Source organism: Pseudoalteromonas sp. J2K-J979, assembly GCF_058169715.2.
Genome location: NZ_CM200281.1, coordinates 1,551,886 through 1,609,556 on the forward strand (window position 1 = coordinate 1,551,886; position 57,671 = coordinate 1,609,556).

At 41.6% G+C, this 57,671-nt stretch carries 57 protein-coding genes and 2 pseudogenes (2 of these 59 only partly in view); 35 read left to right on the top strand and 24 right to left on the bottom strand.

Annotated features, from left to right (window positions below; genetic code table 11):
* Window positions 1–922: the 3' portion of a type I glyceraldehyde-3-phosphate dehydrogenase gene (gene gap, locus AC3KVK_RS07150; RefSeq protein WP_490312092.1), read on the top strand. 86 nt of this gene lie to the left of the window's left edge; 922 of the gene's 1,008 nt are visible here — the last part of the coding sequence; its start codon lies off the left edge, out of view; its stop codon occupies window positions 920–922.
* A gap of 106 nt (window positions 923–1,028) precedes the next feature.
* Here the strand turns inward: gap and AC3KVK_RS07155 are convergent, their stop codons facing one another.
* The 7 genes from AC3KVK_RS07155 to AC3KVK_RS07185 form a co-directional block, all read right to left on the bottom strand.
* A complete protein-coding gene (locus AC3KVK_RS07155; RefSeq protein ID WP_490312091.1) occupies window positions 1,029–1,970 on the bottom strand; it encodes a LysR family transcriptional regulator in 942 nt (313 codons plus the stop codon).
* A 70-nt stretch (window positions 1,971–2,040) separates the two neighbouring features.
* Window positions 2,041–3,771 (bottom strand): bifunctional isocitrate dehydrogenase kinase/phosphatase, encoded by a 1,731-nt coding sequence (aceK, locus tag AC3KVK_RS07160; RefSeq protein WP_490312090.1) that lies wholly within the window; start codon window positions 3,769–3,771, stop codon window positions 2,041–2,043.
* Between the two features lie 24 nt (window positions 3,772–3,795).
* Entirely contained in the window at window positions 3,796–4,440 is a 645-nt protein-coding gene (locus AC3KVK_RS07165; protein ID WP_490312089.1) for an LOG family protein, read from the bottom strand.
* 6 nt (window positions 4,441–4,446) lie between these two features.
* Window positions 4,447–5,541, bottom strand: coding sequence for a hypothetical protein (locus tag AC3KVK_RS07170; RefSeq protein WP_490312088.1), 1,095 nt, complete (start codon window positions 5,539–5,541; stop codon window positions 4,447–4,449).
* Between the two features lie 89 nt (window positions 5,542–5,630).
* A complete protein-coding gene (locus AC3KVK_RS07175; protein ID WP_490312087.1) occupies window positions 5,631–6,143 on the bottom strand; it encodes a hypothetical protein in 513 nt (170 codons plus the stop codon).
* 72 nt (window positions 6,144–6,215) lie between these two features.
* Window positions 6,216–7,709: a DUF3413 domain-containing protein gene (locus AC3KVK_RS07180; RefSeq protein WP_490312086.1), complete on the bottom strand. Its 1,494-nt coding sequence runs from the start codon at window positions 7,707–7,709 to the stop codon at window positions 6,216–6,218.
* 3 nt (window positions 7,710–7,712) lie between these two features.
* The gene (locus AC3KVK_RS07185; protein ID WP_086742213.1) at window positions 7,713–7,925 is read right to left on the bottom strand and encodes a YejL family protein; all 213 of its coding nucleotides are present in this window, start codon (window positions 7,923–7,925) and stop codon (window positions 7,713–7,715) included.
* A gap of 63 nt (window positions 7,926–7,988) precedes the next feature.
* On the opposite strand from AC3KVK_RS07185, the gene yejK reads away from it, so the two are divergent.
* The gene (gene yejK / locus AC3KVK_RS07190; RefSeq protein ID WP_490312085.1) at window positions 7,989–9,008 is read left to right on the top strand and encodes a nucleoid-associated protein YejK; all 1,020 of its coding nucleotides are present in this window, start codon (window positions 7,989–7,991) and stop codon (window positions 9,006–9,008) included.
* 97 nt (window positions 9,009–9,105) lie between these two features.
* Here the strand turns inward: yejK and rne are convergent, their stop codons facing one another.
* Window positions 9,106–12,144 (bottom strand): ribonuclease E, encoded by a 3,039-nt coding sequence (rne, locus tag AC3KVK_RS07195; RefSeq protein WP_490312084.1) that lies wholly within the window; start codon window positions 12,142–12,144, stop codon window positions 9,106–9,108.
* 442 nt (window positions 12,145–12,586) lie between these two features.
* Between rne and rluC the strand changes: the two genes are divergently transcribed.
* Both rluC and AC3KVK_RS07205 read left to right on the top strand, forming a co-directional pair.
* Complete coding sequence (gene rluC, locus AC3KVK_RS07200) at window positions 12,587–13,549, top strand: 23S rRNA pseudouridine(955/2504/2580) synthase RluC (protein WP_490312083.1); 963 nt, start codon at window positions 12,587–12,589, stop codon at window positions 13,547–13,549.
* Window positions 13,539–14,174, top strand: a complete 636-nt coding sequence (locus AC3KVK_RS07205; protein WP_490312082.1) for an HAD family hydrolase — start codon at window positions 13,539–13,541, stop codon at window positions 14,172–14,174. The genes rluC and AC3KVK_RS07205 overlap by 11 nt, the downstream gene beginning before the upstream one ends.
* An 8-nt stretch (window positions 14,175–14,182) precedes the next feature.
* Here the strand turns inward: AC3KVK_RS07205 and AC3KVK_RS07210 are convergent, their stop codons facing one another.
* Entirely contained in the window at window positions 14,183–14,791 is a 609-nt protein-coding gene (locus tag AC3KVK_RS07210) for a Maf family protein (protein ID WP_490312081.1), read from the bottom strand.
* A gap of 118 nt (window positions 14,792–14,909) precedes the next feature.
* Between AC3KVK_RS07210 and yceD the strand changes: the two genes are divergently transcribed.
* From yceD to AC3KVK_RS07280, 14 genes are all read left to right on the top strand, one after another.
* Window positions 14,910–15,434, top strand: coding sequence for a 23S rRNA accumulation protein YceD (gene yceD, locus AC3KVK_RS07215; RefSeq protein WP_490312080.1), 525 nt, complete (start codon window positions 14,910–14,912; stop codon window positions 15,432–15,434).
* A gap of 10 nt (window positions 15,435–15,444) precedes the next feature.
* Window positions 15,445–15,609 (top strand): 50S ribosomal protein L32, encoded by a 165-nt coding sequence (gene rpmF / locus AC3KVK_RS07220; protein ID WP_086742207.1) that lies wholly within the window; start codon window positions 15,445–15,447, stop codon window positions 15,607–15,609.
* A 22-nt stretch (window positions 15,610–15,631) separates the two neighbouring features.
* Window positions 15,632–16,681, top strand: coding sequence for a phosphate acyltransferase PlsX (plsX, locus tag AC3KVK_RS07225; protein WP_490312079.1), 1,050 nt, complete (start codon window positions 15,632–15,634; stop codon window positions 16,679–16,681).
* Window positions 16,682–16,796: 115 nt separating this feature from the next.
* Window positions 16,797–17,732 carry an ACP S-malonyltransferase gene (gene fabD / locus AC3KVK_RS07230; protein ID WP_490312078.1) on the top strand — a complete coding sequence of 312 codons (936 nt, stop codon included), beginning with the start codon at window positions 16,797–16,799 and terminating at the stop codon, window positions 17,730–17,732.
* Window positions 17,733–17,749: 17 nt separating this feature from the next.
* Window positions 17,750–18,496: a 3-oxoacyl-ACP reductase FabG gene (fabG, locus tag AC3KVK_RS07235; protein ID WP_490312077.1), complete on the top strand. Its 747-nt coding sequence runs from the start codon at window positions 17,750–17,752 to the stop codon at window positions 18,494–18,496.
* A 230-nt stretch (window positions 18,497–18,726) separates the two neighbouring features.
* Entirely contained in the window at window positions 18,727–18,963 is a 237-nt protein-coding gene (acpP, locus tag AC3KVK_RS07240) for an acyl carrier protein (RefSeq protein ID WP_009840252.1), read from the top strand.
* Between the two features lie 91 nt (window positions 18,964–19,054).
* A complete protein-coding gene (gene fabF / locus AC3KVK_RS07245; RefSeq protein ID WP_490312076.1) occupies window positions 19,055–20,293 on the top strand; it encodes a beta-ketoacyl-ACP synthase II in 1,239 nt (412 codons plus the stop codon).
* Window positions 20,294–20,374: 81 nt separating this feature from the next.
* Complete coding sequence (gene pabC / locus AC3KVK_RS07250) at window positions 20,375–21,172, top strand: aminodeoxychorismate lyase (protein WP_490312075.1); 798 nt, start codon at window positions 20,375–20,377, stop codon at window positions 21,170–21,172.
* Window positions 21,165–22,157 carry an endolytic transglycosylase MltG gene (gene mltG / locus AC3KVK_RS07255; RefSeq protein ID WP_490312074.1) on the top strand — a complete coding sequence of 331 codons (993 nt, stop codon included), beginning with the start codon at window positions 21,165–21,167 and terminating at the stop codon, window positions 22,155–22,157. Before pabC ends, mltG begins: the two co-directional genes overlap by 8 nt.
* A gap of 1 nt (window position 22,158) precedes the next feature.
* Window positions 22,159–22,782 (top strand): dTMP kinase, encoded by a 624-nt coding sequence (gene tmk / locus AC3KVK_RS07260; RefSeq protein ID WP_490312073.1) that lies wholly within the window; start codon window positions 22,159–22,161, stop codon window positions 22,780–22,782.
* A gap of 2 nt (window positions 22,783–22,784) precedes the next feature.
* Entirely contained in the window at window positions 22,785–23,693 is a 909-nt protein-coding gene (gene holB, locus AC3KVK_RS07265) for a DNA polymerase III subunit delta' (protein WP_490312072.1), read from the top strand.
* An 8-nt stretch (window positions 23,694–23,701) separates the two neighbouring features.
* The gene (locus AC3KVK_RS07270) at window positions 23,702–24,028 is read left to right on the top strand and encodes a PilZ domain-containing protein (protein ID WP_490312071.1); all 327 of its coding nucleotides are present in this window, start codon (window positions 23,702–23,704) and stop codon (window positions 24,026–24,028) included.
* A gap of 9 nt (window positions 24,029–24,037) precedes the next feature.
* Entirely contained in the window at window positions 24,038–24,817 is a 780-nt protein-coding gene (locus tag AC3KVK_RS07275) for a TatD family hydrolase (RefSeq protein WP_490312070.1), read from the top strand.
* Window positions 24,818–24,823: 6 nt separating this feature from the next.
* The gene (locus AC3KVK_RS07280; RefSeq protein ID WP_490312069.1) at window positions 24,824–26,695 is read left to right on the top strand and encodes a metallophosphoesterase family protein; all 1,872 of its coding nucleotides are present in this window, start codon (window positions 24,824–24,826) and stop codon (window positions 26,693–26,695) included.
* A 324-nt stretch (window positions 26,696–27,019) separates the two neighbouring features.
* Here the strand turns inward: AC3KVK_RS07280 and rsmF are convergent, their stop codons facing one another.
* Window positions 27,020–28,459: a 16S rRNA (cytosine(1407)-C(5))-methyltransferase RsmF gene (gene rsmF, locus AC3KVK_RS07285; RefSeq protein WP_490312068.1), complete on the bottom strand. Its 1,440-nt coding sequence runs from the start codon at window positions 28,457–28,459 to the stop codon at window positions 27,020–27,022.
* Between the two features lie 151 nt (window positions 28,460–28,610).
* Between rsmF and AC3KVK_RS07290 the strand changes: the two genes are divergently transcribed.
* Both AC3KVK_RS07290 and AC3KVK_RS07295 read left to right on the top strand, forming a co-directional pair.
* Window positions 28,611–29,009, top strand: a complete 399-nt coding sequence (locus tag AC3KVK_RS07290; RefSeq protein ID WP_490312067.1) for a glycine zipper family protein — start codon at window positions 28,611–28,613, stop codon at window positions 29,007–29,009.
* A 108-nt stretch (window positions 29,010–29,117) separates the two neighbouring features.
* A complete protein-coding gene (locus AC3KVK_RS07295) occupies window positions 29,118–30,344 on the top strand; it encodes a spore maturation protein (RefSeq protein ID WP_490312066.1) in 1,227 nt (408 codons plus the stop codon).
* A gap of 16 nt (window positions 30,345–30,360) precedes the next feature.
* Here AC3KVK_RS07295 and AC3KVK_RS07300 read toward each other — a convergent pair whose 3' ends face one another.
* Both AC3KVK_RS07300 and AC3KVK_RS07305 read right to left on the bottom strand, forming a co-directional pair.
* On the bottom strand, window positions 30,361–31,200 hold the full coding sequence (locus AC3KVK_RS07300) for a DUF417 family protein (RefSeq protein ID WP_490312065.1): 840 nt from the start codon (window positions 31,198–31,200) through the stop codon (window positions 30,361–30,363).
* A 105-nt stretch (window positions 31,201–31,305) separates the two neighbouring features.
* Window positions 31,306–31,833 (bottom strand): NADPH-dependent FMN reductase, encoded by a 528-nt coding sequence (locus AC3KVK_RS07305; RefSeq protein ID WP_490312064.1) that lies wholly within the window; start codon window positions 31,831–31,833, stop codon window positions 31,306–31,308.
* 149 nt (window positions 31,834–31,982) lie between these two features.
* Here AC3KVK_RS07305 and AC3KVK_RS07310 point away from each other — a divergent pair, with 149 nt between their 5' ends.
* The 3 genes from AC3KVK_RS07310 to AC3KVK_RS07320 all read left to right on the top strand — a co-directional run bounded on the left by AC3KVK_RS07310 (window position 31,983) and on the right by AC3KVK_RS07320 (window position 33,514).
* Entirely contained in the window at window positions 31,983–32,879 is an 897-nt protein-coding gene (locus AC3KVK_RS07310; RefSeq protein WP_490312063.1) for a LysR family transcriptional regulator, read from the top strand.
* Window positions 32,880–32,960: 81 nt separating this feature from the next.
* Entirely contained in the window at window positions 32,961–33,206 is a 246-nt protein-coding gene (locus AC3KVK_RS07315) for a DUF6868 family protein (RefSeq protein ID WP_490312062.1), read from the top strand.
* A gap of 17 nt (window positions 33,207–33,223) precedes the next feature.
* Entirely contained in the window at window positions 33,224–33,514 is a 291-nt protein-coding gene (locus tag AC3KVK_RS07320; protein WP_490312061.1) for a YciI family protein, read from the top strand.
* On the opposite strand, the gene AC3KVK_RS07325 is transcribed toward AC3KVK_RS07320, so the two are convergent.
* Window positions 33,511–35,064, bottom strand: a complete 1,554-nt coding sequence (locus AC3KVK_RS07325) for a cryptochrome/photolyase family protein (RefSeq protein ID WP_490312060.1) — start codon at window positions 35,062–35,064, stop codon at window positions 33,511–33,513. The two genes, AC3KVK_RS07320 and AC3KVK_RS07325, sit on opposite strands and share 4 nt — an antisense overlap.
* Window positions 35,065–35,321: 257 nt before the next feature.
* Between AC3KVK_RS07325 and AC3KVK_RS07330 the strand changes: the two genes are divergently transcribed.
* From AC3KVK_RS07330 to AC3KVK_RS07355, 6 genes are all read left to right on the top strand, one after another.
* Window positions 35,322–36,488 carry an alpha/beta hydrolase gene (locus AC3KVK_RS07330; RefSeq protein ID WP_490312059.1) on the top strand — a complete coding sequence of 389 codons (1,167 nt, stop codon included), beginning with the start codon at window positions 35,322–35,324 and terminating at the stop codon, window positions 36,486–36,488.
* 57 nt (window positions 36,489–36,545) lie between these two features.
* Entirely contained in the window at window positions 36,546–36,989 is a 444-nt protein-coding gene (locus AC3KVK_RS07335; protein ID WP_490312058.1) for a GNAT family N-acetyltransferase, read from the top strand.
* Window positions 36,990–37,161: 172 nt separating this feature from the next.
* Window positions 37,162–39,342, top strand: a complete 2,181-nt coding sequence (gene katG, locus AC3KVK_RS07340; protein WP_490312057.1) for a catalase/peroxidase HPI — start codon at window positions 37,162–37,164, stop codon at window positions 39,340–39,342.
* A 192-nt stretch (window positions 39,343–39,534) separates the two neighbouring features.
* Window positions 39,535–39,975 carry a helix-turn-helix domain-containing protein gene (locus AC3KVK_RS07345; RefSeq protein WP_490312056.1) on the top strand — a complete coding sequence of 147 codons (441 nt, stop codon included), beginning with the start codon at window positions 39,535–39,537 and terminating at the stop codon, window positions 39,973–39,975.
* Window positions 39,969–40,523, top strand: a complete 555-nt coding sequence (locus AC3KVK_RS07350; RefSeq protein WP_490312055.1) for an isochorismatase family protein — start codon at window positions 39,969–39,971, stop codon at window positions 40,521–40,523. The genes AC3KVK_RS07345 and AC3KVK_RS07350 overlap by 7 nt, the downstream gene beginning before the upstream one ends.
* A 214-nt stretch (window positions 40,524–40,737) precedes the next feature.
* Window positions 40,738–42,351, top strand: coding sequence for an ABC-F family ATPase (locus AC3KVK_RS07355; protein ID WP_490312054.1), 1,614 nt, complete (start codon window positions 40,738–40,740; stop codon window positions 42,349–42,351).
* 208 nt (window positions 42,352–42,559) lie between these two features.
* Here AC3KVK_RS07355 and AC3KVK_RS07360 read toward each other — a convergent pair whose 3' ends face one another.
* Window positions 42,560–43,513 carry an integron integrase gene (locus tag AC3KVK_RS07360; protein WP_490312053.1) on the bottom strand — a complete coding sequence of 318 codons (954 nt, stop codon included), beginning with the start codon at window positions 43,511–43,513 and terminating at the stop codon, window positions 42,560–42,562.
* 241 nt (window positions 43,514–43,754) lie between these two features.
* On the opposite strand from AC3KVK_RS07360, the gene AC3KVK_RS07365 reads away from it, so the two are divergent.
* Entirely contained in the window at window positions 43,755–44,102 is a 348-nt protein-coding gene (locus AC3KVK_RS07365; RefSeq protein ID WP_490313779.1) for a hypothetical protein, read from the top strand.
* A gap of 36 nt (window positions 44,103–44,138) precedes the next feature.
* Here the strand turns inward: AC3KVK_RS07365 and AC3KVK_RS07370 are convergent.
* Window positions 44,139–45,088, bottom strand: a pseudogene (locus AC3KVK_RS07370) (IS110-like element ISPtu2 family transposase).
* Between the two features lie 331 nt (window positions 45,089–45,419).
* Between AC3KVK_RS07370 and AC3KVK_RS07375 the strand changes: the two are divergent.
* Window positions 45,420–45,692 carry a DUF3144 domain-containing protein gene (locus AC3KVK_RS07375; protein ID WP_490313772.1) on the top strand — a complete coding sequence of 91 codons (273 nt, stop codon included), beginning with the start codon at window positions 45,420–45,422 and terminating at the stop codon, window positions 45,690–45,692.
* Between the two features lie 398 nt (window positions 45,693–46,090).
* Here the strand turns inward: AC3KVK_RS07375 and AC3KVK_RS07380 are convergent, their stop codons facing one another.
* On the bottom strand, window positions 46,091–47,245 hold the full coding sequence (locus AC3KVK_RS07380; RefSeq protein ID WP_518526933.1) for an IS110 family RNA-guided transposase: 1,155 nt from the start codon (window positions 47,243–47,245) through the stop codon (window positions 46,091–46,093).
* A 123-nt stretch (window positions 47,246–47,368) separates the two neighbouring features.
* On the opposite strand from AC3KVK_RS07380, the gene AC3KVK_RS07385 reads away from it, so the two are divergent.
* A complete protein-coding gene (locus AC3KVK_RS07385) occupies window positions 47,369–47,722 on the top strand; it encodes a 2OG-Fe(II) oxygenase (protein WP_490313777.1) in 354 nt (117 codons plus the stop codon).
* Window positions 47,723–47,750: 28 nt separating this feature from the next.
* Here AC3KVK_RS07385 and AC3KVK_RS07390 read toward each other — a convergent pair whose 3' ends face one another.
* On the bottom strand, window positions 47,751–48,701 hold the full coding sequence (locus AC3KVK_RS07390) for an IS110-like element ISPtu2 family transposase (protein WP_518526906.1): 951 nt from the start codon (window positions 48,699–48,701) through the stop codon (window positions 47,751–47,753).
* 346 nt (window positions 48,702–49,047) lie between these two features.
* Between AC3KVK_RS07390 and AC3KVK_RS07395 the strand changes: the two genes are divergently transcribed.
* Together AC3KVK_RS07395 and AC3KVK_RS07400 are read left to right on the top strand one after the other, a co-directional pair.
* Entirely contained in the window at window positions 49,048–49,620 is a 573-nt protein-coding gene (locus AC3KVK_RS07395) for a hypothetical protein (protein ID WP_490313766.1), read from the top strand.
* On the top strand, window positions 49,610–50,209 hold the full coding sequence (locus AC3KVK_RS07400; protein ID WP_490313765.1) for a hypothetical protein: 600 nt from the start codon (window positions 49,610–49,612) through the stop codon (window positions 50,207–50,209). The genes AC3KVK_RS07395 and AC3KVK_RS07400 overlap by 11 nt, the downstream gene beginning before the upstream one ends.
* Before the next feature lie 40 nt (window positions 50,210–50,249).
* Here AC3KVK_RS07400 and AC3KVK_RS07405 read toward each other — a convergent pair.
* Window positions 50,250–51,199, bottom strand: a pseudogene (locus AC3KVK_RS07405) (IS110 family RNA-guided transposase).
* Window positions 51,200–51,709: 510 nt separating this feature from the next.
* On the opposite strand from AC3KVK_RS07405, the gene AC3KVK_RS07410 reads away from it, so the two are divergent.
* Window positions 51,710–52,231, top strand: a complete 522-nt coding sequence (locus AC3KVK_RS07410; RefSeq protein ID WP_490313771.1) for a GrpB family protein — start codon at window positions 51,710–51,712, stop codon at window positions 52,229–52,231.
* 496 nt (window positions 52,232–52,727) lie between these two features.
* Here the strand turns inward: AC3KVK_RS07410 and AC3KVK_RS07415 are convergent, their stop codons facing one another.
* The 6 genes in view from AC3KVK_RS07415 to AC3KVK_RS07440 are tightly spaced (at most 43 nt apart) and all read right to left on the bottom strand, a layout consistent with a single transcriptional unit that may run on beyond the window.
* Complete coding sequence (locus AC3KVK_RS07415; protein WP_490312334.1) at window positions 52,728–53,414, bottom strand: response regulator; 687 nt, start codon at window positions 53,412–53,414, stop codon at window positions 52,728–52,730.
* A gap of 11 nt (window positions 53,415–53,425) precedes the next feature.
* A complete protein-coding gene (locus AC3KVK_RS07420) occupies window positions 53,426–54,766 on the bottom strand; it encodes a hypothetical protein (RefSeq protein WP_518526934.1) in 1,341 nt (446 codons plus the stop codon).
* A 43-nt stretch (window positions 54,767–54,809) separates the two neighbouring features.
* Window positions 54,810–55,202, bottom strand: a complete 393-nt coding sequence (locus tag AC3KVK_RS07425; RefSeq protein ID WP_490312336.1) for a hypothetical protein — start codon at window positions 55,200–55,202, stop codon at window positions 54,810–54,812.
* Window positions 55,199–56,752 carry an ATP-binding protein gene (locus tag AC3KVK_RS07430; protein WP_490312337.1) on the bottom strand — a complete coding sequence of 518 codons (1,554 nt, stop codon included), beginning with the start codon at window positions 56,750–56,752 and terminating at the stop codon, window positions 55,199–55,201. The genes AC3KVK_RS07425 and AC3KVK_RS07430 overlap by 4 nt, the downstream gene beginning before the upstream one ends.
* Before the next feature lie 32 nt (window positions 56,753–56,784).
* Window positions 56,785–57,189, bottom strand: a complete 405-nt coding sequence (locus AC3KVK_RS07435) for a hypothetical protein (RefSeq protein WP_490312338.1) — start codon at window positions 57,187–57,189, stop codon at window positions 56,785–56,787.
* A gap of 43 nt (window positions 57,190–57,232) precedes the next feature.
* Window positions 57,233–57,671, bottom strand: partial view of a serine protease gene (locus AC3KVK_RS07440; RefSeq protein WP_490312339.1) — the 3' portion only. It continues 1,523 nt past the right edge of the window; only the last 439 of its 1,962 coding nucleotides appear in the window; the start codon falls outside the window, past its right edge — the gene reads right to left on this strand; its stop codon occupies window positions 57,233–57,235.

Here is a 57,671-nt window from a genome sequence, read left to right on the forward strand (position 1 = left end):
TAAAATTGTCGCGATTAATGATTTAGCGCCAGCTAATGTCAATGCGCATTTAACACAATATGATTCTGTTCATGGTCGTTTCAATTTTCCTGTCACACTAGCAGATAACGCAATGGTTGTTGCTGATGACACCATTGTGCTAACACAAGAGCGCGATCCAGCTGACTTGCCTTGGAAAGAATTAGCAGTGGATATCGTTTTAGAATGTACAGGTTTGTTCACATCGCGTGAAACGGCTGGTAAACACATTACTGCAGGTGCAAAACGAGTCATTGTTTCAGCTCCAGGTACTGATATGGACGCAACAGTGGTTCATGGTGTTAACTCTGATGTGCTGACGCCAGAAAGTGTGATTATTTCAAATGCATCGTGTACCACAAACTGTTTAGCGCCTGTAGCTAAAATCTTAAATGATGCCATTGGTATTGAGCAAGGCAGCATGACGACCATTCATGCATACACGAATGACCAAAATTTATCAGATGTGTACCACAGCGATTTATACCGTGCCCGTAGTGCAACTCAATCGATGATCCCGACTAAAACGGGTGCTGCAAAAGCGGTGGGTCTAGTACTTCCTGAATTAGCGGGTAAATTAGACGGTATGGCTGTGCGTGTACCGACTATTAATGTGTCGTTAGTCGATTTAACTTTTATTGCTAAGCGCGATACCACTGCTGAAGAAGTCAATGCTGCGATTAAAGCGGTGTCTGAAGGAGCGATGGCGGGTATTTTGGAATATAACGAATCACCGTTGGTGTCGATTGATTTCAACCACAACCCTGCATCATCAATTTTTGATGCAACGCAAACCAAAGTAGATGGTAAATTAGTGAAAGTAATGGCTTGGTATGATAACGAATGGGGTTTCTCAAACCGCATGTTAGACCAAGTTGATACCTTAGCTAAATTAATGAGCTAATAGTTTTTAGTGTGTGACTTTTAGGCCGAATTTATCGGCCTTTTTTTATGTCTATTTTTCATTGGTCATGGGTTGACTCGATTTAAGGCAGGTAGATGCTGTGAGGTTAGTCTTGTAACTCTTGCGCCACTTCGGCAATTTGCTGGCGTAGCCAAATATGGCTGGCATCGCGGTGTAGTAATGGACTCCAAATCATATCCAGTTCAAATGGTGGGATAGCAAATGGCGGGTCGATAATTGTTAGTTCAGGATCATTTCGATAGATGTTGGCCGCTTTACTTGGCAAGGTTGCAATTAAGTTTTGTTCTTTTGCGAGGTGGATTGCAACGTGATAGTTACGTGTAAACGAAGCGATATTGCGATGCTTGCCTAAATTCGCTAATGCTTCATCGACCCAACCTAGTTTTTGGACATCTTCTGGATCCATGCCGACACCCACGCCAAACCCTGTTTTACTCACCCAAATATGGCGGGCTTTTAAATAGGCGTCGAGGCTGAAGCGATCGATAATAGGGTTATGCGCATTCACTAAGCACGAAAAGCTGTCTTTCCAAATGCGTTTTTGGTGAAACGATTGTGGTAGGTTTTCAAATCGATTAATGGCCATGTCGACTTTACCGTTTTCAACATCATGGAAAGTAACATCACTGGGCGTCATGATGTCTAAGGTGGTATCGGGTGCATGCAGCTGTAACTTAGATAATAACTTAGGTGCCAAAGTGCTGGCAGCGTAATCGCTGGCCATGATACGAAAGCAGCGTTTACTTTGACTGGGTTCAAAATCGCGATTGGGCTGCAGAGTTTCTTCAAGCGTTAGTAATACACCGCGAATCACAGGTTGCAGTTCGCGAGCACGCTCTGTGGGCACCATGCCTTCTGAAGTACGGACTAAGATAGGATCATTCAGTAAGTTACGTAAGCGTTTTAAACCGTTACTCATTGCCGGTTGCGTGATACTGAGTTGATTAGCCGCACGCGTAACATTGCACTCTCTTAATAGAGTATCAAGGTAGACAAGTAAGTTGAGGTCAATTTTACTAATATTCATTAATTACATACCTAACTTTATAATTATTTTTTGTATGAATGATAATACGGTGCCTTTTGGAAGGTTGCAATTACCAATTGTTTTTAAATCGTAAATGTTTCGGATAAGGGCAAATATTGGCTATTTTTTTGGCTTTAATATTTTGTTGCGCCTGTTTCCAATAATTCACATCCATTAATTCAGGATGAAGGGTATTTAACAACGTGCGCACAGTATCATTGGTGGTAACAAATGTTGTCAGTTGCTGAGGAAACACATCTTGTGGTGCAACAGAGTAACTTGATTCTGCCATTAAATAATCATCATAATTACTGGGTTGTGGTAAAGATCTAAAGTTCATATCAGTTAAGTATTGCACTTCATCGTAGTCGTAAAAAATAACCCGCTGATGGCTGGTCACACCAAAATTTTTCAGCAGCATGTCACCTGGGAAAATATTAACCGCGATCATTTCTTTGAGCGCTTGACCGTATTCATCTATCACGACACGGGTTTGAGCCTCGTTAGCATGTTCTAAGTACAAATTGAGCGGGGTCATGCGTCGTTCGATATACAGATGTTTAATGATAAGAAGATCACCATCAAACTCTAAAGATGCTGCAACGGTATTTTTTAGTTCGGTGAGTAATTCATCACTGATTTTATTAATCGGAAGTGCCACATTTGAGTATTCGATGGTGTCGGCCATCCGGCCTACTTTATCGTGGCGTTTGACTAATTGATAACGATCGAGCACCGTTTGGCGTCCAAAAGGTTTGCCTGAGCCAAATTTATCTTTGATCACTTTAAACACATAAGGAAAGGTTGGGAGTGTAAACACCGTCATCACCATGCCTTTGGTGCCGGCAGCTGCAATAAACTGCTGATCTGTATGTTTTAGTTGCGCGAGCAGTTCTCGATAAAATTGGGTTTTAGCTTGTTTGTGAAACCCGATCGCACTGTAGAGCTCCGCAGGGGTTTTATTTGGCATTAATTCATTTAAAAAGTGTACGAGTGCAGAAGGTGAGGCGGTTTCGACCATAAAATATGCACGTGCAAAACCAAAAATAACCCGCATTTGACTTGATTGGGTAATTAAGGCATCAAGGTATAAACCATGGTTGTAATGATGCAAAACGGGCACTATAAATGGCTGAATCCCACTTTTCGACACAACACGGCCGATTAAATAAGCTGCTTTATTACGATAAAATGGCTTTTTTAAGATATCAAAACGCATTTGGTGCGAGTGATGGTGAGTACTGGGAGCTTGTTTCAAAAATGCTTTAACCAGCAGTCGAATATCACGTTCTAAGTTAACAAACGGAACATTAAAATTAAATTGTGCAATGATGTCCCGAATGGTTTGCTTGAGGCCATCAACTACCGGGAAATAACTTTGATATTCGGATGCACACGGAATAGTCGGTTGTTCAGAAAGAGTCGTTTTCACGAATATATAATCATTATTAAAATAACTACGGTGGAATAAACGACAAAATACAGAGTTGTAAAAGGATTCTGCTAACTCAGGTTGTGGATGAAATAATAATAATTCATGATAAATCTTGCGGGTATTTTGCCATAATAATGGCTGGGCCGAATCAAGCGTAAGCTCTCCTAACTCGCTCTTTAGTGTATCGATTGTTTCATTAACGCGCAAATCGTAGTAGCTGATCCGCGCAGTCGTGGCTGATTGAATGGCTTGCCAATCAGCCTTTGCAAATGCTTGTGGCGCAGTGGCGGTAATTTGTTGGAATAATTGATAATGCTTTTTGTAGCCATTTAAAATTGTTTGGGCGATTTTTCTGGCACTTCGCATATAAGCCTCTTTTGAGTAATTACTCTATTTATGTGACAGTAACCTATGTTTGTTTAAGATTTCAACTGCTTCGTCAATATCATCAGTTAAATGAAATAAATTAAAATCAATAGGTTCAATTAAATCGAGCGGAATAAGCTGATCTTTTATCCAATTGATTAACCCTTGCCAAAATTCAGTGCCCATTAAAATAACGGGCATGTTGGAGATCCGCCCGGTTTGTAATAAAGTCAGGGCTTCAAACGTTTCATCGAGTGTACCAAAGCCACCAGGCATACACACATATCCTAAAGAATGCTTAACAAACATGACTTTGCGAGTAAAAAAGTAGCGAAATTCGATGGGGACGGTTTGATATGGGTTGGCAATTTGCTCATGGGGTAGTTCAATATTAAGCCCAACACTGCAGCCATTTCCTAAGCATGCGCCTTTGTTGGCTGCTTCCATGATCCCTGGGCCACCACCTGATATAATCGTAAAATCATTTTCAGCCAGTTTTTGTGCTAAGCGGACGGTCTTTTGATAGTAAGGTGAATCTTCACTTAAACGCGCCGAACCAAAAATAGAAACCGCAGGGCCAACTTCTGAAAGTTTATCAAAGCCATCAGCAAACTCACTGATAATCCGAAACATTCGCCATGATTCATCGCCTTTAAGGTTGTCGATCATTGTTAATTACTCCGCTTGTTTAACGAGCATAAACCAAACATTAATATAGTCAGGTAGGTGGCGATTGGCTTTGGCATATTCAGCAAATCCAGAATAGCTGCCAGCTAAGTAATCAAGCTGGTAGAGGTTGTCATCAAATGCACCGCCCGTATCCGCGAGGATAGCCATGCGGTATTCTTGATGAGATGTAAAGTTAAATTGGCTCAGTAATAAATGCCCTAAACCTAGGTGTTTAATATCACCTGCAAAAGTGACTTCTGGTTTGATGGTTGTTTTATAATCAGCATCTTTTCCATAGCCTAAAATGCCTTCTACTTGCTTAAAGAACCAGTAGCGCTCTTGCTGTTCAGGTTTCATATTTCGGTTATAGGCAATCCCGTTATTCCGATGGACATTAAAGACTTTTTGCTGCTCATCCACATCAACTACCACAGTGCCTTGTAACAAAGATGATTCTAGATCTTGGCGGGATAAATAAACTAGAGGCTTGGCAGTGTCGGCTGCTAGGCCTTGTTTTAAAACCATTTGTTTTTTGGTGTGATGACGTACCAGGTTTGGTTGTGCTTGCGCTTCTTCGAGCGGTAGCTGTATTTCGTCGTAGGGTAATGCATATAGAGCGTGGGGGAAATCAGAGGAGGGGGCTGCCTCACCTTTGGCCAAGTGCACATAATATTTGGTCATTAACAGCTGATCACTGGGTAAATTTTGCAGCAATGGCTTACGGTCAGAAAACTGAACGGCATTGGCGGTATCGGGTTGCCAACGAATGAACTCAAAATGTTGTGTAATAAAACTCATTGACTGGAGCCGAGATGGGCGATTGTGCTGTTTGTCTTGTTCTGTGATATGACAAATAAACGCTAACGTGTCAGAAATCCGTTTAGGGTTTACATTTAAGTGAGAAAGCGCCTGGCTATGAATGACCGCAGGATCGTACTGTGGGCCTTTATCCAAATAAGTACGTGTTGATGTCGCAACCTGACACAAATCGTCAGCATTGGTGTTGATAGGCAGCGCTTGTGTGAGGATCTCGGGCGAAAAAGATAAAGAAAAACACGAAAATGGCACAATCAGCGCAGCAGTAAGAACAGATTTAAACATAACAACATCTCAAAAGCATCGATGGGGTGAGTCTAATAAATCTCTACAAATAAGCAACTGATTTGCTTTGAATTGCCAAAGTGTAAGAGTTACTGATTATAACGCTTCTTTAGATCGGAGAGTTCATTGGTTAAACTGCTTAAGAGCTGACGTTGCTCTTGAACCAAGCGATCATATTTATCTTCAATAATATTTACTTCAGATTTAACCGTCTTTTCAAGTGCTTTTTTTGCCTCTTTATCCATTAAGCGTTCAAGCTTTTCGAGAGAATCACGGCGCTCTGTCATACGACTGCGCTGAAATTGCCTGATTTTTTGTTTTGAACCACGGATTTGAGACTCTAAAATATCAACTTGCTGGTTAAACTGTATTTTATTTAGTTGGACAACATCTTGAGCTGTGCTGCGGATATCGCGAGGAACAAAGGTAGAGACTGTTTTAGCTTCAGCATCTTTGCTACAAGGAAATTGGCTAATAATCACCCCTTTAGCGCCGCCATCACATTGATAGAAACGCGTATTATCAGTATTTGCTGATAACGGTAGGGTGATTGAAACAGTGATACATATACATAGTGTGAGTAAAGCTCGGCTTAGCGTCATTGTATCTCCTTTTGTTACATTTTAAACATAACCAGAGAATAATTTATCTACAAGTCGTACTTTAGTCTAGCGTTAATGATTAAATTGTTTCAGTTTTTTAATGCTTTCGACTAAAAAAGGCACATCTAATCTATGCTCTAACGCAAACCCCTGTGCTGCAGAAATATTTTTAAAACTGCCATCGGGCTCAATTAGAGTGATGCGATCTTTCTTATAAGCGACAAAGATACCTTGCGTATAATTGATTCCAGTTTCTTGCTCTGCTTGATAGAGGTTATGCCCCATGATAGTCGCATGTGCAACTTGATCACATTGCCATAATTGGCCAACAATTGTGGCTAATAAATCCATCGGCTGAACAATATCGCTGTGTAGACGCAAGTCACGATCATTCACATATAATGTGGAACTATGAATTGGACGAGCTTGATTAGGCGCAAGGCTAAAAGCAAAAATCAAATCAGCTTGTATCTGGCTATCGACATTCGCGTTGATCACAGACAGTGCAGGGTTGGAATCAGATACTGGTAAATACGCAAAATCTGAAAACCCACTTATCGCGATACTTAGGCTGGGATCTAACCACGTCGGTGAGACCTCATTTGCCATCAGTGCTGGTTTGTAATAAGCAGGCAAACCATAAATGAGATTAAACAGTGTATCTTGACTTAATGCTGGTTGAATAAAAGTATCAATTGCAAAATAAGGAGACACTTGCTTTGCTAGATATTGTTGTAATTGCGCATCGGTTTCGAACACTAAGACAGCAGCGGTTTGTTTTTGGCTTGAAATAGCACATGTAGGTATGTTGCTTGGTAATTGATAGTTTTGGTTGATTGTCGATAAACTTAAGTCACGTTCTTGATTATATAAATCAATATCCAATAGGTCATTCTTTGCAAGCAAGCTTTTAGCCGTCGTTGGGTAAGACAAGGGAAGTACATTATCTTGTTTGGTTATATCAAACTGTAAATTCGCATCTCCCCAGATATGTAATAAATGGCTCAAAGCAAAACAACTGACAAAAAGTGCGGTGATTTTCTTACCATGGGCTATTTGTTTTAGCTGTTCTAAATGACGCCAACAATGATTACTGATAATTAACTCGAACGCTAAGATGACTAACACAAAGGCGCCAGCAATGAACGTAGCTAACAAGGAACCTTGCACAAAGGTTTGCCAGGTCAAAGAAATAATTTGCTCTAATGCAGAAAGGCTCAGGTGATAACCTAAGTTAAAGTAGATAAAGGCATCTAACGCTAAAAGTGAGGCCCCAAAGGTCGCAAGAATTGCGGCCATACCGCGAATATGTCTTGGATAGGGGAAAACAAGGCTCAGTGGAAAAATAGTCAGAACAAACGCCATAAAGGTTAAAAAGCTAATATGGCCCACCCAGTTGAGCACTAAATAAATACTGCCCATCAATGTCGTAGGTGAGGTATCAGCGGCAAGGTAACCTAAACTGATGATTAATGCTAAACCAATATTAGCAAAGGTAAACCAGTGCCCCCAACTTAACAGTTGACTTGCTTTAGACGCAAACTGGCTTTGTCCTGATAGGTTCATTGATTATTTTACCGATTGTCTTAATGCTGCAGCAAAGTTACTGGTTAGGTCAGCTTGTTTAGACTCGGGCACATGTTCTTTGATAATATGCGTTAGGGTGTTACCCAAACACATTAAACTCAAGTCAACTGGCGCATTATGTTTTGATAAAACAGCAATGAGTTCATCAACGATTGATTCGACTTGTTCATTTGAGTATTTTGATAAAATTGGCATTAAAGGTTTCTTCATACAAGAAAAATTGTTCGCATATTAACATTGGAGGCGCGAAAAACAAAGATGACAACACAAGTTGAGAGGTTAGTCGTTCATTATGTCGACAAAAAAGACGAAAAAATCGATATCCATCTACGAAATGATGAGATGCCGATAAATGATCGTGTTGAAGTATTCATCGAACAACTCCATCATGCCTACAATGGAAAACCTGGCAAAGGGTTTTGTGGTTTTAGTGCAGAAAAAAATAGTGTGGTAGCCAGTGCATTACAAAGCTATCGTCAAGGGGAGTGTCATTTTTGGAATATGACAGAGCAGGCGACAGAGGTTTTAAAAGAAGAGTTAAATAAATATGCCTTTAACGAAACAGGCTATTTAGTTTTTTGCCATTACCGTTATGTGGCTGACGATTATATGATGATAGCGTTAATCAATATCAAAGATCATTATACTATAACGTCTGAGCTTGATTTAGCCTCATCACGCCATCTTGATATCAGCAGGATGCAATTAGCAGCAAGAATTAATCTGGCACAATGGTCTGCTCAGCCCGAAGATAATCGTTATGTTTCGTTTATTAAGGGTCGTGCGGGTCGTAAAGTGGCTGATTTCTTTTTAGATTTTCTTGGCTGTGAAGAAGGCATTGATGCTAAGCAGCAAAGCCAAGTAATGCTTGAAGCGGTTGAAGATTATCTGTCCGAGCAAGAATTCGATCGCACAGAAAAAAATGATTTGCGCAAGCAAGTATTTGATTATTGTAATGACTGCGTCACCACTGGCAGTGATGCAGACGTAGTGTCCCTTTCAGATACTATCAGCAAAGGTGATGGCACCTCGTTTGATACTTTTTACCGGGAACAACGCTATGATCTCGAGGAGACATTTCCGGTTGATAAAAAAACAGTCACCAGCATGGTGAAATTCTCAGGTGTGGGCGGTGGGGTGAGTGTAAGCTTTGAGCGTAAGCATTTAGGTGAACGAATCCAATACAATGAACATACCGATACATTAGTGATCAAAGGGATCCCTGCCAATTTAAAAGAGCAGCTACAAAAGTACTTATCTGAACAAGAAGAAGTTTAGAATTAACTCCGAACACTGACTAAGGATGATGGGTAGCTTTAAATCTACCCATAAAAAAAGCAGCTCTTTTGAGCTGCTTTTTTATTCCTGCAAAGAGTTAAACTGCTGCAGGTTTTGTCATTGGTGCGCTTGCACGACTGGTTGGTGCAACCGAACCAGATGGTTGGCTTTGCACTGTAACAGGTCTTAAATCCGCAGGCATCGCACTTGGCATGGTGATGATTTCACCAGACTCAACTTGAGTCGGCGTGGTCATCGGTGCACTTGCACGGGCAATCGCACGGGTTGTACTGACCAAAGCAGGTACTGCTTCTGTAGTTTCAACAGGCGTTTCAGCTACAGGTTCCACCATTGTTTCAACTATTGCTTCAGACACATCAGGCTCATCAGCAAGTTCAGAGGTAGTTTGCGTCTCAACAACAGGTTCAACGCTGTTGTCGACGTCTTGCGCGTGTGTTGATTCAACGTCAGCGACAGGGGCAATGTTTTGCTCTGGAGCTTGTACGGCAACAGGTTGATCTTCGCTGTTTGTGTGAACCGATGCTGATTCTGTAGTTTCAACAATGACTTCAGGTGTTACTTCAATAGTTTCTGCAGCCTTAGTGGTTTCAACAGCTTCAACTGTTTCAATCACTGGAGCAGGCTCTACTTGAGTCAGTGGTGCATCAGAGTTTAGATCTTGAGCAGCTTGTTGTGCGGCCATTTCTTGATCTGCTACAGGAACAAATCCTGGAGACTCAACAGTTTCGAGCACAATTGCTGACTCACTACTTTCGTTTGGTTTACGACGTTTTTGACCCGCGGCACGAAGGTGGCGAGGTGAACGACGAGAACGGCTACGCGGTTCTTTTTCATCAGCTTCAGTTGATTGAGCATCCACTTCAAGCTGCTCTGCTTTCACTGCATCGGCGTCTTGAGTTGTTGCTTTGTCAGTTTCAGTAACTTGTTCAGCTTGAGCCTCAGCAACTTGTGGTTGTGGCTCAGTGACAACAGGTTGTGTGATTACTTCTTTGACAGTGACAACTGGCGTTTCATCGATAATCGATTCGTCAGCAACAATAGGAGCGGGTTGTTCTACAACTGGTTGCTCATCTTGTAAACGAACTTTTTTTCGTACATTGCGACGTTGACGACGTTCTTTGACTTTGGGTACTGACTTTTGTTCAGTCTCTGTATTTACGTCATTGGTTTCTTTATCTGCAACGGGTTTACGATTAGGTGAATTGCGACGACGTTTATTACGTGGTTCACGAGTCTCAGTATTGTCACGTTGCGGCTTATCCGCTGCTTTAACGTCTTTATCGGTGTTTTCACTATTACGGCGAGGGTTACGAGTACGGTTATTACGACGACGAGAGTCTTGATTGCGGTTGTTACGTCGAGCAGGCCTTTCGTCTGGCTTAGTCTCTTTTTCAGGTGCTTTTTCTTCAGCAGCAAAGAGTGACTTAACCCAGTTTGCAAGCTTAGAAAAAATGCTTTGCGTGTCAGTTGATTGACTTGCTGGTTTATCAGCGGCTTTTGGTGCGCTCACTGGAGCGGGGGCCGTAGGCGTGATGACACCTTGTAAAACAGGCTGTTCTTTTTCAACTTTTTGCACTTTCGATACATCATGCGTATAGGTATCAGGCTTTTTAATCTGGCCATAACTTACCGTTTCGATTGTATCATCGCTCTTTAAGCGTTGAACTTCGTAGTGCGGTGTTTCCATATGTTGATTAGGAATAATCACCACATCACAACCGTGATGCTTCTCAATGCTACGGACACTGCGACGTTTTTCATTCAGCAAATAGGCAGCAACATTGACAGGCACCTGTGCGTTGACTTGCGCTGTATTGTCTTTAATCGCTTCTTCTTCGATAAGACGCAAAATCGATAATGCGATAGACTCGTTTGAGCGAATTGTACCTTGGCCATTACAACGCGGGCAGGTGCCTTGGCTCGCTTCACCAAGAGACGGGCGAAGACGTTGGCGCGACATCTCTAATAAACCAAAACGTGAAATTTTACCTATTTGGACACGTGCACGATCTGGGCGAACAGCATCTTTTAAGCGGTTTTCTACTTCACGTTGGTGACGAGGAGGAGTCATGTCGATAAAATCGATAACAATCAAGCCACCTAGGTCGCGTAGGCGCAATTGACGGGCTATTTCATCCGCTGCTTCTAAGTTGGTGTTGAAGGCCGTTTCTTCAATATCACCACCTTTGGTTGCTTTTGATGAGTTGATATCAATAGACGTTAATGCTTCTGTCGGATCGATGACAATTGAACCACCAGAAGGCAAACGCACTTCGCGTTGAAATGCTGATTCAATCTGGCTTTCAATTTGATAGTGTGTAAATAAAGGTACGTCACCTTTATAGAGTTTTACCCGACTCATAAAATCAGGGCGAAAACGCTCAATGTGTGCTTTGGCTTCTTCAAAAACACGTGCTTTATCAATCAGAATCTCACCAATATCACGGCGAAGATAATCACGGATTGCACGGAAAATAACATTGCTTTCTTGATGAATTAAGAAAGGAGCAGGGCCTTTTTCTGACGCAGTGACAATGGCATCCCAATGGATAAGTAGTGCTTTTAAGTCGTAATCGAGTTCTTCGAATGATTTACCGACACCAGCAGTGCGAACAATCAATCCCATGCCTTTAGGCAATTGCAGGCGGCTTAACGCATCTTTTAGTTCGGTTCGCTCATCTCCTTCAATGCGACGAGAAATACCGCCAGCACGAGGGTTATTCGGCATTAAAACTAAGTAACTACCCGCAACACTGATAAAAGTAGTTAAGGCTGCTCCTTTTTGGCCGCGTTCTTCTTTATCTACTTGAACAATGACTTCTTGACCTTCTTTGATCACATCTTTGATGTTGGGACGACCACTGAAGTTATAATCTTTAGGAAAGTAAGTACGGGCAATTTCTTTGAGGGGTAAGAAGCCATGGCGCTGTGCACCATAATCAACAAATGCAGCTTCTAAACTAGGTTCTACGCGAGTAATCTTACCTTTGTAGATGTTGGCTTTTTTCTGTTCGTGACCAGGGCTTTCGATATCTAGATCGTACAAGCGCTGACCGTCAACCAGTGCCACGCGCATTTCTTCTTGCTGCGTCGCATTGATTAGCATACGTTTCATATTGTTACTCTATTTATGTGTCTTGCTTGCTTATATGGTTCATTATCATCAGTTCAGACACCCCTTTATTTTTGTGCAGTCTCACGACTGGATGTCTGTCGGGGGAGATATTTAACGCTTTTCAAACTGAACAATATTCGCCACATAAGTTTTGACAAAATCGTTACGTTCGCTTTTTTGAAGGCAGGGTGTTCAACGGTTCTGACGATATATTACGCTCACCGTCGTAGGTTGAAGGCACGAGTTATTCGGATATCTATTAAAAGCTTTGGAAAACTTAGCTTGTATCTGTATGATCTTGTATCCGAAGTGTGCAGCACCACTTCCTTTATGTGCAAAAAAGCACCAAAATTCCTGTTTAGCAGGTAATTTACAGTCGGATTATCCCACTATTCATTACCTGTTAGCAACTAAAATTATTACTCAAATCAGTGATTAGGCAATGTCAGAGAAACTCGGAACGCAAGTTATTTTTCATACAGTTACAGAAGACCACGATGGGCAGCGAATCGATAACTTTTTGATTACGAAGTTAAAGGGTGTGCCAAAGAGCGCCATTTACCGAATTTTACGTAAAGGCGAGGTGAGAGTTAACAAAAAACGGATTAAGCCAGTTTATAAATTACAACTGGGTGATGAAGTCCGTATCCCACCTGTGAAAATGGCAGAAAAAGAAGAGTTTGTGCCTAAAAATTTGGATGTCATTAGCCGTTTAGAAGACGCCATCTTATACGAAGATAAATACTTGATTGTAATTAATAAACCATCCGGTATGGCCGTGCATGGCGGCAGTGGTTTAACTTACGGACTAATCGAAGCGATGCGTACACTGCGCCCTGAAGAACGTAGCCTCGAATTGGTACACCGTTTAGATCGTGATACATCAGGTTGTTTGCTGATTTCAAAGAAACGTTCAGTGTTAAAAAGTCTCCACGACCAATTACGTGAAAAAACCATGGAAAAAAATTATTGGGCACTTGTCGCCGGTGAATGGTTATCCAAGACGAAAAATGTCACTGAACCATTACGCAAAAATACCTTACAATCAGGTGAGCGTGTTGTCAGGGTCGACCATGAAGAAGGGAAACCCTCACACACGCGCTTTCGTGTTCTCGAACGTTTCAGAGACGGGACGTTAGTCCAGGCATCGCCGGTGACAGGACGGACCCACCAGATCCGCGTGCATACGCAGTGCAAAGGTCACCCCATTGCGTGTGATGATAAATATGGCATCAGTGAATTTGATGAAAAAATGAAAAGCTTTGGCTTAAACCGTTTATTTTTACATGCCCATGATTTGGCTTTTTACCATCCAAAACTTGAGCAAACAATGCGAGTAGAAGCGCCTTTAGATAACGTGCTAAAGCGTACAATCGTTAAATTACGTGAAGATCATGCGCTATAAGCTGGTTATTTTTGATTGGGATGGCACCTTAATGGATTCAGTGCCTCGGATTGTGACTGCGATGCAATCTGCTGCTGGCGAGTTACAACTCTCAGAAGTTAGTTCGCAGTCCATCAAATCAATTATTGGTATGAGTTTACCTAAAGCAGTCAATACGTTATTTCCCGCTTGTGAGTCGCAGCATCAGCAATTAATTGATGGTTACAAACGTCATTACCAAGCTTCACTGATTAGTACTCCACTGTTTGTTGGTGCTGAAACAGTCATGAGCGCATTAAAAAAACGTGGTTATATGATTGCGATAGCCACGGGTAAAGGACGCCCTGGGCTCGATCGTTTATTACATGAAACAGGGCTTAATAAATATGTTGATTTAAGTCGTAGTTCAGACGAAACACACTCAAAACCTTCACCTGACATGCTCAATCAATTGCTTACACAAGCGAATCTATCTGCGTCAGAAGCGGTGATGGTGGGCGATACAACCATTGATTTAAAAATGGCCCAAGCGATCAACATGGATCGGATTGGTGTGAGTTTTGGTGTGTGCAATGCTGATGAGCTTGCGCCTTATGATCCGATCGTAGTGGTGGATGAACTCGAACAGCTCTTGGAATATGTCTAGGCGAACAGCTACTTAGTTTTAGTCTTGTCCTGCATTGCCAAGATATCAATGCGCCAATTAAGTAACATTTCGTTGAGTGCCATCAAAGGTAAACCAATGAGTGAGTTGGGGTCGCGTCCTTCAAAGCGTTCAAATAAGCAAACCCCGAGGCCTTCACTTTTGAAACTGCCAGCACAATTGAGTGGTTGCTCTGCGTCGACGTACTGAGCGATTTGTTGCTCAGTCAAAGTTCTAAAGTAGACATGAAAACTCTCAACACACACTTGTGCTTGCTCTGTGTCGGAATTAACTAAAGCGAGCCCTGTTAGAAATTGCACTTTCTGGCCACTGAAAGCCATCAATTGTGAGATGGCGTTGCTGCGAGTGTGTGGTTTTCCTAAAATTTTACCATTGAATAGGGCGACCTGATCGGAGCCAATAATAACACCAGAGTAACCTTGCTTAATGACAGCTTGCGCTTTGGCGTGGGCTAATCGCTTTACGAGATCCTCAGCCGTTTCATTTTCAATGGCCGCTTCATCGACATTTGGTGAGCAAACCTCAAACGGAATATTGAATTTTTGCAAAAGAGACTGACGAAACACCGAAGTCGAAGCTAAAATGATGCGTGCGGTCATATGATTCCTATGTGATAATGCAATTGCTGAGCAGAGTAGGCCGCTAAGGTGCGAAATGCAAAGGAAAGTTTAATTTTATTTTGACTATGTTGGTAACTATCTATATGATGCAGCCCCTATGCAAAAGGTAAAGATTCCTAAGACTATTGATCCTGTAAAAGTAGCAAAACAGCGCCTTGCTTATGAAGGTATTGTAGAGCTCAGCAAGCTGTCTCGTTTAGAGAAACTTGTACAAGATGAAGTAGGCGAGGTACAGGTAAAAATCCATTGCAAGTATGATGCGCAAGAGCGATTGGCGATTTACGGAAACGCAAATACATCAGTCACTTTAACGTGTCAGCGTTGTAATGGGGATATTGGGTTGGATTTGGAAATAGACTTAGCTTATGCAGCAATTGCTGCGGGCAAATCGTCTGATCATTTGCCTGACTACTATGAAGTTGTTGAGTTAAATGAGGAAGGTGAGGTCGATCTTCATCAGCTTATCGAAGATGAACTGATTTTGGCTATACCTATAGTACCAATGCATGAAGAATCAAATTGTCGTTATTCAGAAGAGCCGTTAAGCTTTGGTGAAATTGACGAACAAGATGATAAACCAAATCCATTTGAAATTTTGAAACAACTTAAGAAAAACTCTTAGGAGAAGGCTAATGGCTGTACAAAAAAGCAAGAAGTCTCGTGCAAAGCGCGGCACACGTCGTTCGCACGATGCGATCAGCGGACCAACTTTAACTGTTGACCAAGTTTCTGGTGAGACTCATCGTCGTCACCACGTAACTGCAGACGGTTACTACAAAGGCGTTAAAGTAATTTAATTTCTTAATAAGAGATTATTTTATGCCAAATAATCTAACCATAGCGTTAGATATAATGGGGGGCGATTACGGCCCCCGTTCATCTCTCCCAGCTGCTGTCGATGCAGTGAACTCTATTGATAATCTTACACTTATACTGTGTGGTAATGAACGTTTAATTCGCACTGAATTAGACAAACGTGGTGCCTTAACACATCCAAGAATTCACATTCAACATTGTTCGGAAGTCGTTAATAACGATGATAAACCTTCTTTAGCGCTTCGAAATAAAAAAGATTCTTCCATGCGTATTGCCCTCGAATTGGTGAAATCGGGTCGTGCTCAAGCGTGTGTCAGTGCGGGCAATACTGGTGCATTATTGGCTATCGCACACTATGTGCTCAAAATGTTGCCAGGAATTAACCGACCAGCCCTAATCTCATCTGTGCCAACTCAAACACCGAAACCAGTGTATTTACTCGATCTTGGGGCAAATGTTGTTTGTGATGCTGAAACTTTGTTCCAATTTGCAGTGATGGGCTCTGTTGTGGCTGAACAAGCGCAAAATTTAACGAAAGCCCGTGTGAGTTTATTAAATATTGGTGCTGAAGAGATTAAAGGACATGATTGTATTAAAGAAGCGGCAAAATTAATGCAAGCTTGCCCCGATCTCAATTACATCGGATACAGTGAAGGTAGCGATATTTTTACAGGTAAAGCGGATGTGATTGTCTGTGATGGTTTTGTTGGTAATGTTGCGTTAAAAACATGTGAAGGAATTGCCAAACTGATCTTTCATAAGTTGAATAAAGCACTGAACAAGAGCATTTTCTACAAGGTGCTTGCGTTATTATTGACCCCAGTTCTAAAAAAGCTTTATAAAAGGGTGAACCCCGACCAGTATAACGGTGCAAGTCTGGTAGGATTGCGCGGTATTGTGGTGAAAAGTCATGGAAATGCGTCAGAAAAGGCCTTTTACGCAGCTATAAAGGAAGCTGTCCGAGAGGTTGAACGTCAATTACCAGAAAAAATTCAGCACAAATTTGAACAGGTTTTAAAGAAAAGCACTGCTGAAAAAGTAACGTTAAATTAGGCGTTATGCTGTCAGCGGGCTTGTTATGATGCTGGTTTGGAAATTCCCACAACAATAAATTTCATTCTATCATCCTTTATCAATCATTTATTTTTCATGTAAAAGAAGAAACTTTATGTCAGAAAAATTTGCGATCTTATTTCCAGGTCAAGGTTCTCAATCTGTCGGCATGTTAGCAGATTTGTTAGCAGAGTCTGAAGTGGTTAAAGCCACGTTTGCGCAAGCATCTACGGCCTTAGGTTATGATTTAGCTCAATTAGTTTTAGACGGACCAGAAGCAACGTTGAATCAAACGGATAAAACACAACCCGCATTATTAACAGCCAGTGTCGCTATTTACCGTCATTGGTTAGCACAAGGTGGTGTACAACCGGCTGTCATGGCGGGTCATAGTTTAGGTGAATACTCTGCGTTGGTTTGTTCGGGAGTGTTATCACTGGAAGATGCAGTTAAATTAGTCGAAAAACGCGGATTATACATGCAACAAGCCGTTCCAGCAGGAACAGGTTCAATGGCCGCGATTATCGGTTTAGATGATGATTTAGTACGCCAAGCATGTGACAGTGTCGCTAATGGTGAGGTGGTTGCGCCAGTAAACTTTAACTCACCGGGTCAAGTTGTTATTGCTGGCAGTAAAGAGGCCGTCGATCGTGCTTCTGCTGCGTGTAAAGAAGCTGGCGCCAAACGTGCCTTACCACTGGCTGTTTCTGTGCCTTCTCATTGTGCATTAATGAAACCTGCAGCTGATCAGCTGGCCGCTGATTTAAATAATATTGAATTTAATACTGCTGACATCAAAGTGATTAATAATGTTGATGTCTCGGTCGAAACAGAACAAGTAGCAATTAAAGATGCGCTTATTCGACAGTTATATAGCCCAGTACGCTGGACAGAGACCGTTCAAGCAATTGCGGCACAAGGTATTACGACAACTTATGAATTTGGTCCTGGCAAAGTATTATCAGGTCTTGCTAAGCGAATAGATAAGTCAGTGAGCTGTGTGTCTGTGAATGATCTTGCATCATTTACACAAGTGCTAGATCAAGAATAATTAAACGGAAAACGACTATGAGTAATTTATTTTCTTTAACGGGTAAAGTAGTGTTAGTGACAGGTGCTAGCCGTGGTATTGGTAAAGCGATAGCTGAAACGTTGGTTGCACAAGGTGCAACAGTTGCAGGTACTGCGACCAGTGAGTCAGGCGCAGCGGCTATCTCTGATTACCTAGGTCAAGCAGGTAAAGGCTATGCCCTTAATGTTACCGACGCAGATTCAGTGACAGCAGTTTTAGCGGCCATTAAAGCTGATTTGGGTGATATTGATATCTTAGTTAATAACGCAGGTATTACACGAGATAACTTATTAATGAGAATGAAAGATCAAGAGTGGGACGATATTATCGACACCAACTTAACCTCTATTTTCCGTCTTTCTAAAGCCGTATTGCGTCCTATGATGAAGAAAAAATCAGGCCGAATTATTAATATCGGCTCGGTTGTTGGGACTATGGGTAATGCGGGTCAAGCGAATTATGCAGCTGCAAAAGCTGGCGTGATTGGTTTTTCTAAAGCTATGGCACGCGAAGTGGCCTCGCGCGGTATTACCGTGAATGTTGTTGCACCGGGTTTTATTCAAACAGATATGACCGATGAGCTTACCGATGAGCAAAAATCGGCAACTCTTGCCAATGTGCCAGCGGGTCGTCTAGGTCTTCCAGCTGAAATTGCAGCGACTGTGGCCTACTTAGCATCAGATGCTGGTGCGTATGTGACAGGTGAAACCATTCATGTGAATGGTGGTATGTACATGATCTAAACTCAGTGCTAGAGTATCGAGACTGTTTAAAAATTATTAAACTTCTACGATCTTACTGAATTTTAGGTTGAAATCGCTGCTAAAATGAGCGATAAAAGATTGTTTTTAGTTTCATGAGGTTTGACCAGCTGAAAAAGTATGGTTTTATTCTTGAATCACATTATTTTGCACCGTAAACTACGCTGCAATCTGAAAAGTAACGCTTTAGCGTTTTAATAAAGGAAAGAAGAATGAGCAACATCCAAGAACGCGTTAAGAAAATTATCATTGAGCAACTAGGTGTTAAAGAAGAAGAAGTTAAAAACGAATCTTCATTTGTAGATGACCTAGGTGCAGATTCTCTTGACACTGTTGAACTTGTAATGGCTTTAGAAGAAGAATTCGACACTGAGATCCCAGACGAAGAAGCTGAGAAAATTACTACAGTACAAGCTGCTATCGATTACGTTACTGCACACGCAGAGTAATAGATAAGCAAGTTAAGGGCAGCATTCGCTGCCCTTAATCTATTTTACCCCCCTAAATCAAAAACCATCATATTTCCCATTGGAGGACACTGTGGCTAAACGTCGAGTTGTAGTTACTGGCTTAGGTATGTTGACCCCGTTAGGTAATGACGTTACGTCTACTTGGCAAGGTTTACTGAATGGCGAAAGTGGCATAGACCTAATCACCCACTTCGATACATCAGATTTTGGTACTAAATTCGCAGGCACATTAAAAGACTTCGATGCCTCGTTATATATGGCCAAAAAAGATACCAAGAAAATGGATTTATTCATCCAATATGGTATTGCTGCAGGTGTTCAAGCATTTAAAGATTCAGGACTTGAAGTAACAGAGCACAATGCAAACCGCATTGGTGTTGCTGTAGGTTCAGGCATTGGTGGTTTGACCTTGATTGAAGAAAATCATATTAAACTACTCAATAGTGGCCCTCGAAAACTTTCTCCGTTTTATGTGCCTTCGACCATTATCAATATGATTTCAGGTCACTTGTCTATTATGCACGGGTTAAGAGGTCCAAATATTTCTATTGTAACAGCCTGTACAACCGGCTTACACAATATTGGTCATGCAGCGCGTATGATTGCATATGGTGATGCAGATGCGATGGTTGCCGGTGGTGCAGAAAAAGCCTCGACGCCAATTGGCATGGGTGGCTTTAGTGCCGCACGAGCTTTATCAACGCGTAATGACGATCCTAAAGCGGCTTCTCGTCCTTGGGATAAAGACCGTGATGGCTTTGTCCTTGCAGATGGTGCCGGCGTGATTGTATTAGAAGAGTACGAACATGCCAAAGCGCGTGGCGCAAAAATTTATGCTGAGTTAGTTGGTTTTGGCATGAGTGGTGATGCTTATCACATGACATCGCCGCCAGAAGATGGCTCAGGTGCTGCTTTGGCGATGGAAAATGCTTTAAATGATGCTGGAGTGAATGCAGAGCAAGTGGGTTATATTAACGCACATGGCACGTCTACCCATGCAGGCGATAGAGCAGAAACAGCAGCTGTTAAAGCTATTTTTGGCAATGCAGCTAAAGAGGTGATGGTAAGCTCGTCAAAATCAATGATGGGTCATTTGCTTGGTGCTGCGGGCTCGGTTGAGTCAATTATCAGTATATTGTCGCTGCAAGATCAAAAAGTGACACCGACCATCAATTTGGATAACCCAGATGAAGGGTGTGATCTAGATTATGTACCGCACACTGCACGTGATGCCAAACTCGATTATGCGTTATGTAATTCGTTTGGCTTTGGTGGCACCAACGGTTCATTACTGTTCAAAAAAGTGTAAATACATTACGTCTTTTCATGGGTATAATAACCCAATGGAACAGCATTTTAGAGAGCCTGGTACAGACCAGGCTTTTTTGTGATGAAAAAAACACGCATCAATACACAATCGGGTGAACTGATTTCGGTCTTTGACCGCGGTTTTAATTATGGCGATGGTTTTTTTACGACCGCCAAAATTTGCGATGGCCAAGTTGAACATTGGGATTTACACTGCGACCGTTTACTTACTTGTCAGCAGCGCTTAGGGTTTTCAGCCCTTGATTTGCAACAGTTATATGCAGATATAACAGCACTCATTCGTGGTGTGGCTCTCGGCGGAGTGAAGGTCGTGATTACACGGGGTGAAGGCGGGCGTGGCTATGCCCCTCCGGATGTTGAATCCCATACAATTGTGTTATCTCTATTCGATTTTCCGCAGCATTACACTTGTTGGCAACGCCAAGGAATTGAACTCGAGATTGCGTCAACACGACTCGGTTTACAACCGTTACTTGCAGGTTTAAAAACCCTTAATCGATTGGAACAAGTGCTCATCAAGCAAGAAATTAACGACAATCAATGGCAAGATGCCGTGGTGCTTGATTTAAATGGCCATGTTATTGAATCTTCTATGGCAAATATAATAGCAGTAAAAGATCAGCAATTTTACACACCTTCTTTGCAATATAGCGGTATTCAAGGTGTGTACTTACAGTACTTAGCAGCAAAGCATTCAATATCAGTAAGAACGATAGAATTAAAACAATTGTTGGCTATGGACGCAGTATTTTGTTGTAATAGCTTAATGGGCCTCATACCAGTTACGAGAATACAGCAACAAAATTTTGATCTCGAACTGGCTAAACAATTAAAAGAAAAGTTGGATCCCAGTGTTTAAAAAAATCATTTTTAGTTTTTTTGTGATCAGTGTCGTCGCCATAATGGCTGTCAATTGGCAGCTGAAGCAATACCCCTTACAAACCTTATCTATTGAACAGCCGCGTTTATTTTTGGTGCAATCAGGCATTGGTTTAAAGCAATTATGCCAACAATGGCGTTTAAATCAGCTGATAGATTCTTGTTTCGGCTTGGAAGTGTTAGCGAAACTCGATCCTTCTTTAACGGATATCAAAGCAGGCATGTATCAGCTAAGCCCTGGCACGGTGATAAGTAATGTGCAAAAGATTAATCGTGGTGAGGCACATTTATTCAGTTTTACGATTATCGAAGGACAAACGTTTTATCAAGTGATTGATAATGTTGCTAACTTGCCTTATATCCAACGTTCCCCATTTATTTATGATAAAGAGAAAGTACAAAAAGCGTTAAATTTTACCGGTGAAAATATTGAAGGGTGGTTGTATCCCGATACTTATTTTTATAATGCGAATGACAGCGATATTTCTTTATTAAAACGCGCGAGCCTCAAAATGCAGCAAGCACTCAAAGAGGCGTGGCAACATCGACAAGTCGAACTCCCTTACAAAAATGCCTATGAAGCCTTAATCATGGCCTCGATAATTGAAAAAGAAACGGGTGTCGCAGAAGAGCGTCCACTCATTGCCTCCGTGTTTATCAATCGTTTACGCAAAAAAATGCGTTTGCAAACCGATCCTACCGTAATTTACGGGTTAGGAGATGATTATAAAGGGGACATTAAACGTGTTCACCTCAGGCAGCCAACTCCATATAATACCTATGTCATTAAAGGATTACCGCCAACGCCTATTGCAAACCCATCACAAAAAGCCATTGAAGCAGCATTGAACCCGTTGCAATCAGACTATTATTATTTTGTCGCGAAAGGGGATGGCAGCCACCAATTTTCAAAAACACTCGATGCGCATAATGCTGCCGTGCGTCGATATCAATTAAAGAAGTAATATGACCGCGAAATTTATTGTAATTGAAGGACTTGAAGGCGCAGGAAAATCAACAGCTATTGCGTTATGTCAACAGATAATGAATCAACATCAGATTGCATTTATCAATACTCGCGAACCGGGTGGTACCCCCTTAGCGGAATCGCTTAGAGCACTGGTTAAAGCATCACATGAAGAAGAAATCAGCCCAGAAGCGGAACTGCTTATTATGTACGCCGCACGCGCACAACTGATCCATAATGTTATTAATCCAGCTTTAGCGAATAACACTTGGGTGATAGGAGACCGACACGATCTTTCTTCGCGCGCCTACCAAGGAGGCGGACGCCAAATTGAAGACACAACATTAGAAGCACTAAGCAAAATTGTTTTAAAAGATTTAAAACCTGATTTAACGCTTTATCTCGATATCGATCCTACAGTCGGGCTGGCAAGGGCCGCAGAGCGTGGTGAATTAGACCGAATAGAACAAGAACAATTGAGCTTTTTTCAACGCAGTCGTGCCAAGTATCTAGAGATTGCAAAACAAGACCCGACAATCAAAGTGATTAATGCTGAGCAGACGATTGAGCAAGTTCATCACGATATCCAAGCTGTATTAGAACATTTCCTTCAGGAACTATAACAATGTTGTACCCATGGTTGCAGGCGGCTTACCAGCAAATAAGTGATTCATTTTATCGAGAACGCTTACATCACGCTTTATTACTTCAAGGGCCTGTTGGGGTGGGTAAACAAGCGTTTGCACAAACCTTAGCTGATGCTTTATTATGTGCTTCGCCAGTTAATTTCACACCGTGTGGTCAATGTAAATCCTGCCACCTGCTACAAGCTAATAGTCATCCAGATCGTCTTCTTTTAGGCGAAGATACCACCACTATTGGCGTGGATGAAGTGAGAAACGTTGCAGATTTTTGTCAAAGTTCAGCAGGACAAAACGGTAACAAAGTAGTCGTTGTATATCATGCGCAAAACATGACGGTCGCTGCTGCTAATGCGTTGCTTAAAACCCTGGAAGAACCAGCAAAAAAACGTTTTTTAGTGTTAGTGTGTGATGATGTCAGCCGATTACCTGCAACGATTTTGAGTCGGTGTGCGCATGTGCAATTACATGCAGCGGATCAAGAGCAGGTTAATGAGTGGCTGAGATCAATTAATTTTCAATTACACGCCCAAGTTTGGCATCAGTTTTTTATACAACAGCCGTTATTATTATTACAATGGCAGAAAAATGATGAAGTAGAGACAATTAATCAGCTCTATCAACTGACTCAACAGATAAAAAATGAGATTGAGCCACAGTTACTTGTTGATATTTTGCAGCAAAAATCAGACTATATCGCAGTATTTTCGATATTTATTAGCGAAATGATTAAACAGAGCTTGATTCATCAACAAATTGAGTTTCAAAGGTATCAGACATGTATGCAGCATTTATCACAATACCAACAAGCTGTTGATAATGTGTCTGGTATTAATTTTCCACTGCAAGTCAGTGAATTAGTTTTTTCGCTAGGGCAGCAACTTAAAAGTTAGGGTGTATTTTGCAAGAACTGTTAATTGATTTTGAAGACTTACGAGAGTTATATAAGTGCTATATGCCATATTTAAAAAATGGCGGCTTGTTTGTCCGAACGAATATGCAATACGAAATGGGCCAACCAATGGCGCTTCGAGTGACATTACCAGATGCGTTAGAAGAAGATGTTGTCACGGGTTCAGTCGTTTGGATGACGCCTCAAGGAAGTCAAAATGCCAATCCTCCAGGGATCGGTATTGGTTTTATCGATGATAAACACCAGCTTCGTGATAAGATAGAACGCCTTTTAGCCAGCATGCTCAATTCGGGTGATGCCACCTATACGATGTAAGTAGATATTGTGATTGTAGATTCCCACTGTCATCTCGACAGACTTGATTTTGAAAAATTAGATTTAGATCTAGACCAGGTTTTAGCGCAAGCTCGACAAAAAGACGTTGAACACTTTTTATGTGTGAGCGTCACATTGCAACAATTTCCATCGATGCTCGCTAAGATTGCAGGGTACCCAGATGTATCCGCATCGTGTGGTGTTCATCCATTGGATCAAAAAGATGCGTTAGATAAAGCATTATTGCAAAAACTAGCCGTGGACCCAAAAGTCGTAGCTATCGGTGAGACTGGACTCGATTATTACTACAGTGAAGAAACAAAACAGGTCCAGTTAGATTCATTTGTTGGCCACATCGAAGTAGCCAGAGAGTTGAAAAAACCGCTGATTATACATACTCGCGATGCTCGTCAAGACACCTTAAACTTATTAAAAAGCCATCATGCAGATGAAGTCGGCGGTGTTTTACACTGTTTTACAGAAGATTGGCAAATGGCAAAAGCAGCCATTGACTTAGGGTTTTATATTTCGATATCAGGGATTGCGACTTTCAAAAATGCGGTTGAACTGCGGGATGTTGTTAAACAGATCCCACTAGATCGCTTACTCATTGAAACAGATTCACCGTATTTAGCGCCTGTGCCACACCGAGGCAAAACGAATCAGCCGGCTTATGTGCAAGATGTTGCGTACTTTATCGCTGATTTAAAAGGTATTTCCTATAAAGAATTAGCGACCGCCACCACGCAAAATTTCTATTCTTTGTTTAATTTAGTGAACAGAGGTTAAGAGTTTTTGTTTAGCACCGATTCTGTGTCTATCCCATTTTTAATCACAGGGCCACAGGTTAGGCGAGCTGAGCCTCACCAAGTGTGCATCAGTATTATAACCAGTACTGATGCGCAACTAGCGGTAGAATTACCCGATATTGATGTCGATTACGCGCTCACTGAGGTGCAGTTTCGCTTGGGAGAGCGAGCATATTTGCGTCATTTACTGATTTCTTCGCAAGCAGGCTTGCCTGTAGATCGTTTGATTTCATATCGGCTTGTCAGTGATATTGACATCGATCACAGTTTATTTAGTTATGATCATGTTGCACTGCCATCCTTTTTAATTCCTCATAACCTGACTCGAGTACTGCATGGTTCATGTCGCAATCCACATCATCACAGTGAAGATGCGCTTGCCATGGCAGACATTGATCAGCAAGTCCAACGAGAAAACCAATCAAATGGTGCACAGTTATTAATTTTATCAGGTGATCAAATTTATGCTGATGATGTTGCTGGCCCAATGTTGTTGTATATTCAGCAATTAATTCAAATTTTAGGCCTCTATCGCGAACAAAGTTTAGATATCACGCTGCCACCAACAATCGAGCAACAGTTGTATTGCCGAGATCGATTTTTACCATATACGCCTTGGCAAAACCGCGATAAAACAGAAATAGGGTATTGGCTTCGACGTGATTTAGACCACTTCACCAGCTTGAAATCTGAGAATCATTTAGTATTTTTTGAAGAGTTTGTTGCTTTATACTTACTCACGTATAGTGCTAATGCTTGGCAAATGGTTGACCTAACAGTTTCGCCCCCTTCGTGTATCAATAAAAAACACACTGAGACTTTTCACTCAGAGCAGCGCGCGCTAACTGAGTTTGCCAATAGCTTAGGTCAGTGTGAGCGACTGATGGCAAATATTTGTACTGTGATGATGTTTGATGATCATGATGTCACCGATGATTGGAATCTCACAGCGGCTTGGGAAGAAGCTGTGTATGATGATGCCGTGAGTAATCGTATTATTTGCAATGGTTTAATCAGTTATTGGTTATTTCAAGGGTATGGTAACGATAGTGGCGCACAGACAGACGAGTTATCGAAATCGTTTTTAGCGAGTTTTAGCGATCTTGAAGGTAATATAGGCTGGGATTTTAGTCATTTTGATCACCAAATTAAGCAGTTTGATAGGTGGTCGTATCAACTCGATTGCCAGCCTAAAGTCGTGGTTATAGACACCCGTACTCAGCGTTGGCGCAATGAACAAAATTTTAACGAACCTTCTGGGCTGATGGATTGGCAACAATTAAGCTTACTCGAAGATGCATTGGAGGGCGAAGATGAAGTGATTTTAGTCTCGCCAGCGCCCGTTTTTGGTGTCAAATCAATCGAAGCAATCCAATCAATTTTTAACTTTTGTGGCCAACCTTTGTTGGTCGATGTGGAAAACTGGATGGCACATGAAGGGGCTGCTCGGAAATTAATGCAGATATTTCGCCGTGCCGATACACCTTGTGAAACCCTAATACTGTCAGGGGATGTACATTATTCCTTTTGTTTTTCTGTGCAAGCGCGATTCTCGAATCGTGATAATCGCATTTGGCAGCTGACAGCCAGTGGGATTAAAAATGAATTCCCTAAGTCTTTACTACGATGCTTGGATAAACTTGATAGCTTTTTTTATGGGCAGTACAGTCCTTTGAACTTCTTTACCAAGCGCTGGCAAATGAAAGTCGAGAAACATGCAACGTTAATGGATAAGCCAAGGCACTTAGTGAGTCAAAGTGGTATTAGTATCATCGAGTTAACAGAACAAAAATTATCACGCTATGTCATTTTGCATGGGAATGGTGAAATTACTGAATTTGATTTAGAAAACCACTAATTGTCTTGTAATTGTCAGTTTTTCATAATTATTCAAGTGTAATTAATGACTTATGATTTTTAGGTGATATTTTTCAATATTAGAAGAAAAAACGCCTAGGACTAATCCACATTGTCCTAGGCATAGGGGAATGGCTCATAATGAGCCGTGCGCTAACTCAAAAATATTTCACAAACTTTAGGGAGAAGTGAAAGTAACATTAAGTGTAGTTAACAAATAAAAAAAAGTGAAAAAATTTCCAATATTTTTAAATCCATTAAAAATCAATTAGTTGAACTTTTTATTTGTCTTTTACCCCCACATAAAGCACATGTTTTAACAAGGTTACTCCCAAGTTATTAACTGGTTATCCCGTACTAAGTCTCGAGGTAGGCTGTTCTTTATTTTATGCTTTTGCCATTTACCTAAGCCAATTACATTGCCACAAAGCGTCAGCAACACTTCGCCTTGCTCCTTCGTTGGATGTGACAATTTTATGTCTTTACCCTGAAAATACTCGCAAGCCTCTAAACTGTTCAATTCATATTGGTTTTTAGTTGCAAGGTGCCCCAGTGCAGTAGCAAATTCGTGACATAAACGCACACCCGTACGATGAGTTTGACCGATTAAAATTCCGAGTCGACTAAATTTTATTTTTTCTTTTAAATCAATTGATTGTTCTGGAAATAACCACAATTCTTTGTCGCGAATAGCCAATGAACCCGCAATACCCGCTATGCCAAAATGCTGTTTAAGCGAATCTAAAAATACCTGAGCTTCTTTTTTTGGAAAATCAGAAAATGGAAATGCCCCTTTTTTGATTTGCGGATTTGGCTGTGTAACATGTGAAAGCTTTTTAAACTTGGCAATAAAAAAACCTTCGGTATCGAGTACTTGAGGCCAGATATGTAGGTATCCTTCATCGGTTGCGACTCGCTCTGCACCTGAAAAAAGCGTGTTTAAAGGGATAATTTCGACATGCCCTGCGAATTTGTTTAACAAGTACTGACACACGTGCTGGTTTTCTAAGGGTGTGAGAGTACAAGTTGAATAAACCAGCGTACCACCTGGTTTAAGCGCGTAAAATGCACTGTCGATGAGCTGTTTTTGTACATCAGCAATTTGCAGGTTTGACTCTATGGACCAATTTTTGAGTGCATTGGGATCTTTACGAACCGTGCCTTCACCTGAACATGGCGCATCAAGTAGAATATGGTCAAAACACTGCTCCATATAAGAGCCGAAAATCGCGCCATCAAAGTGAGACAAGCCCACATTGGCAATTCCTAAACGTTGCATATTGGCCGACAACGATTTTAAGCGCGATGATGAAAACTCGTTAGCAATCAAAAAGCCACTATTATTCATGGCTGCAGCTAATTGAGAAGTTTTAGAACCGGGCGCTGCGGCCATATCAAGCACGCAACAATCTTGCAAGTTCGTTTGATGTTGCAAAGCAAAAACAGGCAACATCGAGCTTGCCTCTTGAATATAAATCCCGCCACTTAAATGGATATCGGTATTCCCGATTGAGAGCGATTGCTGGACAAGGGGGCGTTCAAACCAAAATCCTTCAGAACACCATGGAATAGGTGTGACGACCCAAGCATGTTTATCGGCGTATGCTAAAAATTCGGCCACAGTGGTTTTTAGTGTATTGACTCGAAGTGCAGGGCGAAGGGGGCGCTGGCAGCTCGCAATGTAATCTGAAATGGTTAAATGGTCTGGAATATAACTTTCAACATCAGCAATAAACTCTGCTGGAATATACGTGTGTGCGTCCAATGTATTCGCCCTTGGCTTGTATCTGGGCGCTATAATACCAGCAAAGCGATAATCGATTCACTAATTTAACGCTTTTAAACTTAAAGGTATTAATTACACGAGTGTTAACTTAAAGTAAAATGAGCTCGGCTTTATATAAAAGGGATCCAATATGAAAACACGATTATTACTCAGTAGTCTCATGGTATTGTTTAATTTTTCTGTAATGGCGAATGTCGTCGTCGACACAAGTAAAGTGACAGACGCTAACCAATACAGTCTAGACACATTACAGTGCCAACAACTTGCACAACAAGTTAAAGCGCTCCCGGCCGAAAAAGACGGCTTAGCAGGGCGGGCTGTGGCAGGAGCTGCTGCAGGGGCAGCGACTGGCGCGATCAGTGGCGGCAGTGGCTCACAAGGGGCAAAAGTGGGGGCTGGGGTCGCCATAGGATCGGGGATCTTAGAAAATCGCCGTAATAAAAAAGATCAAGCCCAGCAACTTAAACTGGCTCAGATACAAGCAGAAAAAAATTGTATGATAGGCCGCGGTTATACCGTTATAAATTAAATGACCTCTTTTCTGAAACCGTTTAATGGTGCCATAAGCGGTTTTTTTTATGACTTTTCTGATAGTTAATGAAACAATGTCACTCTCGAAATTAAGAATCTCTCCACTATGTTAAACAAAATTTGGTTGTCTTTTTTTATCATTGCATTTATTTCTGCACTGGCGACATGGCTAAGCGGAGATGGATTGGTGTTCGAGCGCATGGTGCAAGCTTTATTTAGCATGGCTAAAGTGTCGGTTGAAATCGCTATAGGCTTAATTGGCGCGTTGTGCTTTTGGTTAGGGGTGATGAAAATCGCTGAAAAAGCTGGGATGGTCGATGTCTTGGCGCGGGGGCTCTCGCCTTTATTCAGCCGTTTGATGCCAGATGTGCCAAAAAATCATCCCGCGTTTGGTTCAATTACGATGAATTTGTCGGCCAATTTATTAGGGTTAGACAATGCCGCCACACCACTGGGTATTAAAGCAATGCACGATTTACAAAGTATCAATCCGGATAAAGACACCGCAAGCAATGCGCAAATATTGTTTTTAGTGCTCAATACCAGCTCTGTGACGCTGTTTCCTATTGCGGTGTTTGTGTATCGTGCGCAACAAGGTGCGGCTTCCCCAACGGATGTGTTTATCCCTATTTTATTGGCGACATTTAGTTCGACTATGGTCGGCTTACTCGTGGTTGCTTGGGTGCAAAAAATTAAGTTGTATCATGCGGTCACGTTGGCGTACTTGGGTACTTTGGTCGCAGCTATTTTGGCCTTGGTTTTATATTTTGGTACCTTAGCCGCTGAACAATTAAGTTATCAGTCAGCAGTATTAAGTAATTTTTTAATTTTTTCGTTTGTGCTGATTTGCTTTTGCTGGGCGTACTTTAAAAAGCAAAATGTTTATGAGCAGTTTATTGAAGGGGCTAAACAAGGGTTTGAATTTTCGATTTCTTTGATCCCATATTTATTAGCGATGCTGTGTGCCATTGGTGTGTTTCGTGCCAGTGGGGCATTAGATGTGTTATTAGATGGCCTACGTTATATAGTGGCGGTATTTAATGGTGATGTACGGTTTGTTGATGCGATGCCAACAGCATTTATGAAACCACTGAGTGGCTCAGGTGCACGTGCCATGATGTTAGAAACCATGAATACTCACGGCGCAGATTCATTTGCTGGCCGATTAGCCTCGACCATCCAAGGCTCGACAGAAACGACTTTTTATGTGCTTGCGGTGTATTTTGGGGCCGTTGGGATCAAGCATACCCGCCATGCGATTGCGTGCGGCTTAGCAGCCGATGTGGCAGGTATCCTTACCGCCATCGCCGTGTGCTATTGGTTTTTTGGTTAATGAGGGGCGCGTGAGCTTAGCTTATTTTCGCTAATGGTTGCTGACGAAATACGTGCCAAATAATGAGTAAGTTGGCGATAAACCACAGATCTTTTATTAAAAATTGCCCTGTACCAGTCAAAATGGTCTCAGTTGAAAACACACCTGGCGTAGTCAATAAAAATGTTTGTGTCACCACAAATACCGCCCCAGCCATCAATAAACTGGGTATGCGCAGCGGTTTATAAAAAACGCCAACAATTAATAAAATCGCAGCGAGCAAATCGTAGACTCCAATCAGGTTGGATGTCATAGGGACATCAAACAGTTCATATAACCACGCCATCAAAAAAGAATGGCGGATCAAAGGTTCAATGCCTTGCGCTTCGATCAAGGTAAATTTCATGCCACCAATCCAGCTCAGCACTAACACCACAGGCAATATGTTCAGCCACACTAGCCCATGTTGGGTCAACTTTGACGGTTTACATAGATAAGCAGCAATGCCGATTAAAGCGACGTATTTAATTATCCCTTGACCGGAACCAATCACAGGAAACCCACCGAGTGAGGCTATCCAACGGCTGTCATTGCTTAAAGTCGCTAATGCAAGGCAAGCAACCAATATTAGTAGCAAAGAAAAAGGATATTTGAAGGTCGGGAAAACCACCAAGGTGAAACCTAAAAACGCCAGCAGTAAAAATGTTCCGCCGACAGCTTGCGCTAAATCTGTCGCCACAAAGAAGGAAATAATGGGCCAGGTTGTCACCAGCTCAGTCAGAGACTGAGGTGACGCCCCTAAAAAAAAACTTAAGCCCAAAAGTAAACATGCAGTGCTTACTAAAATTAACACGCTGTGTTGGGTGAACTTATCCACAAAAACTCCAAAATAATTTTATGTGCCAAGTTGACCCGTAAACAGCAAATTAACTTTCAAAAAACATCAGGCAAAGGTGGGTTACCGAGGTTGTACTTAGGAATATTAGCTTGTCAGACTATTAGCAGCGCTTTGTAATTGCTCCAAAATTTCTGGATTACTAATTTGCTGAGTTTGCATATCAAAATTGTCATAAAAACTGGGTACTGAGATGCTGGCTTTCACATTAGCAGCGAAAAAAGGCGCTGATCCGGTTGCAGCCGTCAGGACTGATTGCGCACCGCCCGGCCCAGGTGATGTTGCAAGTAAAATCATTGCTTTGTTTTGAAATACTTTTTGGTTGATGCGCGAGGCCCAATCAAAAATATTTTTATATGCTGCGGTGTACGAACCATTGTGTTCAGCAAATGAAATCACGATGGCATCAGCCGCAGTTATCTTGTTGAAAAATTGTTGGGCAAGTACGGGAATTCCTGATTCATTTTCACGATCGCTACTATAGATGGGCATTTCATATTCATTTAGGTTGAGCACGTCAACTTCGGCATCGTTGACCAATGAGGCTGCAAAAGTGGCTAATTGCTTATTAATCGATTGTTTTGAGCTTGATGCGGCAAAGGCTAATACGTTCATAGTGTGTCTCCAACATAAAAAGAGAGCAGGAACATGTTGACTCTCTAAGTGATTATTTTTTTGCAGTAAAGCTGCAAAATTCAATAAGGCCAGTGTATATTGGTAATCAAAATTAATTAATATAGTAAAAATAAAGAGACTGCTTCCATATGGCTGGTAATAAATTTGCAGGGATCGAAATTTTTGTTCAAGTAATTAAGAGCAATGGCTTTAATGCGGCAGCTGAGCAGCTAGGCCATTCGAGTTCACACGTCAGTAAAGTGATGAGTAAGCTAGAAGCTCGGATAGGTGTTCGTTTATTAAACCGAACCACGCGTTCAATCGCTTTGACGCCTGAAGGAGAACTTTTTTATCAACATTGTGTCCAGTTATTAAATGATGCAGAGCAGGCAATTGATTTAATTACTCATAACCAACTCAACCCCAAAGGAGTATTAAAAATAAGCTGCCCGATAGGCTTTAGTGAGCATTATTTACGACCCATTGTAAGCAAATACCTCGATACCTATCCCAATGTCAGTTTAGATTGGGATTTGAGTGATAAAAAAATTGATGTCATTGCCGATGGCTATGACTTGGCCATTCGCGCAGCGCCGCAGCTTGATGAATCGAGTTTAATTTGCAAACGCATCTACTCTACACGCTCTTATGTGATCGTGTCTAAAAGCTACATTGAAAAATTTGGCCGTCCACATCACCCCTACGAACTAGCCAAGCATCATTGTATTTGTTATGCCAACTTAAAAAATCCTGCGCGCTGGGTGTTTGTCGAACAAAGTGGTGATGAAATCGTGGTCGATGTTAAACAAAAAATCCGCTGCAATCATGGGCAAACCCAGTTGGCGTTGGTTCTTGCAGGCCAAGGAATAACACGGCTACCAGGATTTTATCTTAAAGAGGTTAGGGAACACCCTGAGCTTGAAATACTGTTTGACGAGTTTATTGAGCCTCAAATTAACGTCTATGCGGTGTATCCAAGTCGCAAGCATCTTTCTGCCAAAGTGCGTGCCTTTATTGATTTACTGACTGCTGAAATAACCGATTAATTTGAAATGTAAAATCTACTTACTTTAATGCGACTATTTGTTAAAGTTGGCCACACTCTGGGCGAAAACAAGGAAAGAACGATGAATATTGCTGAATTAACACAATTTTTTGGTTGGGCCAGTGTGATCAGTATGGCGGTTTTATGTGTGATATTTATGATGCTAACAGTGTTCAAAGAAGGGGTTTTACACATTCATAGCCAAATATTTGGTTTGAGTGAAGAGGACCTCAATATTATTTACTTGAAATATTTTGCACAGTACAAGCTGCTGATGTTTATATTATTTATCGTGCCTTATTTGGCGTTAAAAGCGATGGCCTCATAATAACTTAAGGGTACCGAATGTTTATTGTCTCTATTACTTATCACACCAATTTAAGCCAAGTTGAGGAGGCGTTGCAGGCGCATCTCAACTTTTTAGAAGATAATTATCAAGCAGGACACTTTCTTGCCTCTGGGCCAAAAGTCCCTCGTACCGGCGGAATTATTTTGGTTAACATGCAAAGCCGTGACGCACTGCACACCTTACTAGAAAATGACCCCTTTTATCGCGAGGGTATCGCAGTATACGAAATAACCGAGTTTACTGTGACAAAATCGGCAGCGTGTTTAGCGGACATAGTGAGCAGTTAAAGCTGCTCAATATTGTTCAAACACCACTTTGCACGGGCGAGTGTCGCATCTTGCAGATCGGGTGATTGTTTATCCCAATTGCGATACACCATACCAATGCGTGGGTTTTTCGCCAAACGCTGCCGATGCTCAACCATAAAATGCCAATATAAACTATTTAACGGGCATGCAGTGTCGGTGGTTTTTTCTTTCACTTGGTAATGACAGCCGCCGCAATAATCGCTCATTTTATTGATGTAGTTTCCGCTGGCTGAATAAGGTTTAGTCGCTACAATGCCTTCATCGGCAAACTGAGTCATGCCGCGAGTATTGGGGAGTTCGACCCATTCAATAGCATCAATATAAATGCCTAAGTACCAATTATCGACTTGATCGGGGTCAATCCCAGTGAGTAGACAAAAATTCCCAGTCACCATTAAACGCTGAATATGATGGGCATAAGCGGTGTCGAGACTTTGGTTAATGGCATGTTTTAGACACTTCATCTTGGTTTGGCCATGCCAAAAATACTCGGGTAAATCGCGCTTAGCAATGAGTGTATTATAGGTTTTGTAGTCGGGCATATTCATCCAATACACCCCGCGGACATATTCACGCCAGCCTAATATTTGCCGTATAAACCCTTCAACTTGCGCAAGGTTAATCCGCCCATTGGAATGATGATAAGCATCAATGGCTGCTTGGATCACCTGCATTGGGTGCAACATTTTACAATTCATCGCAAATGATAAACGGCTATGATACAGGCTCCAGCTGTGTTGACTATGGGCCGTCATTGCATCTTGAAATCGGCCAAAATTAGGCAGTAGATATTGGCAAAAATAAGCTAACAATTGACGGGCTTGACTGCGGTTAACAGGCCAAATATACGGAGCCGTTAATTTGCCAATGGTGTTCACTTGATGGCGGGTTAAGCGCGCTTCAATAGCACTGACATCAGTGTTGAACAAGAGCGGCGCAGGAATGGATGCTAAATCGGTTTTCTTTAACTTAGCACGATTATTCGCATCAAAATTCCATTGACCACCAAGGGGCTGCTCGTTGTCCATTAACACATTAAAGCGTTTGCGCATTTTTCGGTAAAAATGCTCCATCGTAACATGCTTATCTTTTTTGAAATACTGATTAATTTCCGCAGAGGGCAGCATGAAATGTTCGCTATCGACACAACGCTGACTAAACGGTGAAAAATCGTGTTCTTGCAGTTGCATAGCTAAGCGGTGTTCGTCAGGTTGTTGGTATTCAATTTGCTGACAATGATATTGTTGGCATAGGCGCATTAGTAAATGAGGTAGATCAGCATCATGTTGGGTGTCATCCAGTGTTAGGTGTAACACACTAAAGCCAGCTTGATTAAGCGCAGATGCAAATTGTGCCATCGCAGCAAAAAAGCCACACACTTTTTGAATGTGATGGGGGGCGTAATCGGTTTCTTGGCGAAGCTCTGCAATCACGTATAACACGTCTTGTTTGTCTTGTTTAAACCAAGAGTGCTGCGCGTTAAGTTGGTCGCCTAATACTAAACGTAACTTTGAATATTGTTGGCTCATGGCTGCTCGCTAAACGGGGTCAAAATAAGGGTGTTGGGTGAAGCTGATTAAACAAACACAGGCCGCTGTTTTCATCCTCAATTAAGACGCTTATTAATAAATTATTGCTAATCACCTTACGTATAAAAACGTAAATAGATCACTCACATCTTTAAGATAGGCTGGGGCAGAAGCGAGCGTTTTGGGGTTGACTTGGTAGTGACAGTACTGCAGAGTGATGAAAACATTATAAAAAATGCTAACACAGTAGGGAAACGATGATGAAAACAGCCTTTAAACTTTGTCTATTACTTATCTTTATCTGGGGAATCGCTGCCCCGGCGCATGCCACACAAACCGATTCGCTGCAGGTTTCTTCTCGTTTTTTTACTACCCCACTTGAGTACACCGTTACTTTGCCAAACGGTTATCACGATGATAAAAATAAACAAAAGCGCTATTACCTGCATTTTGATTTACATCCTCGTAGTCATGGCTACATTAGCCAATTGAATGATTGGCTCAGCCATAATGGCGAATGGCCTTGGCCGCAAACGATTATCATTACACCCAAAAATTACCATGAGGAGTTTGCAAAACAGTTTAAGCACTTAGTGGCCGAACCTACTAATCCTCTATTATTGGATTACTTCGAACACGATTTACTGGCGACTATCGATAAGCAATACCGCACCAATGGCTTTAAAACCTACAGTGGCTTTATGGGGAATGCCGCTTTGGGGTTATACATTTTATTGAATCGTCCAGCTTTGTTCACCGGTTATCTATTAGCGAGCCCAACACTGGGGGATAATATGCTCAATATTAATCAACAGGCAAACACGAAACTCAAAGCTTTAGATGACCGCTTACGGTATGTGTATATTTCTATTGGTGAGCACAGCTATGAAAAAAACCATCTTGCAGATGTGACGGCATTAAAACAGACACTCGAACGTGTCGCACCCAAGAGCCTAGATTGGCAGGTCGTGTTTAATACAGCCAACAATTATATGTCTCAGCCAATTGTTACGTTAGTTAATGGCATTGAGGGCTTATTTGCAGACAAATTCACCCCACTGGCAGCCGATTCTGAGATTTCAAAACGCGGAGCGGATGCCATTATTGGCTATTACCAGCGCCTATCAGATAAAAAATATGGTTTTGAGGTGTCTGCAGAAAGCTCATTAAACAACCTCGCGAAATCCTTCACCAAAGAGCAAGCCTCACAAGCCGAAGCGTTGTTTAAAAAGATTATTTTATTGTATCCCGACTCTTCTTATGCCGAATCAGCATTGGCCGAGTTTTACAACCAGCACGGGAAAATTCAACAGGCGATTAACGCACAACAGCGTGCTGTCGAAAAAGCAAAAATGTTAGTACAGTGGCATCAAAATAAACAACAAGCCACTTTGGAACGCTACCGAGCACAGTTAACGCAATAATTTTTCAACGACAACACATGACCACTTGATGGCGATTAACTAAGGGGTGAGATAATTATGATTAGACTGGCCGATAGAGCTGATAGAACCGCAGTTCAGGCTTTGTATAAAGAATTACGTCCACATGATCCAGAATTAACCGAAGCTCAAGCTGAGCGCGCTTGGCAAATTATGATCGATGATCCGACCTGCTTTATTATTGTCGCCGAACAAAAAGGGCAATTAGCAGCAACTTGCGCGCTAGGTCTCAATAATAGTATTGCAAATGGTGCAAGGCCGTTTGGCATTATTGAACACGTGATTACCGGCGAAGCATTTCGTCGGCAGGGGTTGAGTCAACAAGTGCTCGAGTATGCAATTGAACTGGCTTGGCAAAAAGACTGTTATAAAGTCATGTTATTGTCGGGCGAACAACTGACAGGCGCGCATCGTGTGTATGAAAAAGTCGGCCTAAAAGCGGGGATCGAAAAAGGCTTTGTCATCAAACCTCAGCATCAATAATTTGGAAATTCACCCTTGAACCGCGCTATTCAAGATTCTTTGTAGTTAACTCATCGATAAAACCGATTAAATACTTAGCTTTTATTCATTGGAATGTCCTCATAAATGCCTCTATAACTTAGGGGTATTTTTATGAGCCGATAGTCATTTTACAATAGCAATGGAGTCAAGTATGTCTCAACAAGGTCAATGCCCATTTAAGCATGCTGCGGGCGGTGGAACGCGAAATCAAGATTGGTGGCCCAATCAACTAAAGCTTTCGATGCTTCACCAACACAGCGATTTATCCAATCCCATGGCAGATACATTTGATTATGCCCAAGCATTTAAGTCGCTTGATTTAGATAGCCTGATTGCAGATTTGAATCAATTAATGACAGACTCTCAGCCTTGGTGGCCAGCAGATTATGGTCATTATGGGCCATTTTTTATTCGTATGGCGTGGCACAGTGCAGGCACGTATCGCACCGCAGATGGACGTGGTGGTGCAGGAACAGGGTCGCAGCGTTTTGCCCCGCTTAACAGTTGGCCAGATAACGGAAACTTAGATAAAGCACGTCGGTTATTATGGCCAATCAAGCAAAAATACGGCAGTCAGATCTCTTGGGCTGATTTAATGATCTTAGCGGGCAACTGCGCCTTAGAAACAATGGGCTTTAAAACATTTGGTTTTGCTGGTGGGCGCGCTGATATTTGGCAACCTGAAGAAGATATTTATTGGGGCGCAGAAACAACTTGGCTAGGTGATAAGCGTTATCAAGGCGACCGCGAACTCGAAAATCCACTGGCTGCCGTACAAATGGGTTTAATTTATGTCAATCCAGAAGGGCCGGAGGGCCACCCCGATCCACTTGCATCCGCACGAGATATCAGAGAGACATTTGCCCGTATGGCGATGGATGATGAAGAAACGGTTGCGCTCATTGCGGGCGGCCACACGTTTGGAAAAACTCATGGTGCAGGCGATCCTGCTCATGTTGGCAAAGAGCCCGAAGCCGCAGACATCAGCGAACAAGGTTTTGGCTGGAAAAACAGCTTAGGCACAGGTCAAGGTGTTGATACCATCACCAGTGGCTTAGAGGGGGCGTGGACGCCAGATCCAATCAGGTGGGATAATGGCTTTTTCGATACCTTATTTGGCTATGATTGGGAATTGGTCAGCAGCCCAGCTGGCGCGAAGCAATGGGCGCCTAAAAACGGTGCTGGCGCAGACACAGTCCCAGATGCACACGATGCAAATAAGCGCCATGCGCCGATGATGGCCACTTCCGATATCGCCCTGCGCGAAGATCCTAGTTATGCAAAAATAGCTAAACGCTTTCACCTTCACCCTGAGCAATTCGCAGAGGCCTTTGCCCGTGCATGGTTTAAACTGACTCATCGTGATATGGGGCCCGTAGCACGGTACCTTGGACCTCTTGTTCCGGAAGAGCAACTGATTTGGCAAGATCCGATCCCAGCCCGTGATTATACGCTGATTGACGATAATGACATCGCGGCACTCAAACAACAGATAGCCAACAGTGGTTTAACAGTATCTCAGCTTGTTAGCACGGCGTGGGCATCAGCGTCGACCTACCGTGGTTCTGATCACCGTGGCGGGGCTAATGGGGCGAGAATTAAGCTCGCGCCACAAAAAGATTGGGCGGTTAACCAACCCGCTCAGTTATCAGTGGTGCTTAGCCAACTTGACACCATCCAACAGGCATTTAATCACAGTAACGGCGAAGGCAAACAGGTATCGCTCGCTGACTTAATAGTATTGGCTGGCGGCGTCGGGATTGAACAAGCCGCAAAGAATGCTGGGCATACGGTAAACGTCCCGTTTAGAGCAGGGCGCACCGATGCCACACAGGCACAAACCGATGACGCCTCGTTTGCAGTGCTTGAGCCAATTGCAGATGGGTTTAGAAACTATCAAAAAAGCCAATACAGTGTGCCAGCAGAGGCTTTGTTGATTGATAAAGCCCAACTATTAACTTTAAGTGCACCGCAAATGACCGTATTACTAGGGGGATTACGCGTATTGGATATTAATACCGATCAATCACGCCTAGGGATCTTGACGGATAAAACTGATACGTTAAGCAATGACTTCTTTATTAATTTACTCGACATGAAAACACATTGGCAGCCAACTAACGCAGATCAACAAGTGTTTGAAGGGCGAGACAGAGAAACAAACGCAGTGCGCTGGCAAGCAAGTCGAGTCGATTTGATTTTTGGTTCTAATTCGCAACTTAGAGCGCTAGCGGAAGTGTATGCCTCGGCCGATGCTAAGCAAAAATTTGTTGATGATTTTGTGAGTGCCTGGGTAAAAGTGATGGAGCTTGACCGTTTTGATTTGAACTAAGATTCGATTTGCTTAATCGTTATGATCAGCCGACAGACTTGGACTCTGTCGGCTTTTTGTTAGCGGCGAGTGTAAAAAACGACTACTGACGTATAAATGTCGTGTTACTGTCGGGTAATAAACGTAAAAACGCCGTTATCGTGACACGCTCGTTCGGTGATGATAAAGGTAACAGACAAAGTAGGAGTCATTATGATCATAGACACACAACGGATCCTCGCCCTTCGTAAAGAGCAAGCATGGTCGCAAGAAGAATTAGCGCTGGCCAGTGGCCTTAATATTCGTACTATTCAACGCATAGAAAATCAGGGACATGCGTCTTTGCAATCGACAAAAGCCATTGCGGCTGCCTTTGATGTCGCGATTTCAACGTTTGATAAACCCCCTATTGCGAGCGTTAAGCAGTATGAATTTAAAACGCTGACCATAGAGAACAACCAAGGTTTTTTAGCTGGGCTTAAAAAGTCGACGCTGCCTGATTTGGCGAGTATCTTAAATCAACAAGGCCAAGCAGGTTGGGCCTTAGTGCAAATTCTGACACCCGATTTAGCTCAAGGCGTCGTAACTGGTAAAACGGGTCAATTAGTGGCGGTGTTACAACGTGAAATAAAGGAAGGAGACTCAGCATGTTAAAAAAACACGCTACTGGGTTACTAGTGGTTGATATTCAAGGGAAACTCGCGACATTAGTGCATGACAGTGAGCGCCTGATCATACAGACGCAGATTTTGTTAAAAGGGGCTAAAGAGCTTGGTATACCGATCCATGCTGTAGAGCAAAACCCCGAAAAATTAGGCTACACGCCGCCGAGTTTAGCCAAGTATTTTCCAAGCGTCCCGCTTACAAAAATAACCTTTGATGCATTTGGCAGCCCAGAATTTTGCGAAACATTTCAGCAGTCAGTCGATGCTGGGATCACTCAATGGTTAGTGATAGGCATTGAAGCCCATATATGTGTGTACCAAACGGTGATGAGTTTATTATCACAAGGCTTACAGGTGGAACTCGTAACTGACTGTCTCTCGTCACGGACACTCGGTAATAAAGAGTTGGCCATAAACAAAATGATCCAAGCAGGCGCACGTCAAACTAGTGTTGAAATGTGTTTGTTTGAATTAATGGGCAACTGCCAAGTCCCAGAGTTTAAGGCAGTATTAAGCCTGATTAAGTCAGCGCAGTGATAAGAGTTTACAATACAAAAAGGGAACAAATATTAAAGTGGATAGCTTGATTAAAACAAACAGTAGAAATGGGAACTGAATAAACGCAAGCTTTACTCGACAGCACGATACTAAGCTCTGTATAATTTGCGCCCTCATTTAGACCAACCTTTAGATGTCGGCATTAATCGGTAATGAGTCGGTTAGGGCGGCGCAGCTTGTTTAGGAATTCATCTTGATCTCAACCGCAAATATCACCATGCAGTTTGGTGCAGAGCCTTTGTTCGAAAATATTTCAGCTAAATTTGGCAACGGAAACCGCTATGGTTTAATTGGTGCCAATGGGTGTGGTAAATCAACCTTTATGAAAATCCTCAGCGGAGTGCTCACCCCGACTTCGGGCAATGTCTCAATAGCGCCCGGTTTGAAAGTGGGTAACTTAAGCCAAGACCAATTTGCGTTTGAGCAATATACCGTGGTTGATACCGTGATTATGGGTGACACTGAGCTTTGGAAAGTTAAACAAGAGCGTGACCGTATTTATGCATTGCCAGAAATGAGCGAAGAAGATGGTATGCGGGTGGGCGATCTTGAAAGTTTATATGGCGAAATGGATGGTTACAGCGCAGAAAGTCGCGCAGGTGATATTTTATTAAAAGCAGGCATCGAAGAAGAGTTTCATTTTGGTTTAATGTCGCAAGTGGCGCCAGGTTGGAAACTGCGGGTGTTGCTAGCGCAAGCTCTGTTTGCTAACCCTGATATTTTATTGCTCGATGAGCCCACCAATAACCTCGATATTCACACGATTAGTTGGCTAGAAAACGAATTGAATCAGCGTAAATGCACCATGATCATCATTTCGCACGACCGTCACTTCTTAAATGCTGTTTGTACGCACATGGCTGATATCGACTACGGTGAATTGCGCATTTATCCGGGTAATTACGAAAAATTTGTTGAAGCATCATCATTGATCCGCGAACAATTACTCGCTGGCAATGCGAAAAAACAATCAGAAATCGAAGAGCTACAAGACTTCGTCAATCGCTTTGGTGCCAATGCTTCAAAAGCCAAACAAGCCAGCTCGCGCGCCAAACGCATGGAAAAAATCTCTCTTGACGAGGTAAAATCAAGTAGCCGTATTTCGCCGTCATTACGCTTTGATGAAGGTAAAAAAATGCACCGTCAGGCCCTTATTTTAGAAGATTTTGGTCATGGCTTTGACGGCGATGTGTTGTTTTCAAAGGGCGAGTTAATTTTAGAAGCTGGAGCAAAGCTTGCGATCATCGGCGAAAACGGCGTCGGTAAAACCACTTTTTTACGCTGTTTAATCAACGATCTCCAAGTTAATGAAGGGGTAGTCAAGTGGTCTGAAAATGCGTCTATCGGATACTGCCCACAAGACAGCACCAAAGATTTTGATAACGACTTAACCTTATTTGATTGGATGTCGCAGTGGCGCACTGCGAAGCACAATGATTTAATGGTACGTGCTATGTTAGGGCGTTTATTATTTACCGCTGACGACGCCAATAAAAAAGCGAAGAATTGCTCGGGTGGTGAAAAAAATCGCTTATTATTTGGCAAATTAATGATGCAAGACATCAACGTATTAATTATGGATGAGCCAACCAACCACATGGATATGGAAGCCATTGAAGCATTAAACAACGCCTTAAAAGACTACCAAGGCACGTTGATTTTTGTTAGCCATGACCGCGAGTTTGTTTCATCTCTTGCGACCCGCATTATCGATATTAAAGATAAAAAAGTGGTGAATTTTCACGGCACGTTCGATGAATATTTAGCCAGCCAAGCAGAGCAAGCTGCGCTATTAGGTGTGCGCTAAGTTAGGCGAGCTATCCGTTACTTACTATAAGTTATTAATATAAAGAATAAAAAACCGGCGCAAGCCGGTTTTTTTATTGGACGCAGATGGAATCACTCGTTTGGCAGCAAGGGTTTCACATAGCGACAGATTTTTTGCTAATACAAGGTTGTGCTTTAGCCCAACTCAAAAGCCTAGGATGATAGTTTTTACCAAAAAAAATTGATGTTCAGAACTTACAATAATTGTATAAATAACCACATTGATTGTTAAAGTAGTTTAGACAACGGGCTAACCACGCCATTAATTGTGATTGTACAGTACGAATATCAGCACCACTTTGCAATAGATGCGTTGCAAACGAATGACGTAAAGTATGCGGTGTTATTGTTTTTGTTAATCCCGATTTTTTAACTGCTTTCTTTACTTCTTTTCTTATACAAGAGTGATGAAAATGATGCCGTCTTATTTCCCCTGTTTCAGGATTGACACTTAATTGATGAGAAGGAAACAAGTATTGCCAACCTAAAGACTTATTAGCAGATGGATATTTCTTTGTTAAAGCATATGGCATCCATACCCCAGCGTATTCCGTATTATTTAAATCAAGTTTTAAATAATCATCAACGTTCAAAATTTGATTTCTCAACATAGGGATTAGCTCTGTCGCCAGCGTTACAACCCGGTGTTTATTTCCTTTTCCATTCCAAACTTGAATACACTTGTAATCAAAGTCAATATCTTTCACTCTTAATTGGACCGCTTCCATTACCCTTAAACCACTCCCATACATAAGGCCTGCAATAAGATAATAACGCTTATTTAAATGAGTCATGAGCAGCTTTACCTCTTCAGGCGTCATAACGATAGATAGTTTTGCTTGTTTTTTACTGCGGGTAAAATTTAAGTTTAACGACAGTTCGTTTTTTATAATGTGCTTATATAAAAATGACAATGAATTGAGAGCCGTTGCTTGCGTTCGTGGTGCAACGTTTTGCCTTAATACTAAGTGTTCTAGATAGCGTTCGACTTCATTGTCTCCCATCGAAGCGGGGTGGCGCTTATCATGAAAATGGATATAAGATGCAATCCATCTAAGGTACGTGTCCACAGTACGTAATGAATACTGACGTACCAACATATAATCAGCGATATAGTTTAAAAATGGGGAGCGCGTTCGCATGTTATCACCAGGCAGTGAACTGTATAAATATACAGCTTAGCTGTTATGCTCCCATATTCAAGAAAATGAGGCAAGAGCGCATTTTCTCTTGTCTGAGTATCTTTAGTACCGATAAAAAAATTATAGCTGGCAATGAGTTAAGTTATTTGTTAAAAATGAAGTTATGAATTATGAGCGTGTCATCGGCAGAAAGATGCGCGAAGCGCGCACTATAAAATTGTTAGGTGTTTAGGGGAGTCTTGTGAAATATTTAACTTTTGCGCTAATAATACTTTCCTCAACTGTTTTTGCGGAAACACTTATTACAGACAACTTCACTATTCAAATTGAACGAGAATGTGAAGAAGGTGTTGTAACTTGCGATAAAATAAAATTTATATATTCCGCTGTTGGTTTTGAAAATAAGCAAACCGTAAAAGGGAAAACGGTTCATACCAAATGCGCAGATGGTATAACTCCTTGCGCATTTCAAGGCTATGAATTCATCGCTGATGGTGCTAAATATTTCATTCATAACTCTGGTGTACTGGAAGTCTTAGATAAAAATGGTAATCAGCTATTAGTAGAGCAAGGCAAGTGGCAGTATTAAACACCTAACAAGAGACTATGGCGTCAATAGCTAATTTTAAACTTTTGGCGCTTCCCACATTACTCCGTCTCTGAGCATCGAATTTAAGATCACAATCATCTTCCTGACACACGCAATAAGCGCTACTTTTTTCGGTTTCCCAGCAGCAACTAATCGCTGATAAGTTGATTTAAAAACAGGGTTAGATTGGATGGCTGACATCATCGCCATGTATAAAACGGTGCGTACTTGATGCCGCCCACCTTGAATTTTTCGAAGCCCTTTATAGCGGCCACTTTCGCGATTCATAGGCGCAACGCCAACCAATGCACCGGCTTCTTTATTCGACATATAGCCAAGCTCAGGTAAGTTACTGATGATGGAGGCAGCGGCAATTTTACCAATGCCTTTCATGCTTTGTAGAATCGTGTTTTTGGCTGAATATTCAGGGCATGATTCAATGAGTTTTAGAATTTTATTTTCAATTTTTTCAATCTGATTTTTAAAGGCCGTTAAAATAGGTTTGATGGTTGAAATCAGCTCTTTTGGTAAAATTTGCAGGCGATTTTTTTCCATCGTTTGCATGACTAACAGCTGATTTCTTCTGGCAACCAAATCACTCATAGTCTGCATGATGTCAGGCTTTAGGGTGGAGAGTGTGGGTTTAATTGCCTCGCCATAATGTGCAATTAACTGTGCATCTAGCTTGTCGGTTTTAGCGCGTTGACCAATGGCACCAGCAAAGCGTTTATGTGTATTGGGTTGGCAATGACAAAAGGTAAATTGGCCTTTGCACATGCAATAATAAAGGGCATTTCAAGGCGGCCAGTGGCTTCAATAATGATACGTATTGGAGAGTAAATTTTGATTTTTTTAATTGCCTCAGCAATCCCTTTTTCATCGTTCTTAACGGTGAAATAGATATCAAGAGGGCGAATATAAATATCGAGTTGAAATTTGCCGGTATCGACACCGACATTAATGTTTTGATTAGTATTTGTTTTCATAATAAGCTAACTCTTGCTTGCATAATGCGGGTTCGAGACCCAGTAGACTATTCGAGTGTGATGCTTGGAGTCTTTTGTGGCGTTCATTCTTGTTATCGGTCTCTCAACAGAGGAGCCATCGCTCAATCGAACTACCACAAAAGAGAGCTTTAGTTGCAGCTAAAGCCTGGGTCTCACATTACCCTAACCCGGTTTAAAAGAATAATTAGATGGGTTTATTATCCATACAAGCAAATTAACAGGACAAAAAACAGTTGGTTTTGCTCCTGCGTCGCTAATTTTAACCAACTATTTTTTGCCCATTATTTGGGCGTTATGAGTATTCGAAAGTATGGATATTGACGAAAATCTAGAAGATAAATTCTACGAAGTTGTAGATGAATTTATGCAAAGTGCTATAGCAAAGGAAAATGAACTTTCTATTCCTCAAGTGAATTCATCTTTTATGTATACCATGGCTTGCTATACGGCTAGGTATTACGCAATAAAATCTGAAAGTGAACAAGTCGATTTAGAATCATTTATCAAAGAGCATATGGAGTTTTTCGAGTCTTCGATACGCTCAGGTGTAGAATACTATACATCTGAAGAAGAAAACTCATAACAAGCTGTGCAAGCGGGACTGCTAACGTTTGGCTCGGTTCCGCTTCGCTCCACATTTTAGCCAAACATTAATCAGCCCCTTAACAGGGCGTTGGTATGACTCCCACTGTCAAGTTAAGCACACTGATCCTTGCCTAACTTTAAGCCATAATTTCTTCACTCGAATTAGAGCGAGTTAATACATAGGATGAAGCAAGTAATTTCGTCGGTTTTCATGCTGGTATTCGTTGGTTACTCACTTTCATGAGCAGAGCAGACCTTACTTAACTCGACGTGGCACCTGTCTTCAGTCTATGTTCGTGGTTCAATGTTACGGTAGCAACATTGCCATCCTAACGCCGTCGGTGGTTGTGCCACACCCGATGCTTGACCCAATGCATTAACTCTAATTCGTTCATATTAAGCAGGTACTCTTGATAATCTTAATTTAGGATTTATCGGTGAGAGTACAATCTGTTTTGCGATTGCCCAGATATAAGCAATCATTTCACGGGCAATGGCGGTGACAACGAGGTTGTAATGCTTGCCTTTATTAATGAGCTTTTTATAACGCTTACAGAGCCTTAACTGCGCTTTCCATGCGATATCAACAATCTGTTTTGGTAAGCCTTCTTGTCGCTTTTGTAGTTCAGTCGAGATGTTGGCAGCATGGCGATAACTATGAGCGCCTTCGACTAATAAGCGCCTAGCACGACCATTCCCGCATTTTGTGATGGCGCCAATATGCCTTTTACCACCGCTGGAGTGTTCACTAGGTACAAGGCCAAGATAACTCATGAGTTTTCGCGGATGGTCAAAGCGCGTTAAATCGCCAAGCTCAGCCACAACGCCTGCGGCCACAAGCAAACGAACGCCGCGCATAGCCTGAATGGCTTTAACAACAGGGTAGTATCGCCATTGATAAACATGGTGAGAGAGTTCGTTGTCGAGTCGCTCCAATCGTGCAATTCGCTCGTTTATAGTTTGAATAAACTCTTGTAAAACGATTTGTTGTGCGGGGTGTGGCAATACCAGCTCTGTGAGCCAACGTAAGTGTTTGAGAGACCAGTTTGCAGTACCAGCGTAGTTAATATTATTGCGAAGAAGCAGTGCTTTTAGTTGGTATTTGGCATCTTTTAAGTCTTTCATCGCAACTTCTCGAGCACGAGATAAATCACGAACAGCTTCATCTTCAGGCTCAGGTACATAAATAGGGGTTAAGTCTTCAGACTTAAGTAATTTAGCCAGTTTAAGGGCATCACGTTTGTCAGTTTTCACACGCTCCCCAGGCTTTTTAGGAATAAGCGAAGGGGCAACTACGTAACAACAATGTCCAAGAGAAGTAATTAAGCGGTAAATCCAATAACCACAGGGGCCAGCTTCATAAACGAAATGCAGAGTGGCATTGGGATATTTAGACTCAAATTGCCTGATAAGCTTTTTAATAGCGACTTTAGCAGACGAAATACGACCGAAATGAATGGGTTTTGCGCCGCGATTATCTTCAATGTATGCCACTTCCACAAACTCTTTATGAGTATCTAAGCCAATGAAAAGTATGTTATGTTTAGTCATGCTAGCCTCTGCTGTTTAGTTATTTGACAAACTAATTATGGCTCTGGCTTTAAGCTAACCCACGAAAATGCGGAGGCTAGCACCGTGTAGGAGTCATTATGTCTAGGTGTTTCGAGAGTCCGTATGTCTTTTCTGAGTAAACTATTTCGTTGGGAACGAGGCAGGCAAAAATCGGGGTACGATAAAATGCTACTTTGTGGAGCAACTTGGCCTGTAAAATTCGATACTTATCTGCTCAAATTTCCTGAAGGGAGTGAAATAGCACCACATACGGATAAAGTTGTATCTGGTAAACATTATCGATTAAATATCGTAATCAAAACTGCAGATAAGGGCGGTGAGTTTATTTGCACGAATCCAATTTACGAAACAAAACGGATTAAATTATTTCGCCCAGATGTAAGCGAACATCAAGTTTCAAAAGTTGTAAAAGGTAATCGGTATTTACTTAGCATTGGTTGGGTAAAAAACACCTAACAAGAGACTATGGCGTCAATAGCTAATTTTAAACTTTTGGCGCTTCCCACATTACTCCGTCTCTGAGCATCGAATTTAAGATCACAATCATCTTCCTGACACACGCAATAAGCGCTACTTTTTTCGGTTTCCCAGCAGCAACTAATCGCTGATAAGTTGATTTAAAAACAGGGTTTGATTGGATGGCTGACATCATCGCCATGTATAAAACGGTGCGTACTTGATGTCGCCCACCTTGAATTTTTCGAAGCCCTTTATAGCGGCCACTTTCGCGATTCATAGGCGCAACGCCAACCAATGCACCGGCTTCTTTATTCGACATATAGCCAAGCTCAGGTAAGTTACTGATGATGGAGGCAGCGGCAATTTTACCAATGCCTTTCATGCTTTGTAGAATCGTGTTTTTGGCTGAATATTCAGGGCATGATTCAATGAGTTTTAGAATTTTATTTTCAATTTTTTCAATCTGATTTTTAAAGGCCGTTAAAATAGGTTTGATGGTTGAAATCAGCTCTTTTGGTAAAATTTGCAGGCGGTTTTTTTCCATCGTTTGCATGACTAACAGCTGATTTCTTCTGGCAACCAAATCACTCATAGTCTGCATGATGTCAGGCTTTAGGGTGGAGAGTGTGGGTTTAATTGCCTCGCCATAATGTGCAATTAACTGTGCATCTAGCTTGTCGGTTTTAGCGCGTTGACCAATGGCACCAGCAAAGCGTTTTATGTGTATTGGGTTGGCAATGACAAAAGGTAAATTGGCCTTTGCACATGCAATAATAAAGGGCATTTCAAGGCGGCCAGTGGCTTCAATAATGATACGTTTTGGAGAGTGAATTTTGATTTTTTTAATTGCCTCAGCAATCCCTTTTTCATCGTTCTTAACGGTGAAATAGATATCAAGAGGGCGAATATAAATATCGAGTTGAAATTTGCCGGTATCGACACCGACATTAATGTTTTGATTAGTATTTGTTTTCATAATAAGCTAACTCTTGCTTGCATAATGCGGGTTCGAGACCCAGTAGACTATTCGAGTGTGATGCTTGGAGTCTTTTGTGGCGTTCATTCTTGTTATCGGTCTCTCAACAGAGGAGCCATCGCTCAATCGAACTACCACAAAAGAGAGCTTTAGTTGCAGCTAAAGCCTGGGTCTCACATTACCCTAACCCGGTTTAAAAGAATAATTAGATGGGTTTATTATCCATACAAGTCAATCAAGTCGGACGTATAACAGTTGGCTGCGTTCACTTCGTTCACAATTTTAGCCAACTATTATCCGCCGCTTATTGGGGCGTTATGTTTCTAATTTCACTTAAGGAGATTATATGACATTGGATGAGTCAATTAAGCATTTAATACTACATAAAGACACATACATTTCTATATGTGCATTCATTATTGGTTTTATGGGGTGGTTAACGGCCCTATCTAGTAAGAAAATAGCTAGGCAAGCTAAACAAATAGCAGAGAAAGAGTTTAATGCCAAGGAGTCCAGATTTAAACTAAATATTAATGACAATTACAGGTTAAATTTTGACGATAGTTATTTGTGCTACAACCTACTGATAACTAGTAACTCATTAGTAAATGACGGTGTAAGTGCTGTTGAGCTGAGTGTAAAGTATAGAAACGATGTTGGTGAAATTAATGAAGTAATTCTGTCCCCGGAACATGAACTAATCAAGTTACCTGATGCTATGAAAGCGATAGACATACTACCTGATTCGATTAGTTTCTCTCCGAGAGAAAGCATAGCGGGATACGCTATATTCAAACTACCAAAGTCTATAGCTCTAACCTCTAGAATAGATTCAACAACAATTAATCTAATAAGTTCCCAAGGTCGAGCCATAAAAACTACTACGTATGCCATGAGGGTTTTAGAAAATGTTCAATAGAATAAAAAAAGCTCAAACAATTGGGATAGTATCGGACGGGATAATATCAAATATAGACATTAATGATGGGGCATTCCTGCCAGCGGTAGTTGTTCACCATAAAGCATCGTCAGAATTTACTGAACTCGTTAAAGTACATCAAGATTTGCTCTCAGGAGATTTAGTTGCAACTTGGGGCTGGCATCCTATTAAAAAATCACAAGTATTTCTTCAGCTAGAATTTAAAAAGCCAAGTTCGGCTAAAATAACGTTGCGTTTAGACGCTGCAGAAGAATTTAGTATTATTGAAGGGGTTTTATTTTCAAAAGTACTTTATATCATTTTAGGCGAACATGGTGATAAACCTTCTGCTGTATATGGCGATAAGCCTGCTTTATTAATAGAAGTGGCTCCTGAATTGATGAACGGTAAATGGAATTCAGTAGCTACGAAGGCAATTACTAAGAAGTTTTTAAAAAGTATGGGGAGTAAAAAGGAAGCAAAACTAGCGGCGATAGAACATATCAAATCAGTTAGGGAGTTTCTGGAATTTAATAGAAAAGCATGGCACCAAAAACTAAAGCAGGATAGTCTCGAAAAAGAAACATAACAAGAAACATAACAAGAGACTATGGCGTCAATAGCTAATTTTAAACTTTTGGCGCTTCCCACATTACTCCGTCTCTGAGCATCGAATTTAAGATCACAATCATCTTCCTGACACACGCAATAAGCGCTACTTTTTTCGGTTTCCCAGCAGCAACTAATCGCTGATAAGTTGATTTAAAAACAGGGTTTGATTGGATGGCTGACATCATCGCCATGTATAAAACGGTGCGTACTTGATGCCGCCCACCTTGAATTTTTCGAAGCCCTTTATAGCGGCCACTTTCGCGATTCATAGGCGCAACGCCAACCAATGCACCGGCTTCTTTATTCGACATATAGCCAAGATCAGGTAAGTTACTGATGATGGAGGCAGCGGCAATTTTACCAATGCCTTTCATGCTTTGTAGAATCGTGTTTTGGCTGAATATTCAGGGCATGATTCAATGAGTTTTAGAATTTTATTTTCAATTTTTTCAATCTGATTTTTAAAGGCCGTTAAAATAGGTTTGATGGTTGAAACCAGCTCTTTTGGTAAAATTTGCAGGCGGTTTTTTTCCATCCTTTGCATGACTAGCAGCTGATTTCTTCTGGCAACTAAATCACTCATAGTCTGCATGATGTCAGGCTTTAGGGTGGAAATAGTGGGTTTAATTGCCTCGCCATAATGTGCAATTAACTGTGCATCTAGCTTGTCGGTTTTGGCGCGTTGACCAATGGCACCAGCAAAGCGTTTTATGTGTATTGGGTTGGCAATGACAAAAGGTAAATTGGCCTTTGCACATGCAATAATAAAGGGCATTTCAAGGCGGCCAGTGGCTTCAATAATGATACGTTTTGGAGAGTGAATTTTGATTTTTTTAATTGCCTCAGCAATCCCTTTTTCATCGTTCTTAACGGTGAAATAGATATCAAGAGGGCGAATATAAATATCGAGTTGAAATTTTCCGGTATCGACACCGACATTAATGTTTTGATTAGTATTTGTTTTCATAATAAGCTAACTCTTGCTTGCATAATGCGGGTTCGAGACCCAGTAGACTATTCGAGTGTGATGCTTGGAGTCTTTGGTGGCATTCATTCTTGTTATCGGTCTCTCAACAGAGGAGCCATCACTCAATCGAACTACCACAAAAGAGAGCTTTAGTTGCAGCTAAAGCCTGGGTCTCACCTTACCCTAACCCGGTTTAAAAGAATAATTAGATGGGTTTATTATCCATACAAAGCGTTTAAGGCGGATTCACAACGCTTGGCAGTTTCAGTTTGAATCGGCTTTAGTGTTTACGGCACAATGGGTTAGGCTAGGTGGTCGCGTTGTTCACCACTTAACGCGGCGTTGAGGCTGTAGAATTACTCTTTTTTAAGAAAAACAGGCTGTTTTCTGGGTTCCAAATGCATTAGCTAATGCCTTAAATGCGCTTAGAGTTGATTACAGGAGCTCGTTTTTTAGTTAAATTTGGCTGTTGGAGTTTTTCTACAGTCTCGTTAGGAAAATGGAGGTAATATGAGCTTCAGAGTAGTAGAAGTTGTGGAATATCGAGATGAATGGGTAAGTGACTTCATTCGAGAAAAGAGAGTTATTCAGTCAGCGTTAAACTCTGACAATATTGTTGCTATTCATCATATTGGCAGTACTTCCGTAAAGGGTTTGTGTGCCAAGCCAATTATTGACATTCTTATCGAAGTGAAGAACTTTGAAGCTTTAGATGCAAAAACTGATCATATGAACTCAATAGGTTACCGGGCAAAAGGTGAGTATGGAATTCCAGGTCGTCGTTATTTCCAAAAAGGTGGAGAGCAGCTTACTCATCAAATTCATGCTTTTGTTTCAGGCTCAGAGGGAGCGAATAGGCATCTTGCTTTTCGTGACTATCTTATTGCTTTTCCATCAGTAGCTTTAGCATATGGTCGTCTGAAACAAGAAGGTGCAGCAATATGTAACAATGACATTGGTGTGTATTGTGACTATAAGGATAGTTTTATTAAAGAGCACGAAGCTATAGCGTTGAAGTGGAAATTTGCCTAACAAGATAATTGGACTCCCAACTTCTACACTGAAGTAGAAATTATTTCCGGAGTTCGATAGTGAATAAGTTAAGAATGGGTGTCGATTTAGCTCATAAATTAATACAAGTTTGTCGTTATACAAATAATAAAGTGCACTCAAATAATGAGATGACACTGCAGTAATTGAAAGAGTACTTAGTGTCACTCAGTCCTTCAGCGATTATTTTTGAGGCACTGTGCCAGTGCTAATTATTGGCATCAATTTGCAACTTCACTTGGCCATCATTCCTTACTAATATCAACGCGATTAGTGATGTCTGTTCGTCAAAATCAAAAAACTGTTCCTCCCCCGCTTTAGTGGACACCTCCTCATCACTGTGATTGTGAGTCTCTATTTTATTAATTTTTTTGTGTGTTGGTGGCTAGAACCACACCCGAAAGATGTGTGTTCATCGATTTAGGCTCCACGTCTAGGACTTATAAAATCACGGCTCAAGTGATCTGTTTGCAGAGTTTTAACCTGTAAACAAGTAGCCTTTGGAGCGCACGGTTTTAATGAGGCTCGGCTGGTTGGCATCAAGTTCTAATTTACTGCGAAGGGCTGAAATATAAATATCCACTTGACGGTTTTGACCATCGTATGCGAGGCCCCAAAGCGATTTAAAAATATAGTCTCGGGTAATCACTTGGCCTCGGTGTGCAATCAGCAGTAATAACAGGTCGTATTCTGGTGCGGCTAACTCGAGAAGTTGGTTTGCTTTTCGAACTTCTCGTTTATGTTGATTGATATCGATACCAATGAGTGAGAGATCTTGCTCTTGTGTGGGCGGGGAGTTGACTTCACGGCGCAATAACGCTCTGCATTTTGCTAAGAGTAGGCGTGGTTCGATGGGTTTGGATATGTAGTCGTCAGCGCCAAACTCTAAACCGAGCACTTGATCTATGGTATCGCCCCGTGCAGTTAACATGGCTACTTTGCCTGAAAAAGTGGGTTTGATTTGTTGAAATACTTGCATGCCATCAATATCGGGTAGCATTAGGTCGAGTAGCACGAGATCGGGTTGTTCGGCATTAATTTTCTCAACGGCTGTTTTGCCATCACTGATCACTGTGCAATTGAACTCAAATTGTTGAAAAAATGCTTGTGTTAAGTTCGCCAGTTCAAGGTCATCCTCAACGATTATCAGGTTATATTTATCCATTGATTACCATCTTAAAATTCAAAATTAAAGCCGAGTTTGATGCGTACAGTATTACTGTGAATTCCCGAGTATATATCTGATGAGCGCTCCCCCCAGTCGGCCGAAAGAAACGTCGCTAATTGTTCATTGATTTGATACTCAACCTTAGAGCCGATCCGCACACTTTTATCGATGGCGGCGAATTCACTTTTCTCATCGAGCCCATAAATTCTGGCTAAATCACTTTGATTGTAATTTTGTTGAAAAAAGTGCACGTAGCCTACCGCACTCCAATTATCTTGCAATTGATACACTAAGGCTGTTTTGACAATACCGCCTTGATAATTCAAGCCATCACTGGCGTCATTGTTTTTCAACTCGAATTGTACTTTAGCTAACAAACGATTGTTGTAAAAAAGTTTATTCCATTCGATGCCCGCCGCCCACGAAACATTATCAAACCCTAAGTTGGTATATGAGAAATCGCCAAATTTGACTTCTATGGTTTCAAAATGGCGATCCATGTATTCGCCATAAACATGCCATTCGCTACTTTGAAAAAAGACACGATAATCTAACTTTAGGGCGCTGGATTGGATTTGCGGTTGCCCGCCGCGAAATTGATTACGTTGCTCAAATTGCAAGGCGATTTCTTTATCGCTGGAAAATGGCCAATTAATTTCGGAATCGAACTTAAAGAGTAACTTGTCATATTCGCTAAAATCTGCGTTATCAATGTTACGGATCAAAAGGGTATTCTTCCAATTAACATCACTGCCAGCATAGTCGAAGTTAATTAAGGCGGTTGATTCAACAAATGCTGAGTTGGGTTTTTCGAGCAGGGGCGAGAGATCTAGGCCGATCTCTTCTGGCATGACGATTTCGCCATCTAAGCTATAAAGGAATCCTTTTTGCGAAATAAAATATTCTTTGCCATCAGGTAACTCAAAGTAAAAACTATCTAAAAATGGGTCATCATCTAAAAAGTAATCGCCAAAGCTAAATCTAACATTATCATCGTAGCCCATAGCGACTGATCCAATCAGCCCCCATTGATGATGAGGTGTTGGATTGGCGATTTGATCAAATTGCAGGTTGATTTCATTGAGTAAGATATCGATATTAAACTGCACATTGTCGGGTAAGTCGGGGGCGTTTTTTAGCGTAAGTAAATGTGACTGAGCTTCGGTGAATTTTGCCAATTGCATTTGTGTTAAAGCGAGTTCTAAGCGCACTCTATGCTGATCAGGCGTTTGCGTCAGTTGATAATTCAGCAGTGTTTCTGCCGCGGCCCACTCACCGCGTTCAATATGCTGCATGGCTTGCTCAAACATGTTAAGTGGTGCTGCTGTTGCACTCGTAACATGAGGCATGAAGTGAGTCATAAATATGACTGCGAAAGCGAAGGCGCGGAGTTTAATAGTCTTCATTGTTTTCAATCTCTTGTTTTACTTTTTCTTCAAGCGCTCTGAGTTCTTGTTTCATTTTTTTGATGTCTTTTCGTTTTTTATCTTCGTCGAGTGTGCTTTTAGCGGTGCTAGAAATACTTGTTGTATCATTTAATAAATTGCTTTTGTCTAGCTCACTAATCGCATGTTGTAATCGCCCCTTTATGCCGACGCCAAAACGTTGGTGTGGCTGATATTTTTTATTCCAGTCGCCCCAATCTATGGTTTTTTGATTGGGTTTAACGGCTGGTGACTCTTTTTCGGCTGGCTTTTTATCAGAGCCACTTGTTTGTGTGGGTTGGGCAAACAGATTATTAACGCCTAGCAAGCTCACTAAAATAATGAGCACTCGTATGCTCATGGTGTACCACCTAGTGGATAAGTGAACGAAATCCGAAAGTGTGCGCCTATTGGGCTCTCGATTAACTCAATCTCTGCCTGATGCTGTAGAGTAATTTGTTTGACTATCGCAAGGCCTAAGCCATAGCCGCTGGTGTTGTTACTGCGGCTTTGATCTTGTTGGTAAAAGGGCTCAAAAATATGCTGTTTGCTGCATTCATCCACCCCTGGACCATCGTCGATAATATCAATCATCTTTGTGCGCTCACGTTGAGTGAGTGAAACGGTGACCTGAGTCGTTGCAAACCGAGCCGCATTATTGAATAAATTCTCTAACATGCGGGTGAATAACTGTTTATTGATGAAAGTAGAAGTGCGTTGTTCGTGATTGAAAATAAAAGTGATTTTAGGAAAAACAATTTTCATTCCATCAAGGATGGTTTCAATTAAGCCAGTCAGATCAACCGGCTCCTTTGCCACTGTATGGTTTTCAGATAGTTTTTCGTAACTGAGTAAATCACCAATCAATAGATTGAGCTGGTTAAGATCTGCTTTGGTTTGCTCGATTAAGCAGTTATCGGCACCGACTTGAATACTTAAGGCTTCTAATCTGAATTGTGCTTTTGATAGGGGAGTTCTTAAATCATGAGAAACAGCACGAAACATGTGATCTTTTTGTTTGATTAAGCGAGTAATACGCTGGGCCATTTGATCGATTTTCCAAGTTAATTGGTTAATCACATCGAGTTGCTCTGGCATGTTAGGAGCTTGGATTAATTCTGGCTCTATTGCATCGACTTTATGTTGAATATAAGTCAGTCTATTAACGATTAAACGGATAATGAGCATTATCAGTATCGCGAGTGTGACTAATACGGCTATGAAACCCGACACTAATAACCAATTAGGGTATTGTTCAAATATGTTGATCGTACCAAGCTTGAGTAAATCTGGTGAGTTGCCCCAAGGCGCGTACACATCAAACGATAAGCTGCTATCGAATTTCGTTTGCCACACAATGACCATTTCGCCGCGGGTTAAGCGTTCTATTTGTTCACTATCGAAGGGGTGATCTGCACTGTTAACTCGGTTAATCGGATAGTGAAACTCCTGACTGATTATTGGATAGATGGTTTGTCTGTCTTGTGCGTTATACAAGCCTAGTTCGTTTAACAGTAAAAACGCCGTACCAGTTGCAAGCTGTTCTGTGATGCCATTGATAGCCATGTTGAGTTGTTGTTGAGCATTAATGGGGTAGCTGATCACATAACCATTTGATGCATGGCGACTTGCTGTAATGTTAACGTGACTGAGTGTGGGTTGCTGCTTAGTTGTCCAAAGGCTCACATCCATCAACGATGCGACTAGCTCCAGCCAACGCTCGCGATCGGCATCATTTTTTTGTCGATTCACCCCTTGCTTGAGCAAATACAAAGTCCCTGATAGCTGTTCAGTTAAATGCTGCTGATAACGGTGGTGATTTATCTCTGAAAATACGAAATAGGTCAGCAATAAAACCAGGCTTATTGCGATAATGACTGAACCGTAAATTCGTAAGAATAGCGTATGCAAATGTTCTCCTCGCGTTATCAGCAGTGTGACAGTTAATCTGGCTTATGTAATTTCTTTTCGCCCCTTTTTGGGGGGGCTTGTTCATAGAGTGGGTTCAGTACGTTCACTTTATCAATGGTGAGGCCGGTTTGTGGCAACTTAAAGCTAACAGGGTAGGCTCTGGGCATCGCTCGACATAAATCGCGTTTAAGGCGCTTTAATGCGAATTCATTAGTGCCTTTGTGTATTTGATGAATGAGCTCAAAATCGTCTTTGCTGGTGCAGCCATGTGATTTGACAATAAACGAAATAGAATCGGCTTTGATATCAACACTATAAATGTTTTCGAGGCTCTCGCGCTCTGCCGCGGTCATTTTATCTGATAGCGCTGTGCTACTACATCCTACAATCACTAATGTTGATAACGTCATAAAAATAGCGAGGTGAATTTGCTTCATAATCTTAAAGCCAGCGCTCGGCACTGGCTACTCCAAGTGTGAGTTAAACTAATTTTCTGCGTGTCGCAAAAACCAATCCTACCAATAATGCAATAATACCGGTACTGCCGCTACTACGCTTAGGCTTTTTATTAATGGTGACATTCACAGTTTTACTGCTTGTTGCGCCATATGTATCGGTGACTGTGACTTTAAAGGCTAATGTTTTGGCTGTTTTATAGGCCGGTGCTGTTAAGTTTATTACCGCTTGAGTTGCATCAGGCAAAGTAATTTGACCTTGAATGACTTCCCATTGGTAGGTTAAGTTATCGCCTTCGGCGTCTGTACTGTCACTTGCATCTAAGACAAAACTTTTTTCTTCTTCAACACGGATGCTGGCTTGTTTCACTTTGCTCTGCGGGGCGGTGTTTTTCAGTACCGTTGACACTTCATCCAGATACGCTTTATCGTCACCAATAGCATCAAAATCGGCTTGGTCCTTG

Coding starts and splice junctions, on each gene's coding strand:
- AC3KVK_RS07325 (WP_490312060.1), bottom strand. CDS start 35,064: ATGAGCCAACAATATTCAAAGTTACGTTTAGTATTAGGCGACCAACTT.
- AC3KVK_RS07410 (WP_490313771.1), top strand. CDS start 51,710: ATGAGCTTCAGAGTAGTAGAAGTTGTGGAATATCGAGATGAATGGGTA.
- katG (WP_490312057.1), top strand. CDS start 37,162: ATGTCTCAACAAGGTCAATGCCCATTTAAGCATGCTGCGGGCGGTGGA.
- AC3KVK_RS07165 (WP_490312089.1), bottom strand. CDS start 4,440: ATGATCGACAACCTTAAAGGCGATGAATCATGGCGAATGTTTCGGATT.
- holB (WP_490312072.1), top strand. CDS start 22,785: ATGTTGTACCCATGGTTGCAGGCGGCTTACCAGCAAATAAGTGATTCA.
- AC3KVK_RS07360 (WP_490312053.1), bottom strand. CDS start 43,513: ATGCGAACGCGCTCCCCATTTTTAAACTATATCGCTGATTATATGTTG.
- AC3KVK_RS07330 (WP_490312059.1), top strand. CDS start 35,322: ATGATGAAAACAGCCTTTAAACTTTGTCTATTACTTATCTTTATCTGG.
- AC3KVK_RS07310 (WP_490312063.1), top strand. CDS start 31,983: ATGGCTGGTAATAAATTTGCAGGGATCGAAATTTTTGTTCAAGTAATT.
- AC3KVK_RS07175 (WP_490312087.1), bottom strand. CDS start 6,143: ATGACGCTAAGCCGAGCTTTACTCACACTATGTATATGTATCACTGTT.
- AC3KVK_RS07205 (WP_490312082.1), top strand. CDS start 13,539: ATGCGCTATAAGCTGGTTATTTTTGATTGGGATGGCACCTTAATGGAT.
- AC3KVK_RS07335 (WP_490312058.1), top strand. CDS start 36,546: ATGATTAGACTGGCCGATAGAGCTGATAGAACCGCAGTTCAGGCTTTG.
- AC3KVK_RS07180 (WP_490312086.1), bottom strand. CDS start 7,709: ATGAACCTATCAGGACAAAGCCAGTTTGCGTCTAAAGCAAGTCAACTG.
- tmk (WP_490312073.1), top strand. CDS start 22,159: ATGACCGCGAAATTTATTGTAATTGAAGGACTTGAAGGCGCAGGAAAA.
- AC3KVK_RS07315 (WP_490312062.1), top strand. CDS start 32,961: ATGAATATTGCTGAATTAACACAATTTTTTGGTTGGGCCAGTGTGATC.
- fabG (WP_490312077.1), top strand. CDS start 17,750: ATGAGTAATTTATTTTCTTTAACGGGTAAAGTAGTGTTAGTGACAGGT.
- AC3KVK_RS07420 (WP_518526934.1), bottom strand. CDS start 54,766: ATGCCTCATGTTACGAGTGCAACAGCAGCACCACTTAACATGTTTGAG.
- rne (WP_490312084.1), bottom strand. CDS start 12,144: ATGAAACGTATGCTAATCAATGCGACGCAGCAAGAAGAAATGCGCGTG.
- AC3KVK_RS07380 (WP_518526933.1), bottom strand. CDS start 47,245: ATGACTAAACATAACATACTTTTCATTGGCTTAGATACTCATAAAGAG.
- rpmF (WP_086742207.1), top strand. CDS start 15,445: ATGGCTGTACAAAAAAGCAAGAAGTCTCGTGCAAAGCGCGGCACACGT.
- AC3KVK_RS07290 (WP_490312067.1), top strand. CDS start 28,611: ATGAAAACACGATTATTACTCAGTAGTCTCATGGTATTGTTTAATTTT.
- AC3KVK_RS07320 (WP_490312061.1), top strand. CDS start 33,224: ATGTTTATTGTCTCTATTACTTATCACACCAATTTAAGCCAAGTTGAG.
- aceK (WP_490312090.1), bottom strand. CDS start 3,771: ATGCGAAGTGCCAGAAAAATCGCCCAAACAATTTTAAATGGCTACAAA.
- AC3KVK_RS07295 (WP_490312066.1), top strand. CDS start 29,118: ATGTTAAACAAAATTTGGTTGTCTTTTTTTATCATTGCATTTATTTCT.
- rluC (WP_490312083.1), top strand. CDS start 12,587: ATGTCAGAGAAACTCGGAACGCAAGTTATTTTTCATACAGTTACAGAA.
- AC3KVK_RS07425 (WP_490312336.1), bottom strand. CDS start 55,202: ATGAGCATACGAGTGCTCATTATTTTAGTGAGCTTGCTAGGCGTTAAT.
- AC3KVK_RS07350 (WP_490312055.1), top strand. CDS start 39,969: ATGTTAAAAAAACACGCTACTGGGTTACTAGTGGTTGATATTCAAGGG.
- AC3KVK_RS07395 (WP_490313766.1), top strand. CDS start 49,048: ATGACATTGGATGAGTCAATTAAGCATTTAATACTACATAAAGACACA.
- pabC (WP_490312075.1), top strand. CDS start 20,375: ATGAAAAAAACACGCATCAATACACAATCGGGTGAACTGATTTCGGTC.
- AC3KVK_RS07305 (WP_490312064.1), bottom strand. CDS start 31,833: ATGAACGTATTAGCCTTTGCCGCATCAAGCTCAAAACAATCGATTAAT.
- yceD (WP_490312080.1), top strand. CDS start 14,910: ATGCAAAAGGTAAAGATTCCTAAGACTATTGATCCTGTAAAAGTAGCA.
- AC3KVK_RS07385 (WP_490313777.1), top strand. CDS start 47,369: ATGTCTTTTCTGAGTAAACTATTTCGTTGGGAACGAGGCAGGCAAAAA.
- AC3KVK_RS07390 (WP_518526906.1), bottom strand. CDS start 48,701: ATGAAAACAAATACTAATCAAAACATTAATGTCGGTGTCGATACCGGC.
- AC3KVK_RS07415 (WP_490312334.1), bottom strand. CDS start 53,414: ATGGATAAATATAACCTGATAATCGTTGAGGATGACCTTGAACTGGCG.
- yejK (WP_490312085.1), top strand. CDS start 7,989: ATGACAACACAAGTTGAGAGGTTAGTCGTTCATTATGTCGACAAAAAA.
- AC3KVK_RS07210 (WP_490312081.1), bottom strand. CDS start 14,791: ATGACCGCACGCATCATTTTAGCTTCGACTTCGGTGTTTCGTCAGTCT.
- AC3KVK_RS07345 (WP_490312056.1), top strand. CDS start 39,535: ATGATCATAGACACACAACGGATCCTCGCCCTTCGTAAAGAGCAAGCA.
- acpP (WP_009840252.1), top strand. CDS start 18,727: ATGAGCAACATCCAAGAACGCGTTAAGAAAATTATCATTGAGCAACTA.
- fabD (WP_490312078.1), top strand. CDS start 16,797: ATGTCAGAAAAATTTGCGATCTTATTTCCAGGTCAAGGTTCTCAATCT.
- AC3KVK_RS07375 (WP_490313772.1), top strand. CDS start 45,420: ATGGATATTGACGAAAATCTAGAAGATAAATTCTACGAAGTTGTAGAT.
- AC3KVK_RS07400 (WP_490313765.1), top strand. CDS start 49,610: ATGTTCAATAGAATAAAAAAAGCTCAAACAATTGGGATAGTATCGGAC.
- AC3KVK_RS07170 (WP_490312088.1), bottom strand. CDS start 5,541: ATGTTTAAATCTGTTCTTACTGCTGCGCTGATTGTGCCATTTTCGTGT.
- AC3KVK_RS07155 (WP_490312091.1), bottom strand. CDS start 1,970: ATGAATATTAGTAAAATTGACCTCAACTTACTTGTCTACCTTGATACT.
- AC3KVK_RS07185 (WP_086742213.1), bottom strand. CDS start 7,925: ATGCCAATTTTATCAAAATACTCAAATGAACAAGTCGAATCAATCGTT.
- AC3KVK_RS07435 (WP_490312338.1), bottom strand. CDS start 57,189: ATGAAGCAAATTCACCTCGCTATTTTTATGACGTTATCAACATTAGTG.
- plsX (WP_490312079.1), top strand. CDS start 15,632: ATGCCAAATAATCTAACCATAGCGTTAGATATAATGGGGGGCGATTAC.